The sequence below is a fragment of the Nocardia sichangensis genome, assembly GCF_047200615.1.
GTDB lineage: Bacteria > Actinomycetota > Actinomycetes > Mycobacteriales > Mycobacteriaceae > Nocardia > Nocardia sichangensis.
The window spans coordinates 114,268-169,825 of the sequence record NZ_JBJZOK010000019.1; the positions used below are offsets into that span (position 1 = coordinate 114,268).

Here is a 55,558-nt window from a genome sequence, read left to right on the forward strand (position 1 = left end):
CCGGTGATGGCGCGCAACCTGCTGGAGTCGATCCGCCTGCTGGCCAACGTCTCCCGGCTGTTCGCCGACAAGTGCGTGCGCGGCCTGGTCGCCAATGTCGAGCACCTGCGCACGCTCGCCGAGTCGTCGCCTTCGATCGTGACGCCCCTGAACTCGGCGATCGGCTACGAGGAGGCGGCGGCGGTCGCGAAGGAAGCGCTGCGGGAGAAGAAGACCATCCGCCAGACGGTCATCGACCGCGGCCTGCTGGACGAGAAGCTGACCGAGGAGGAACTCGACCGCCGCCTCGACGTGCTCGCCATGGCGAAGGTGAAGGAGCAGGACTGACCCGCGCCGAAACGAACGCCACCTCGGTAGCCGGAAGGCTGTCGAGGTGGCGTTCGTGCGCTGCGCCCGGGGATGCGGATCAGTCGCGCAAGTGCGCGAGCTCCTCGCGCGCCTGCTCCCCTTCCGGACCGAAATCGGTGCGGGTGAAGATGTTCCACCGCTTCAGCAGCGGGGCGAACACCAACTCACCCTCCTTGGCGCGGTCGTAGATGCCCGCCTCGGCGAGCACCACATCGCTGTCGCGGCCGTCCGGCAACGTCACCGTCGGGACCTCGAAGCCCGCGACCCGGTCGGCGATGGCCCGCACGGTCTGGTCCGGCGCCAGATCGAGCGCGGCGGAGACCAGGTCGGCGAAGAACACCGACTGCAGTTCGTCGTCCAGCGCGATGCGCTCGGCGATGGCGGTGACCAGGGGGTTCTCCTCGAGCGCCGCGATGTTGCGGTGCCGGATCGCGCTGGCGGCCTCTTCGAACGCGCAGGTCGCCAGCACGTCGAGCAAGTGCATCGCCGGGCGGCGGAAACCCTTGGTCATGTGCTCCATGCGCAGCCGCTCCAGCTCCACCGGATCGACGGACCTGGTCACCATGAGGTAGTTGCGGATGGTGATCTCGTGGCGGTTCTCCTCGGCCGTCCAGCGGCCGACCCAGCGCCACCACGCGCCGGTGCGCAGGTACTTGCCGATCTCGCGGTGATACGAGGGCAGGTTGTCGGCGATCAGCACCGAAACGGTCAACGCCAGCTTGGCGGTTTCGCCGAGCTCGGACTGCTCCGCCGCCCAGTCGGTACCGCCGAGGAAGGCGAAGTTGCGCCCGTCGTCCCACGGCACGAAATCGTGCGGCTGCCACCCATCGGCGGCCTCCACGTGCTTACGCAGCAGCAGTTCTACGTCCACCGCGAGCGATTCGAGCAATTCGCGATCGGTCAGGAGAGTTTGCACCGAGATAACCTAGCGGCTTGGCCCGCGGAGCGGGGCGGATGGATGGGATTCACAGGCAACCGAGACCACACCGCGATCCCGGACGCCGAGTATCTGGTTCCTACTTCGGCGTGACCGTGATAGTACCGTTCACCCAGGTGATGGTGCCGCCGGTGAAGTCGCTCTGCTTGCCGCCGGGGATGTCCTTCTCGTCGCTGATCGGGTAGCCGAGCTGTCCCTGCGCGCCGCCGTTGTCTTCCCAGGCCTTGCGGATCTCACCCCAGACGACGTGCGCTTCGCCCTCCTTGGGTTCGTAGATCGTGCCGCCCGTGAAGTCCTGGTAGTGCCCCTCGTCGGGTGCGTCCTCTTCGGCCTGCAGCGGTGCGCCGAGCGGACCGGTCGGGCCGCCGAGCTGCACATACTTGTCGTAGATGGCGCCGGAGACGGCGATCTCCCCCGCCGGGGTCGCGATCTTGGTCGTCGCCTCGGCCGCGCCCGTGGTCGTCGGGCTCGCGCCGGTGTGCGTGGTCATCCCGGCGGTGGTGGTGGGGCTCGCGATCGAGGTGACCATACCGGTCATGCTGGCCATACCGGTCTTGGCGCCGTTGTCTTTGTTGTCGTCGCCGCCGCAGCCGGCCAGGACCAGCCCTGCCGCGGCGAGTACTGCGGTGAATCCAGCCGTTCGTCGAGCGAAGTGGTGCATGTCCATCCTCTCGCTGTGGGCTGCCGGCGCACCACGGATTCCGTGACGACGCCGCGCATAGCCTCGGCCGTTGGTCAGACGATGACCCGGTGACCGACGAGCGGCCACCGGGTCATATCGAACTGCTATCGCGGCCGATGATACCCACCGGACATGCGGTGAAACACGCCGGCGAACGGCGTCGCGGGATCAGGCGTTGGGGCCGTACTCCTCCAGCATCTCGGTGACCAGCGCCGCGATCGGCGAGCGCTCGCTACGGGTCAGCGTGATGTGCGCGAAGAGCGGATGGCCCTTGAGCTTCTCGACCACCGCCGCGACCCCGTCGTGCCTGCCGACGCGCAAGTTGTCGCGCTGGGCCACGTCGTGGGTGAGCACCACCCGCGAGCCGGTTCCCAGACGGCTGAGCACCGTGAGCAGCACATTCCGCTCCAACGACTGGGCTTCGTCCACGATCACGAAGGAGTCGTGCAGCGACCGCCCGCGAATGTGGGTCAGCGGCAACACCTCCAGCATGTCGCGGCTGAGCACCTCCTCCATCACCTCGCGGCTGGCCAGCCCGTCGAGCGTGTCGAAGACCGCTTGCGCCCAGGGGCCCATCTTCTCGCTCTCGGTGCCGGGCAGATAGCCCAGGTCCTGGCCGCCCACCGCGTACAGCGGGCGGAAGACCACCACCTTGCGCTGCGTGCGCCGTTCCAGCACCGCCTCCAGGCCCGCCGTCAACGCCAGCGCCGACTTGCCGGTCCCGGCCCGGCCACCGAGCGAGACGATGCCGACGCTCTCGTCCAGCAGCAGGTCGAGTGCGATGCGCTGCTCGGCGGAACGCCCGTGCAGCCCGAACGCCTCGCGCTCGCGGACCAATTGCACCCGCTTGTCCGGCGTGATCCGGCCCAGCGCACTCGAGCTGACGCCGAGCAGCCGGACGCCGGTGTGGCAGGGCAGTTCTCGCGCTTCGTCGAGATCGATCACCGACTCGGCGTAGAGCTGATCGATGCGCGCCGTGCTGACGTCGAGCTCGACCATGCCGGACCAGCCCGAGGTCACCACGTCCTGCGCGTGGTACTCGTCGGCGTGCAAGCCCACCGCACTGGCCTTGACCCGCAGCGGAATGTCCTTGGACACCAACACCACTTCGCGGCCCTCGGCCGCGAGATTGAGCGCACAGGCCAGGATCCGCGAGTCGTTGGTGTCGGTGCGGAAGCCGACCGGAAGGACCGCGGGATCGGTGTGGTTCAGTTCCACCTGCAACGTTCCGCCCTCGATGCCGATCGGCACCTGCTGATCCAGCCTGCCGTGTTGCAGGCGCAGATCGTCCAGATTGCGCAAAGCTTCTCGCGCGAACCAGCCCAGCTCGTGGTGGTGCCGTTTGGCTTCGAGTTCACTGATGACCACCAGGGGTAACACCACGTCGTGTTCGCCGAACCGCGTGAAGGAACCGGGATCCGACAGCAGAACGGAGGTGTCGATGACGAAGGTTTTGCCGGGTAATTGCGAGGGGCGGGCCCCCTTCGCGGCGGCTCCGCCTTTCGCGGAGCGGGAGTTCGCCGAGGGAGCGGAAACGGAGCGTGCAGCAGTCACGGTGGGCTCCTCTGTGTTCATGCGGCAGTCGCACGAACGATCTCGCTGGACCGGTCCGTCCTGATGGACCCGACGTTGCCGTCAGATGCCACGAGGGCCGGGCTCCGGCCCCCTCGTACTGAGTAGCTCAGTCACGGTCAGGACCTCCCGTACGAGCCACACCGCCGCGGCCCGCACACCCGACGCTACCTCCGATTCCGGTGTCCGCGCTCGGGGACTGCGAGGCGTGTCCGTGAACATGTCGTAAACCCGCACGTCGCGAGGGTTCAGCGCAGCACGTCGAGCAACACCGGAACATGGCTGTGCGCCGGATCCTGTACGGCCGTGAGCAATGTCACCGGAGCTTCGGCTGCCAGGGCGCGTAAATCCCGCAAATCTTGCTGAACCTCCGGCGCGGCGAGTTCGGCACGGTAGCGGCGGGCGAATTCCGGGCCGCGCGCGTCCCGGTCGGCGTGGAACCAGCGCCGCAATTCGGTGGTCGGGGTGAGCGCTTTGGGCCAGCGATCGACCCGCGCTTGCGCTTTGGTGATGCCCCTCGGCCAGAGCCGGTCGACCAGCACCCGGGTGCCGTCGTCGGGGTCGGGATCGTCGTAGACGCGCTTGATCCGGAAGCCGGGCCGGGGTTGCGGTGTCATAGCGGTTATCGCAGCACGACGTCCGGGCCGGGACGGGATTCGCCACGCGGTCGCTGTCGCCCGATTCGGCGGATAGAGTCGCTGGTATGTCCGGTAACGAGGATTTGGAGAAGCTGTCGTCGAAGGAGCTGCACGACCGGGCGATGAAGCTCGCCGTGCGGCGGGGGGATGTGAAGTTCCTGTGGCGGCTGCTCACGTCGATCCCGGCCGCGGAGGCCGCCGCGGGCAATGTCGGCGAAAGCGAGGCGGACATCAAGTACGTGCTGCCCATGCTCGACGACTACGTCCACGCCGGTGACGGCGCGGTGGCCGAGGTGCTGCGACCGGTCTATCTGGACTACCTGGCCCAGCACTCCTGAGACCAGGTCAGCGGCGGGTGAGCGCCGCGCGCCAGAGGCCGACAGCCGTGCCGCGCAGGAGGTTCGCCCAACCGAAGTGGTCGTGCCACAAGATGATTCGGCCGTCGCGTAGCCGGAAGGTGCCGGTCACCCAGAACCCGACGCGCACCGGACCGAAGCGCAGGTAGTCGGTGCGGTCGGTGAGCACGACCTCGCCGTCGGCGGCGATGTGGTGCATGTCCACTCCGAAGCCGAGCCAGTCGCGGCGCAGGCCGCGCAGCACGCCGCCGACCCGGCGGATGCCCTTCACATCGGGCAGCGAGGTGTTCTTCCAGACGATGTCGGGGTGCAACAGGTCGATCGCCTCCTCCGAGGCGCCCATTTCCAGCGCGGCGAAGAACTCCCGCACCGTGGTGGTCGAGTCCTGTTTCAGGTCGGGTTCGTCGGTCATGGTCCGAGCGTAGGCCGCTGCGGTCACCCGCGGCGCGCGATGAGCACGGCCAGTCCGTCGAGGATGCGCTCGATGCCGAACTTCAGCGCGCCGTCCCCGCCCGCGGCCGCGCCGCCCTCCGCGAACGCGGCGACCGCGGCCGGATATCGATCGGCCGCGGCGGCCACCATTTCGGCGAACTGAGCCGCTATCTGCTTCTCGAATTCGTCGGCGTCCGCCAGTCGCACCTGCTGCGCCAGGCTGCGGGCATGCCCGGTCAGCAGGACGATCGTGTCCAGCCGTTCGGCGGCGGTGAGCCCGGTCCCGGCGAGCGCGCCGAGCGCGGACTCCATCCATGCGACTTCATTCGGGCCGACCGGCCGCAAACCGACCGACACCTCCATCGACCAGGGGTGGGCGCTGAAGCGCGCGTAGATCGTCTCGCACCACACGCGCAGCAGGTCGCGCCAGTCGTTCTCCGACGCCTCCTCGCCCGCGCTCAGTTCCGGCGGCGCGCCCAGCGCCGTGTCCAGCATCAGTGCGACGAGTTCGGCCTTGCCCGGCACGTAGCGGTACAGCGACATCTTGGTGAAGCCGAGGCGCTCGGCCAGCCGCTGCATGGACAGGTTCGCCAGCCCTTCGGCGTCGGCCAGCGCGACGGCCTCCGCGACGATCCGCTCCAGCGACAGCGCGGGCTTCGGTCCGCGCTTGGGCCGCTGACCGGTACCCCAGAGCAGTTCCAGTGTGGTCGGTGTCGGCATGCCCGAAATCCTTCCGGAGAACGTCTTGACGTGAAACTGTGTCTACCATACGCTAATCAGCGTCCATCGGATACAGTTTCCACTGGACACAGATTTGAGACGAGGAGAACTCCATGCGCAACACCACCGTGCTCATCTCCGGCGCGAGCGTCGCCGGACCCGCGCTGGCCTACTGGCTGCACCGCTACGGCTTCGCGGTCACCGTCGTCGAGCGCGCTCCGGCGTTGCGCCCCGGCGGTCAGGCGATCGACTTCAAGGGCAGCACCCACCGCACCGTGCTGGAACGGATGGGCGTGCTGGACGACATCGAGCAGCGCAAGACGGGCACGACCGACACCGTCTTCGTGGACGAGCGGGGCGCCGAGCTGGCGCTGATGTCGGGTGATTTCACCGGCGGCGATGTGGAGATCCTGCGCGGCGACCTTGCCGAGATCTTCTACCGGCGCACCGCCGACCGTTGCGAATACCTGTTCGGCGATTCGATCACCGCGCTCACCGAGACCTCGGCCGGCGTGCACGTCGAGTTCGAGCACGCGGCCGCCCGCACCTTCGATCTGGTCTTCGGCGCCGACGGCATCCACTCCCGGGTTCGCAGGTTGGCGTTCGGTCCCGAGCGGGACTTCGTGAAGCACCTGGGCTACTACTACGCCGTCGCGGGCGCCAGCCCGTGGAGCGGCAAGACCACCGGACCGCGCGAGCGGGTGGTCGCCCGCGGCCACAACGCTCCCGGCCGACTCGCGGTCAGCGGCGGACCGAAGGCACAGCAGATGTACATGTTCGCCGCGCCCGAGCTCGACTACGCCCGCGACGACATCGCCGCTCAGCAGCGCATCCTCGCCGAGACCTTCGCCGGAGTCGGGTGGGAGGTGCCGCGAATGCTCGCCGAGCTCACCGAATTCGGCGACTTCTACATGGACTCGATCAGCCAGGTCCAGATGCCCGACGGTTACACCAAAGGACGTGTCGCGCTGGTCGGCGACTCCGGGTACGGGAACACCCTCGGCGGCTTCGGCACCGGGCTCGCCGTGGTCGGCGCGTACGTCATCGCGGGGGAACTGGCCTTGGCGGGCGGCGACCATACTGTCGCCTTCGCTCGCTACGACGAGCACATGAAGCGCTACGCGAAGATCGCGGGCAACAGCAACGCGGGTCGCTTCCTGGCCCCGAAGACCGCGCGGGGCATCAAGATGCGCAACTGGTTCCTCGGTTCCCGGATGTTCGCGCTGATGGCGAAATTCGGCGACAACGCCGCCAACGACATCGATCTGCGGGACTACCCCGCACTGGTCGCCGCGGCGAACGCGCGCTGACCGCTCGTCAGCGGCCTTGACAGCGATCGGCCCCGCCGCACCCGCCGGGGCCCGGCACAACATCCCAGTTGGGAACCGTCGCGCGGCCGACGACGAGCGGCGCGACGGGGCGACGGGGCGACCAGAGGATTCGGCTGTGTTTCGATGGAACCGGAGCGAGACGGGTTGCGTCTATAAGGTCAGACGGCACTGACGGAAGGGGCGGCAATGGCGGACAGCCCGTTTCCCGGGTACATCGAAGCTGCGAAAACCGGGGCGTTGCGGGTGCGGATGGACCCGCAAGCGTTCGTGGACATCGACCGGGCCTGCCAGGAGTTGATCGACACGCTCGTCGCGGCACAAACCGACGCGCGCGAGCTCGGTGAGCGGCAGCACTGGGGGCTGGGCGAAGACAATCCGAAGCTGACCTCCGCCCTCGAACTGGTGCGGCTGTTCCGCGAAAAGGCCTTCGGTGGCCCGAACAACGCCTTCGACACCCTCACCGAGTACATCTCCGTGGCGCAAGAGATCAAATCCATGTTCGAAGCCATCCGCGACGGCTACGTTCGGACCGATACGGAATTCGCGGCGGCACTGCGGGAGCTCAGCGTATGAAGGCCGGAACAGCCTTTCGGGCAATCGGATTCGTCGCCGGAGCGGCGAGCTCGGTCCTGCTCTCCGGATGCGGCGGGACGACATCGAACGATCCGGCCACATCGGCCACCGGCGCGACCGAGTCCCGTTCGAGCGCATCACCACAGACGAACGCACAGCCCGCGTTCGATCCCTGCACCGCACTCACACCCCATTTGCTCGCGGAGCGCCAGTGGGACTCGAGACCCCCGGAACCCAAACAGGACAGCCAGGGCGGCGTCACTTGGAGGGGGTGCCGGTATGTCGCACGGGCCGGGTACGGATTCGTCGTCGAGACCACCAACGGCACCATCGAACAGGTACGCAGCAAATACCCTGCTGCCGTGGATATCTCGGCGGGCGATCGGAAAGCCGTCCGCTACGAAGCCCGTCCGGACGTACCGGGCGGCTGCACGATCAACGTCGAAATGAGATCCGGCTCGCTCTACATCCTGACGAATGTGCCGCAGACGTCGGCGAACAAGCACCTCGTCGCCTGCGATATCGCCACCGATATCGCCAGAGCAGTCGCACCGCTGCTGCCCGCGGGCAGCTGAACACCGGGGGAAGCGATCATGAGACAGACCGACGGACGCGCGATCACCGATCCGGAGAACGCGCAGAGTTTCTCGCACGCGGAGATCAAACAGGCTGCCGAGGCGATGAATCCGGCCGCGCTCGACGGTGCGTTCGCCGCGTGGTCGGCCATCGCCGCTGCGGTGACGAACGCGGGCCAGCGCTTCGAGGACGCGATCAAGAACGCGGTGGAACAGCACTGGGAGGGGGCGGCGGCCGACAGCGCGGTTCGCGGCGTGCGAGATTACGCGGCGCGGGTGGGCGAACTCGGTGACGCACTCGGCGCGCAGAGTCTGCCGCTGTCGGCGGCGGCGGACGCCGCGGCGAAGTTCAAGCTGTCGGTGCCGGATGTGCTGGACACCTCGAATGGCACGGCCGATCCGGCACAGCGCAATTCGCGGGAGGAGCAGGCCCGCGACGAGATGAACACCCAGTACATCCAGCCGTACGGGGCCACCGCTCCGGCTATCCCGACGCTCCCGCCCCCGGTCGCTCCTGCCGCCGCGGCGCCGATCGGTGCCGAAACCGGCACGGGCGTGGAGACGAGCGCGGACGTCGGCTCGCAGGCCGTGGCGGGCGCCCGGTCCACGGACAACTCCCCATCCGGCAGCTCGCCTTCGGCCGCGGACACCGCCTCCCCCGCCGGTTCGGCGGACGACGGCGAGCAGGCGGACCAAGCGCAGCCGGAAGCCGAGAACACACCGCAAACCGTCACGTCTCAGGCGGTTTCCCAGAGCCAGGACGCCACGCCGACCACTCCGGCATCCACCGCCGCGAGGACGCCGACGTCCACTTCGGCCACATCGGTCGCGCCCTTCTCCTCGCCGCCGCCGCAAACGACGCCCACCACCGTCGTCCCGACCTCGCTCAACGGCAGACCGAACGGCACGCCGAGCAAGCCGGCCACCCCGGGCACGACCGGAACCCCGAACGCCTCGGACAACCAAGCGCGCCCGGGCACCTCTCGGCCCGCCCAGCCCACCGTCCCCGCCGCGGCGAACGGGCAACCCGCCGCACCGGGGCGCCCGGGAGCGACGGGCGCTTCGGGGTACCCGGGCATGATGCCGCCGGGGATGCGCGGCAGGCGCACGGACGACGACGAGCACAAGTCGCCGAAGTACCTGCGCACCGAGGAGCACGCGAAAGAGTTGCTCGGCGAGGTGAAACCGACGGTGCCGCCGGTACTCGGTGAGCAATGACGGCGCAGTGGTCACTGTCGGCCGAGCAGTTCGCCGCGGCGTGGTTCGCAACGGGCTTGGACCGCATGCCGTTTCCGTTCCGGTTCACCAGCCGCTTCCCCGGTCTCAACGAGTACCGGGCGTATCAGCAGCAGTTCCGCGCCGAGCTCGGGCGGGACGAACGGCTGCCACTGCGCAGCGCGATCAGCACGCTGGCCGTTCCGGACTGGCGTATCGAGCTGTTCGGCTACGACAACACGCGTGCGGGCGTCGAACTGCGCGCCGTCGCCTGCGGCACCCGTTCCGGCTCCGGCGTGCTCGCCGTGCAGTCGCCCGCGCCGGACGGCGGCCGAGTCCGGTTGCGCCGCTGCCGGGTCGATCAGCTCGCCACCGAAGTGGTGCGCTTGCTCCCGGACGCCACGGCGGGAACGGTGGGTGAGAAGAGCTTCCTGCTCGACGATCTCAACGACGAGCGCCCCGATGTGTTCGGCAACGCGCCCGCCAGCCAGGCGAAAGAGCGTTACCGGCGCTTCTGGCGGCAGTCGTGCGCCACCCGCGGCACCGCCGTCGTGCTGCTCGGGCCGCGCAACGCCGAACCGCTGCGCACCGGCCGCCTCCGCTGGATCGACACGCCCGACGGCCGCTACTGCGAAGTGCCCGCGAACCGCGCCCTGATGATCCGGCCGGGTACCAGCGCCGATATCGCCCGTTACCTGGACGAGGCGATCGTGCGGGCGAAGGCGCGCATGGACAGGTAGTACCGGATCACCGCGCCGCGAGGTGGGCGGTGACGAGGGTGTCGAGCAGCACGTCGAGATCCGGCCACGGAAAACTCGGGCGATCCTGGCGCAGCATCACCAGACCGTGCAGGGCCGCCCACAGGCAAGCCGCGGTAGCGGTGGGATCGGCGCTGCCGGTGGCCGCCACCGCATCCACCAGGTGACGAAAAACCGGCAGGCCGGGCAATTGAGCATCGGTCGGTTCCCAGCCCGGGGTGCCCGCGGTCGCGAACAACACGCGGTAATGGCCGGGATGGTGCAAGCCGTATGCGCAGTAGGCCCGGCAGATCTCGCGCAGCCGAGTGGCAGCATCGCCGTCCGGCAAGGCCGTCAGCACGGCGCCGAACTCGGCGAAGCGAGCCTCATAAACCGCGGTCAGCAGTTCCCGTCGATCCGCGAAGTGCAGGTAAATGCTCTGCGGCGCGATGCCCACCGCGCGCGCGACGGCGCGCATCGACAGCGACTCCTGACCGTCCAGCGTCTCCAGTAGGCCACTCGCGGCCTCGATCAAGTCCTCGCGCAGTTTGCTTCCCGCACCGCGGGGGTTTCGATTCCTCTTCGGTGGCGGCACCTTGACAGATTAACAAGACGGGTGTCCACTAACAACTGTCAGCAGACACCCGTCTAGTCAGGAAATTCGATGTCGGTCACTGTGACTCGCGTAGTGCATGCCAGCGTTCTGCTCGACTTCGGGGGAGCGAGAATTCTCACCGACCCGTGGCTGTCCGAGCGGCCCTTCTATCGGCAGGGTGAGCCGCGCAGCATTGCCACCGCCGCGGACCTGCCCGAACTGTCGGGCATCGTGATCAGCCACGGCCACTACGATCACTGCGATCTCGGCGCACTGGCGGCCTACCCCGACAAGTCCGTCCCGTTCGCGGTCGTCCGCGGCCTCGCATCCCGGGTCCGTGCCGCCGGATTCCGCAATGTCGTCGAGTTGGATCCGTGGGAGCAGACCCACCTCGGCCCGATCGAGGTCACCGCGGCGCCCGCACGTCACGGCGTACCGGAGATCACCTTCGCCCTGCGCGCCGACGGCACGAGCGTCTTCTTCGGCGGCGACACTTTGCGCATCGCCGAATTGGACGAGGTGGCCGTGCGCTATCCGGAACTCGACCTGGCGCTGCTACCGGTCAACGGTTTGCGCATCCGCCCCGCGTTCAACCGGCAGGTCGTCATGGACGCCGCGCAGGCCGCCGAACTCACCCGAGCCCTGCGCCCGCGCCTTGCCGTTCCCATCCACTACGCGTTCACCAGCGGCCCGATCGGCGACCGCGTGATGACGAAGGCCCAGCGCGACCCCGGGCTCTACGTCGACGCATCCGCCGCTATCGCGCCGGACACGTCCGTCCACGTCCTCGCCCCTGGACAACCGTTGATCGTGTCGTCCTGAGCGCTCGGCGATTCAGCCCAGCAGGCGCCAGTCCTCCAGGCCGTCGTACAGCGGGACGTCCTTGGCCAGCTTGCTCACCCGGGCGCGCAACGCGTCCAGGTCGGCGCCACCGGCCAGCGCGCTCGCGATGATGTCGGCGACCTCGGCGAACTCGGTGTCGCCGAAGCCGCGGGTGGCCAGCGCGGCGGTGCCGATGCGCAGGCCGGAGGTGACCATCGGGGGACGCGGGTCGAACGGAACGGCGTTGCGGTTCACCGTGATACCGATCTCGTGCAGCAGGTCCTCGCCCTGCTGGCCGTCGAGTTCGGAATTGCGCAGGTCGACCAGCACCAAGTGCACGTCGGTGCCGCCGGTGAGCACGCTGATGCCCTTGCCCTTGACGTCGGCGGCGGTGAGCCGCTCGGCCAGGAGCTTCGCGCCGGACAGGGTGCGCTCCTGGCGATCCTTGAACTCCGCGCCCGCGGCGATCTTGAACGCGACGGCCTTGGCGGCGATGGCGTGCATGAGCGGGCCGCCCTGCTGTCCCGGGAACACCGAGCTGTTCAGCTTCTTGGCGTACTCCTGCTTGGCCAGGATCAGGCCGGAACGGGGACCGCCGAGGGTCTTGTGCACGGTCGAGGACACCACGTCGGCGTAGGGCACCGGCGAGGGGTGCAGACCGGCGGCGACCAGACCCGCGAAGTGCGCCATGTCCACCCAGAGGTAGGCGCCGACCTCGTCCGCGATCGAGCGGAACGCCGCGAAGTCCTGGTGGCGCGGGTAGGCCGACCAGCCCGCCACGATCACCTTCGGACGCGCCTGCAAGGCGATGTCGCGCACCTCGTCCATGTCGACGCGGTGGTCTTCCTTGCTCACTCCGTACGAGTGCACCTCGTAGAGCTTGCCGGAGAAGTTCAAGCGCATGCCGTGGGTGAGGTGACCGCCGTGCGCGAGGTCGAGACCGAGCAGCTTGTCGCCCGGGTCCATCAGCGACATCAGCACCGCGGCGTTCGCCTGCGCACCGGAATGCGGCTGCACGTTTGCGAATTCGGCGCCGAACAGCGCCTTGGCGCGGTCGCGCGCCAAGGTCTCCACCACGTCGACGTGCTCGCAGCCGCCGTAGTAGCGCCGCCCCGGGTAGCCCTCGGCGTACTTGTTGGTCAGCACGCTGCCCTGTGCCTGCAGCACCGCGCGCGGCACGAAGTTCTCCGAGGCGATCATCTCGAGCGTGTCGCGTTCGCGGGCGAGCTCGCCTGCCATCGCGGCAGCGAGCTCCGGATCGAGCTCACCGAGAGACTGGGAATTGACAGAGGCGGTCGTCTGCGTCACGTGCCTCAGTCTATGGGCCGTCGGCGTTGTCCTCGAGCAGGGGGTTCACCCCTCTCGGTCGGCACAGGCTCGGCACGCGGTCCGCCGGACCACACTCGATCCGGTGGACAGGCGCTCAGCGGGACGCGCCGCCCTCCGGCAAGTAGTTCTCCAACAGCACCGCGAGATGCCGCTGGGCGTCTTCCAGCGGCCGGGTGGACTTCATCGCCCGCGACTGGACGATGGCTCCCTCCAGCGCGCTGAACACGAAACTGCCGAAGGAGCGCGCCTCTTCGGCGGACAAACCCGCATCGGCGAGCGCCGAGCCGAGCCGCTCGTGCCAGTCGGCGAACACTTCGCCCGCCGCGGCCTGCACTCGCGGCTCGGACTCGGCCAGCGCCGCCCCGAGGATCGGGCACCCGGCGCGGTATCCGGTCTGCTCCAGTGTGGTGACCCACCAGCCGAGCAACGAATCGAACCAGCCCGGAGGCGGCGCGGCGGTGATCTTCTCGACCACTCCGGCGATCCGGGCTCCCGCGACCCGGGTGGCGGCCTCGACCAACTCACCTTTGCCTGCGGGAAAGTGCTGGTAGAGCGAGTTGCGCGAGGCGTTGCCGCGTTCGAGTAAGGCGGCCAGTCCGGCGGCGTGCACGCCCTGCTCGCGAACGAGTTCGATGGCGCTTTCGATCAGCCTGGTGCGCGGCCCTGCGGTCATGCGAATTCCTTGCTCACTGTTGCGTGAACCGATCGGTCCATGTTGCAATCATGTCAGATGTGGACCGATCGGTTCATCGAAAGGATGCGATTCATGTCCGAAACCACCGTCGACCCGACTCAGCTGTCCGGTCTGGAACTCCTGCGTGTCGCGATGACCAGAACGGATCGCCCGCCGTTCATAGGTGACCTGCTCGGCATGGAGGTCGATGAACTCGAGCACGGCAAGGTGGTCTTCGCGCTGCGCACCCGGCCCGATTTCGCCAACCCGCTCGGCACCACACACGGCGGCATCTGCGCCACCCTGCTCGACTCGGTGATGGGCTGCGCGGTGCACACCACCCTGGAGCCAGGCGTCGGCTACACGACGCTGGAACTGAAGATCAACTACATCCGGGCCGTGCCCACCGACGGACAGCGGCTCACCGCCACCGGCACCACGATCCACCTCGGGCGCACCACCGCGACCGCCGAGGGACGCGTGGTCGACGAGCAGGGCCGCCTGGTCGCGCACGCCACCACCACCTGCGCCATTTTCCGCCCACATCGATCCTGAGGAGGACTGTCATGGCGGGACGAACACCGAGCGCCGCGGTACGCAAATTCCGGCGCGAACGCCTCATCGGCCGCTACCTGGTGAACCCGGCCGTCGGCCTGCTCGACCGGCTCGGCATCCGGTCGTCGCTGATCGCCGAACTGGAGACGGTCGGCGCGAGATCCGGTCAGCCCCGGCGGGTGCCGGTCACCGCGTCGATCGACGAGACCGGCGCGTGGCTGATCTCGCAGCACGGTTATCGGTCCGGCTGGGCCCGCAACATCGCCGCCGACCCGCACATCAGGCTGCGGCAGGGCACAGAGTGGCGCACCGGAACGGCCTCCTTCGTGCCCGAGGACGATGTGGTGGCTCGCTCGCGCACCTTCGCCAAGGGCCGCGTCTCGGCCGCCGTCGCCGAGCGAACGATGAAAGCGCTGGAGAGCGATCCGATCTCGGTGCGCATCACCTTCGCCGGAGCTTGACCGCGCACCGGAAATCCGCGACCGCTCGACAGACGCGGCGGCCGTGCGCGGACGATCGCGCCGAGGCCGCGACGTACGGCCGGGCCACCGGTTCGATTTCCGTGGTGAGAGTTCGCAGTATCTCCACGGGCGGACAGGGCTGCGCGGCGATCCGGTAGCCCTCACGCCGCCGCGCGTACCGCCCCGGGAGTGAGTGGTTCGTCGAGCAGCCTGCGGAAACGGTCGGCCCGTTCCTCGGCGTCGGCCGCGCGATCGAGCCAGCCGCCCAGCAACCGGTATCCCTCGACGTAGGTGGAGATGTAGGCCCGCCACAGCGGCGAGGACAGGAAGCGCAGCGACTGGCGCGCCCGCTCCGGCGTCGTCAGGCTCCAGGTCTGCAAGAACTCCGCCACCTCGTCGTGCGACCGGCCCCGGTCGTGCAGCAGCAGCGCGGCGTCCTGGCGCACGCTCAGCAGGTCTGCCGAGGCGTTCGAAAGGCGTTCGGCACGTTCGCCATCGAAGCGCAGCCCGAGATCCGCGTAGATCTCCTGCGCCCACTTGCCCCAGCCAGGGCCGACGATCGAACGCAACGCCAGATCGGCGAGCCCCTCAGCCATCAGGCACTGCGGCGTGTTCACCAGGAACAGCGTCTGCTCGGCCTGACCGGCGGCGACCAGCCCGGCTTCCTTGCGGCAGTGCTCGGTGTGGTGCCCCGGGTAGGACTCGTGCGCGATCAGCTGCGGCAGGTGCGCCATGTGCTGCTTCAGGTCGGAGTTGATCGCGACCCGGGAGTGGTAGTTGCCCAGGTAGTAGTTGAACCCGGACCAGGGCTTGTCGCCGACCACCTCGTAGGTGACGTGCTCGTGGTCGGGTAGCGGGTAGCGGGCGCGAACCAGCTCGCGCAACGCGCTGGAGAACGCCTCGACGCACACCGCCAACCGCTCCGGCGGGATCTCGTCGGCCTTGCGATGGGCGGCCACCCGCTCGGCCAGCGGACCGTCCCCGGCGAGCACCTCGTCCATCCGCCGGTGCGCGTCGCGGTAGTCGTCCACGTCACCGGGCGCGATGTCGACGTCGAAGTAGGCGCGCACCTCCTCGATGAAGCCGATGTCATCGCCCGCGAATTTCCGTCCGGAGCACTCCAGCGCGCGCAGGTGCACGTCGAGGAACTCGGCGCGCTCGGGCGCGAATCCGGCCTCCGGCACCGCGGCGCGCAACTCGGCGGCACGGCGAGCCAGCTCGCGCGGCTGCGGTGCGGGCGCGTTCCGCACCTCGCGGCGCAGCGCCGGATCACCGGTGTAGGCGTCGACGAATCCTTCCTCCAGCCGGTCGAAGGCGAGGCCGAGCCGCAGGTATTCGGTCACGAGCGGATGCGCTTCCATGCCAGCCGACATTAGCGGCTCACACCTGTGTCATCGAGTCGGTTACCAGCCGGTAGTGGTACCCCGCTCGGCCCACGATGCTGACGCAGAGCAGAATTCGCCTATGCGGCGACAGCTAGACCGAATCTCACCGGATCCGCACGGTAACCGTGCGTGTTTGCTGAAACGGAGTGTCGGGTAAATGGCACGAATGAGCGAGCCGAGTCCCTACGTGGAATTCGACCGGAAACAGTGGCGGACCCTGCGTAAATCGACTCCCCTGGTGCTCACCGAGGAAGAACTGATCGGCCTGCGCGGTCTCGGGGAACAGATCGATCTCGAAGAAGTCGCGGAGGTGTATCTCCCGCTCGCTCGTCTCATCCACCTGCAGGTGGCCGCCCGTCAGCGACTGTTCGCCGCGACCGCGACATTTCTCGGCGAAACCCATCCCGACCAGCAGGTACCGTTCGTGATCGGCGTCGCGGGCAGCGTCGCGGTCGGCAAGTCCACCACCGCGCGCGTACTGCAAGCGCTGCTGGCGCGCTGGGATCACCACCCGCGGGTCGACTTGGTCACCACCGACGGATTTCTCTATCCCACCGCGGAACTCACCCGGCGCGGCCTCATGCACCGCAAGGGTTTCCCGGAGAGTTACGACCGCCGCAGCCTGCTGCGATTCGTCACCGAGGTGAAATCCGGTGCGGCCGAAGTCTGCGCCCCGGTGTATTCGCACATCTCCTACGACATCGTGCCGAGCAAGCTGCACTGCGTGCGCCAACCCGACATTCTGATCGTGGAGGGGTTGAACGTGCTGCAGACCGGTCCGCGCCTGATGGTGTCGGACTTGTTCGACTTCTCGATCTACGTCGACGCGCGTATCGAAGACATCGAGAAGTGGTACGTGCGACGGTTTCTCACCTTGCGCAAGACCGCATTCGCCGACCCGAACGCGCATTTCCACCACTACTCCGGATTCACCGACGAGCAGGCGACCGCCGCCGCGCAGGAGATCTGGAACAACACCAACCGGCCGAATCTGGTGGAGAACATTCTGCCCACCCGCCCGCGCGCGACCCTGGTGCTGCGCAAGGACGCCGACCACAGCATCAATCGGCTGCGGCTACGGAAATTGTGATTCCGATTACAATTTCCACGCATCGTCGAGTCGCTGCGCGACATCGATATCGCGGACCGCGGCGATGTGCGGCTTACGGATCTCCGCGGAGATATAGCGGGCGACGAAACGCCTGATCTCGTGATCGACGCCGGCGAGGACGCGCAGCAGTTGCCCGCGCCGCGTGGCGGCGGCGACATCGATGTGCACGTCGGCAGGCCGCGGCTCCGCGATATCGATCACCACCCGCAGGGGCGCCGCCGTGCGTACCGTCAGGTGCAGGTGCACGGTGCCCTGTACGTGGAACCGGTGCCGGTCGACCGCCAGGTGCAGCAGCAGGTCGACCTCCAGCGGGATTATCAATTCGAACGCGATGGTCTCGTCGTCGCGACGGCTCAGCCTGGACGACCCGAGCCTGACCTGGGCGGTCACCTTGGCGAGTCGGCCGGGACCGACCCCGATAGGGCCGAAATCGAATGCGCTGCCGGTCAGCTGGTCGAACGCGCCCGCGATGCGCGCTTCGGAGGCGGCGTACTCCAGGAAGCGTCTACCGAAGTCCGCATAGCTGATCGAGTCGTCCGGTTCGCCCAGCGCGGGCCGGCGGTCGAACGAGCTCATGAGACCGGACGGTACGCGAGAAGAACGATACCGGAGCGGGATTCAGCGCACCGACATCGAGTCAGACGCCGAAACGGCGATGACGCGCGGCGAAGTCGCGCAGCGCCCGCAGGAAATCCACCCGGCGGAACTCCGGCCAGTACGCCTCGGTGAACCATATCTCCGAGTATGCGCTCTGCCACAGCAGGAACCCGGACAGCCGCTGCTCGCCGGAGGTGCGAATCACCAGGTCCGGGTCCGGTTGGCCGGAGGTGTAGAGGTGCTGGCCGATGGCGTTCACGGTGATCGACTGGACCAGGTCCTCGCCGGTCTCGCCCGCGGCGATCTCCTGGCGGACCAGCGAGCGCACCGCGTCGGTGATCTCCTGCCTGCCGCCGTAGCCGACCGCGACATTGACGTGCACTCCGTTGCGGCCGTCGGTGCGCTCGGCCGCGGTGCGCATCCGCTTGGCGATCAGTTCGGGGAAGCCGTCGAGCGAGCCGACGATGCGCACGCTCCAGTTCTGCTCCGGCGCCGACAGCTCCTCGACCACGTCGGTGATGACCTCGAACAGCGTCTCCAACTCATCGGGATCACGCTGGAGATTCTCGGTGGACAGCAGGTAGACGGTCACCATCTCGATGCCCTCGGCCGCACACCAGCCGACCAGCTCGGCGATCTTCAGCGCGCCGACCCGATGGCCGTGACTGACGTCGGTGAAACCGTTCTCCCGCGCCCACCGGCGATTGCCGTCACACATCACCGCGACGTGCCGGGGATGCTGCTTGCCGGCCAGCTGCCTGGACAGCCGGGCCTCGTAGATGCGATACGGCAGACCCCGCACCTGACTCGGAAGTTCCACGCGGGCAACCCTACGCCTCGGCGACACGAACGCGGCATCGACCGCGATACGCCGGTACAGTGGCCAGGAGCACGCAAGTTACGGTTGCGTAGGTTACTGACGGGTTCAACTACCTCGTCTGCACTCGGTCCGGCGTTGGGCCGCGGAAAGACTGCTCCGGCTGTTCCCTTAGGAGGTACTCGTGTCCGAATCGGTCGGCGCCGCCGATGCGGCAACGGTCACACCAGCCCCAGCCCCAGCCACGGCGGGCGAAGCGCTCGCCGAGGCGCTGGTCAAACCGCGCATGCGGGGCTGGATCCACACCTGGGCCGTCGGCGTCGCGGCGATCGCGGCCGTCGTGCTGATCGCCACCGCGGGCACGGTCTCGGCGACCGCGGGATGGTCGACGCTGATCTACGGGCTCACCGTGTGCGGGCTGTTCGGCGTCAGCGCGGTCTACCACCGGGTGACCTGGCCGACCGCCCGCGCTCGCATCCGGATGAAGCGAGCGGACCACTCGATGATCTTCCTGTTCATCGCGGGCAGCTACACCCCCTTCGCCCTGCTCGGCCTGCCCGGACGAACCGGGCAGACGCTGCTGGCCGTGGTCTGGGCGGGCGCGCTGGCCGGAGTGGCGCTCAAACTGCTGTGGCCCGGCGCTCCCCGCTGGGTCGGCGTTCCGCTCTATCTGTTGCTGGGCTGGGCCATCGTGCCGGTGGCCGGACAACTGAACGGCCAGATCGGCATCGCACCGCTGATTTTGTTGCTGATCGGCGGCCTGTTCTACAGCGGCGGCGCGATCCTCTACGCCACGAAATGGCCGAACCCGTGGCCGGGGGTTTTCGGGCACCACGAGTTCTTCCACGCGGCCACGGTGCTCGCGGCGTTGACCCACTACGCGGCGGTCTGGCTCGTCGTCCTGCGCTGAGCGCATAGAGTCGACCCGGAGGGCGGACGAGAGGGCGGCGCAGGCGATGGAACGGTCATCGAGATCGCGAGCCCTATGATCGCGAAGCTCGTCGTCTGGGCGCTCAAAGCGCGGGGTGGTCTGGCCGCTCTGGTCACCACGGCGAATCTCAGCGGCCTCGCGGTGATCGTCACCCAGCTGTGGCTGAACGGGTTCCTCGGCAGGCTGGGCACGGATTGGCTACGGGCACTGGCCTTCGTCGGCATCTATCCGGCGGCGGGATTCCTGGCGGGCATCGTCCTGGCGGTGCGCGACCGCAAGGTGTACTTCGGCTGGCTCGACGCCGGGCGCAAGCCCACGGAGGTGGAGGCGCGGCGCTTGCTGCACCTACCCGTCGCGATCAGCATGCGCGCGATCGCGCTGTGGATTCCGGGGGTGATCGTGGCGACCGCGGTCTTCGCGCGGCTGAGCCCGGACAACGACCCCGGCGTGACGGCGTCGCTGTTCACGATCGGCGCCTTCGAGTCGGCGGCGGTTACCTTCCTGATCGTGGACCGGTTGATCCGGCCGACGATCCCGGTGGTCGCCCGGGTGCTCGGCTGGACCATGCACTGGAGTTCCTCTGTGCTGGTGCGGGTCGTGCTGACCTGGGCGGTGGCGGCCGCGCTTCCGCTGCTCATGCTGATCGTCGTGCTGGCCGACCCGGTAGCGGCCGCGCCCGACCGGGTCCGCACCGCCATCTACCTGTCCGCGGTCGGCATCGGAGTGGGTGCGCTGGCCACGGCGTTCCTCGCCCGCGCGGTCGCCGCGCCGATGCGGGTCCTGCGTCGCGCGCTGGACCGCATCGCGCAAGGCGATCTCGGCGTCCGGGTGCCGATCGGCAGCACCAGTGAGATCGGCCGGTTGGAGCATTCGGTCAACGAACTGGCGGCGAACCTGCGCGAGCGCGAGCGGATGCGTGAGGTGTTCGGCAGGCACGTCGGGGCCGAGGTGGCCGAGCGCGCGCTGGCTCGCGGGGCGGATCTCACCGGCGACGTGCGTGAGGTGTCGGCGCTGTTCGTCGACGTGACCGGGTCGGTGGAGCTGTCCACCGGGTTGCCGCCGCAGGAGTTCGTGGCCAAGCTCAATCGGTTGCTCGCGATCGTCGTCGCGGCGACCGAGGAGAACAACGGACTGGTCAACAAGTTCGAGGGCGACGCGGCGCTGTGCGTCTTCGGAGCGCCGATCGCGTTGGGCGACAACGCGACTCCGGCACTGCGGGCGGCGCGCCGCATCCGGGACGAGGTGCTCGCCACCGGAGAACTCGACATCGGGATCGGCGTCGCGCGCGGCGGGGTCTTCGCGGGCGACGTCGGCTCCGACACCCGCCTGGAATTCACGGTGATCGGCGACGCCGTCAACGAGGCCGCCCGCCTCACCACGGCGGCCAAGGAGGTGCCGCGGCGAATCCTGGTGAGCCAAGCGGTGATCGAAGCCGCTACGGAACACGAGCGCGCCAAGTGGACGTTCTACGACACCATCGTGCTACGCGGCATGAAGAACCCCACGTTCTGCTGGACCGACATCGACACCTCCGGCGCCCGGCCCGAACACATCGAAACCCGCACCGATCAGCTGGACGGCCACGACCTGCCCGCCGACACCAACCCGGTCATCGAAATCCACACCGCCGCAGAGCCGCCCCGTGGCACCGAGTTGCCGGACGCCGAGTTCGACGCCCCGCCTCGGCGCTAGTCCACTCAGCTGGGTGAACAGCGAAGCACCCTCGGCACGGCGGTTCAGCGGCCGTCTCGATGGCGACATGACCGAACGCGCGTGCACCGACCGCATCGGGCCCGCTCGGTTGCGTTCGGCGGCACGAACGTCGTCGTGCGCCCACCTGACATCGTGTCGCGATGGTCTCGGCCGTCTCACAGCCGCGTGATCGAGCGCCTCAGCTCCGATCGTTGTCTCCTTCCCGCACCCACCGGGCCGCCGGTGCACCGCCCGGGCCGCCAGGGGCCGACCACATTTCCGGCCACGCCCTCCGTCGACGGGGCGTCCGACTCGAACCGTCTATCGCCAACCGGCCGATGGTGGCCGGAGGTGCTGTCGTCAGTTTCGCCGAAGCGCCATCAGGAGCTCGTCGGGCGTGGAGACCGGGAGGTCGCAGACGGAGCCGCGGCAGACGTACGCGGCCGCGGCGTTGCGGACCAAGGGCCGATCGGCCAGCAGCGGGACGGCGTTCGGGGCCCCGGCAAGGACGACGGAGCCGCCGGGTGCGGCCGCACGGGCCGCGGCGAGCAACTCGGTGGGCTGGGCCGCCGATTCGGCGGCGATGGCGACCTGCAGCGGGCCGTGCAAGGCCGCCTCCGCGACGGTGAGCCACTGGCCCGCCGAGCGCGGCGCGCGTGCCAGCACAATCGCGCCGCGCTCGAGGGTGCGGTCGGCCAGTTCCCGGTAGCGGGCGGCGCCTTCCGGGTCGCTCGCGGCCGCGGCGGTGAGCAGCGCTTCGGCCAGCGCGGAGGCGCCTGCGGGGGTGGCTCCGTCGATCGGGTCGCGGGGGCGGGCGACGAGGGTTTCGGCGTCGTCGGCGGTGTCGAACCAGCCGCCCGGCTGATCGGGGTCGGCGAAGTGTTCGATCGCGGTATCCAGCAGGCGTTGGGCGTCGTCCAGCCAGCCGAGGTCGCCGGTGGCCTGGTGCAGCGCTAGCAGGCCGGTGACCAGCCAGGCGTGGTCCTCCAGGATGGCGGGCGCCGCGCCGACGACGCCGCCGAGCGATGCACGTCGCAGCCGACCGTCCACCACGTGCTCGGCCAGCAGGAATCGCGCGCATCGGACGGCGGCGGCGGTCCACTCCGGTTCGTCCAGCGCGCCCGCGGCCTCGGCGAGCGCGGTGATCGCCATACCGTTCCATGCGGTGACCACTTTGTCGTCGCGTTCGGGTTGTGGGCGTCGATCGCGGGCGGCGATCAACGCGGCACGGACGTGTTCCAGCCGCGCGTGGTCCTCCGCCGTGGCGGGTTCGGCGTACCTGGTCGGCACCGAGGTGCACTGTTCGAAGTTTCCGGCGGTGGTGACGCCGAAGAACTCGGCCGCCCACGCCCCGTCGATCGGACCGAGCACGCCGGCCAGCTCGGCGGGCGTCCACACGTACGTCGCGCCTTCGACACCGGGCTTACCGGGCTCCAAGTGCGTGTCGGCGTCCAGCGCCGAGGCGAAACCGCCCTGCGGGGTCCCGAGGTCATCGAGGAGAAACCGCACGATTTCCCGGGTGACCCGGTGCGACAACGATTCCGGAAGCTCGGACCCGCTGCGGCGGGCGAGGTGCGCGTAGGCGCGTAACAGCTGCGCGTTGTCGTAGAGCATTTTCTCGAAGTGCGGCACCACCCATGCCGCGTCGACCGAATACCGCGCGAACCCGCCACGCAGCTGGTCGTAGATGCCGCCGCGCGCCATGGCCTCGGCGGTGCGGGCGACCACCTGGAACACCGCCGGGTCACCGGTCCGCTCCCAGTGCCGCAACAGTCCCTCGAGCAGCGCCGAGGGCGGGAATTTGGGAGCGCCGCCGAATCCGCCGTGCTCGGCGTCCTCGTCGCGCAGCACGGCGGCGACGGCATGGGCGAGCAGCTCCGGGGTGATCGTCAGGTCCGCGTCGGGCAGTCCCGCCGCTTGGTCGCGCAGCGCAGCAGCCACCTGCGCGGAGGCCTGATTCACTTCGTCGCGCCTGGTGCGCCAGGTCTCCGTCACCGCCGTGAGCAGCTGGGTGAAGGACGGCATGCCGCCGCGCGGGAGCTTCGGGTAGTAAGTGCCGCAGTAGAACGGTTCGCCGTCCGGCGTCAGGAAACAGGTCATCGGCCAGCCGCCTTGCCCCGTCATCGCGACCGTCGCATTCATGTAGACCGCGTCCAGGTCTGGTCGCTCCTCCCGGTCCACCTTCACGCAGACGAAGTTCTCGTTCATCTGATCGGCGGTGGCCTGGTCCTCGAACGACTCGTGCGCCATCACGTGGCACCAGTGACAGGACGCGTACCCCACCGACAGCAGAACGGGCACGTCCCGCTCCCGCGCTTCGGCCAGTGCCTCCGCATCCCACTCCCGCCAGTGCACCGGGTTGTCCGCATGCTGCCGCAGGTACGGGGACGTCGCCTCTCCGAGCCGGTTCATGGCTCCACCGTACGACCCTTCCCGCCGCCGTGTGGGTACGTCGTCCTTGACTCTCCCGCAGCGGGAGACGACACGGTCGAGGAATGAAAATCGATCTGGCCCGAACCGATGGCCACTACTACGGAGCGAGCACGCGACCTGTGGTCCGGACATTCAGCGCATACGACTACGTGACGGTCGAAGGAATCGGGGACCCTGACGGCCCGGTCTACGCGGCGGCGGTGCAAACGCTCTACCGGGCCGCGTACGGCGCGAAGAAGGCGGCGAAAGCCGCAGGGCAGGACTTCGTCGTGCCCAAACTCGAGGGCCTGTGGTGGGTCGATTCCGACGCTCCGCCACTGACGGTGCCACGCGACCAATGGCACTGGAAACTGCTGATTCGCATGCCGGAAGTGGTGACCGCCGACATGGTGACCGGCGCGTCCTTCGAACGACTCACCGAGGGCGAGGCGATCCAGGTCCTGCACCTGGGCCCGTACGCGACCGAGCCCGAGACCCTGGCTCGCATGGACGCCCTCATGGCGGCCGAGGGATGGGCGCACCACGGCCGCCACCACGAGATCTACTTGTCCGACCCGCGCCGGACACCGAACGAGAGGACGAAAACCATTCTGCGTCAACCGGTTCGCCGCACGCTCACGTCTCAGTAAGGAGCCGGCGCGCTCGGCTCGGCACGCCACGGCCCCGACGGGCCGGGGCCGAACGTCAGAGCCAGGTCGAGCAGATGCCGGTCCCACGAGCGGACCGCGAGGTCGGCCAGAACGCCGGAAACCGTGATGGTGTCGCGCCTGGCCGGCGCGGCAAGCGTCTGGTTGTCGCCGTGCTGGGGCTGCTCGCTCCAGACGGGTACGCCGAACGGGACCGGACTCGTCTCCAGCAACGACATCCACGTCCCGTCGGGCGCGCGCGTCACCGCCGTGAGCGCGTACGGCGCGAAAGGCACCTGCCAGCCTCCGGTCTCGAGCACCATGACTTCGCCGCGCTCGGCTGCCGCGAGCGCCATCTCCCCGAACCAGCGGGCGAAGGCGCTTCGCGCGTCCTCGCTCACCGCTGCTTTCGCGGTGGATTCGTCCACTCGGGTCAGCTCGACCGCGTCACCGGATACGCCACCTTGCGGGTCGCGGAAGCGGGCCGCCAAGAACAAGGTGCCGAACCTGCCGGTCGGATGCAGGTGCAACATACCCGCCTCCCGGAAACGTCTCTCTCCCACCGGTGTTCGCGCTATCCGGCCGATACCGGCACACCCGCGCACGACCTCCGGCTGGTGCACGCGCCAGTACGAAACCCCTTCGCCGTCCCGCCACAACGGCATGTGCTCGCCGATCATCGGCCCGAGCATCGTCGTTTCCATAACATCCCCAGGCGAGACCGCCGCCCCCACGTTCGTCATGCCGACGATGCTATCGGCAACAGAGACGCCGCCCGGAACAGCTACCGGCCGAGCCGGTGCTCTTCGGCGTCCATACATCTGCGTCCGCCGTCATCGGCCCAGAAGGTCACCGCCACCATCGGCCATACGCCGCCCGGCTTTCCGGTTCCATAGCAAATTGAGCTGCGCCGGTTGCACAGGACCGATTGCCGAACCGGGTGCGCAGGCAACGGATACTTCCGATACACGCGATCGGTTGCGGGTTCGAGTCACGTCCGGATCGTTTCGATCCGGTGGCTCAATTGGTAGAGCAGTCCACGGCAGGGTTTCCGGATCCACAGGGCTCGGTTCGCTCGAGCCGGTATACCCGTCGCCGCCCAGAACTCGGGCGCCCGAACTTCGCGCGGGAAGCGGCTGGGCATATCGTCTGCTTTCCGCGGAACTGCCTGCCGGAATAACTCGCCGAAAATATTCGGCACAGTTGAAGGTTTCGACACACCCGCCGAAAACGACGGACTACGTGCGCGCCAGTACCTCGCGTCCGACGTACGCCAACAGTCTGCGGTGTGCAGGTTCGTCGTCGGCGACCAGCACCTCGGGACCGAAAATGCCGGGTGCGCGGAAGGAATCGATGCCACCCGCGGCATGCATGGTGGCGAGCAATTCGCCACACAACCCGTCGTCGGCCAGATCCGGCCGATCGATGGCCACCGCGATATCCACCCCGTGCACGAGAATCTCGGTGAGATGCACCAGCGCGGCCGCGGGGCCGGGCAGTTCACCGAGCGAGATGCCCACCGTGCCGTCCAGCGCATCGGGCCGGTGCCAGGCCGCGCGGTCCACCTCGGCCGCCGCGGCGTACGCGCCCTGCGGATCACCGCCGAGCCAGTCGGATTCGTGGTCGGCGCCGGTATCCATGCCGCTCAGGGCCGCCGCGAAGATGTGCATACCGCCGACCGTGTGGTTGAGAACGGTGCGGACATCCCAGTCCCGGCACGGCGTCGGCGTCGTCAGATCCGCTCCTCCCACGGCGGCGACGATCGCTCCGGTCGCATCCAGTGCACGGTCGATCTGTCCGATCACGTTGTCCATGAGCTTCCTTCGGTCGAGCGGTTTGGCTGAATTGGTAACACAGGACACCGACAAGCGCGCGGCAATGCGAACTCCACCTTGCGTCGAGATAGTTGCCGACAGTGTGCTTCTCGTGACCGCGAAGGAAAATGCGCGGGCCGGACGGCCCCGCTCCCCTCGGTGGTGCGCCCGGTGCGCAGGCACTTCCAATGCTAATGGACAGGTTGCGGGTTCGAGTCCCGCCCGGACCCCATGGTCCGGTAGCTCAATGGCAGAGCGGTACGTTCCGTGGCCGAATTTCATCTCGGGCGCACTACCACCGAATTCGCGCACCCGCGAAGCGGACCGTCTCGCTCGGGCGAAGATTCGGCGCGTGTCCGGTGCGCAGGCGACGGTTACTTCGGGTTCAATTCCTGCCGAAACCATTTCGGTCGCTCGATACGGCGAGCAGCCCGTCGCCGCTTTTACTCGGCCATTCCGCTCCGAAAAAATGGGGTGCGGCAATTTTTTTCGTCTCGGGTACCGCTCTACGTGGAACCTGGCCGGATACCGCTACGGGCACGCCCTCAGCGGCACCCCGCACCGGCACGCCGTCGGCGGCCTGACCGACGTGGCGTTCCGGATGATCCGGCTGTTGGAGGCGGGACGCGACGCCGACTGGCCGTTCTGAACGGCGGCGGGGCCGAGATCGCCTCCCGACCTCGGCCCGTGGGTCCACCGGACCACCGGCACGCCTTCGGCGGCCTGACCGACGCGGAGCTCCGGACCATCGCGCTGCTGGCAGCGGGACGCGACCCCGACTGGCCGTTCTGCTCCGCGGCCTACCCGAACACCGGATAGTTGGCCCGGATGACGCCGTGCGGGTCGCGGGCGCGCTTGATCTCGCGCAGCCGGTTCAGCGTCGCGGCGTCGAAAGCGGCGTCGGCCGTCTCGCCGGGCGTGAGGAAGGTATACGGCTTGTGGCCGCTGATCTGCCCGCTCACCGCGCCGACGATGGCGGTGCGCCGCGCCTCGACCGCATCGCGCAGGTGCGGCAGCCCGAGACCAAGGCAGTAGAGCAGGTACGGCTCCGCGATCGGGCCGCGCGCGCCACCATCGGGCCGGGCTTCGGCCAGGGCGCCGCCCAGGTGCCGGATCTGCACATTGGCCAGCGGGGCGACCGGTTCCTCGATCAGGGTCTTGACCACGGCGTCGCCGAGATCGGTGAGCTGCTCCGCACGGGACAGCGACGGGCTCGGGTCCGTGGGTTCGGCGGTGACCGCGCCGATGTCGGCGGCCCCGAACACGCCGCGCTTGTCGAGAATGAGATCTCCGATGGCGTCCAGCGCGGTCAGCAGCGTCCGTCCACGATCAGGATCACCCAGATACACCGCGTCCACGCCGACCATCGGCGGTGCGTCCGGGATCTGCAAACGCTGGAACCACACCGACAGTTCGTGCGGAGCCGCCGCGGTGATCTCCTGGAATGCGTCGAACACCTCGCGAATCCGCGTTTGCGGCCACAGCATGCGGCCGCCGAACAGCTCCGGCGCGGGAAACAGATCGAACTCGAGCGCCGTCACGACGGCGAAGTCGCCGCCACCGCCGCGCAACGCCCAGAACAGGTCCGGATCGTCCTCGGCCGTGACCCGGCGCGCAGCGCCCTCCGCGTCGACGATCTCGAACGCGCGCACCGCGTCGGCGGCCCAGCCGTGCTTGCGGCCGAACCAGCTCATGCCGCCGCCGAGGGTGTAGCCGGTCACGCCGACGACCGGATTGCTGCCCGCGAGCCCGGTCAGCCCGTGCCTGGCCGCGGCCGCCTGCACCCGACCCCACGACACTCCGGCGCCCACGCGCGCCACCCGACGCCGGGGATCGATCTCGATGCCGTCCAAATACCCGGTGCGCAGCAGGATCGCCTCGGGCACGCCACCGGACGCGCCGTGTCCGGTCGGTTGGGTGACCACCGGCACGCCCGCGCGGCCCGCGTACCGGACCACGGCCGCGACGTGACCGGCGTCTCCGGCCCGCACCACGGCGGCCACCGGCTGGTCGACGGTCGTCGTCCAGGGCCGCGCCGCGGTTTCGAAGCCCTCGTCACCGGCGGCCAGCACGCGGCCGGGCAGCGTGGCCCGCAGTTCGTCGAATGTCATTGATCGTCCTGACTCTCAGCGTTCGGAAGCAGACGCGCGCGGGAACCGGGGTGTCGGCTTTCGACGAAAGGCCGTGGTTCGCGCCGCGACTACCTCATTGACGAAAGAGAGCGCGGAAAGGTAACAACGAGCAGGTCAGCGAGGGTTTCGCCGCTCAGCCGGATTCGGCTCGCCCTTCGGGGTCGGCGCCCTTCGATTCCTCGGCACGGCGGGTGATGCCGTGCTCGGTGCCCTCGTCGGCCTCCTGGTCCGGTTCCGGGTGCTCGGGCTCGAAGGTCGCAGGCAGGCCCTTGATGTGCCGGTTCATCGACCGGACCAGCAGGAAGGTGCCCGCGAGCAGAATCAGGATGATGACCAGGCCGAGCGGCGACGCCTTGCCGAACTCGGGGCCGGTCGGCGTTCCGGGTGTCTGGGCGAGCAGGACGAACGTCACGACCGCTCGTCCTCGATGCCCGCGAACAGGTCGGTCTCCGGCAGCTCGGTGCGCACGCGAGTCTTGGCCAGCTCGAACTCCTCGGTCGGCCACAACCGCTGCTGCATCTCCATCGGAATGGCGAAGAACGCGCCGTTCGGATCGATCTGCGTCGCGTGCGCGCGCAAGGCGTCGTCGCGCTGCGGGAAGTACTTGGCGCAGTCGATCTGGGTGGTGATCCTGGCGAACATGTCACCGCGCTCGGCGGCGTACTTGCGCATCCGGTCCAGCCACTCCTGCAGCGGGAACGGTTCGCCGAGGCGCTCGTACTCCGCGGCGAAGATCTCCATCCGCTTCATGCTGAAGCCGTGGTCGTAGTACAGCTTGAGCGGCGTCCACGGCTCGCCCGCGCCGGGAAAGCGCTCGGGGTCGCCCGCCGCCTCGAACGCCGCCATCGACACCTCGTGGCAGCGGATGTGGTCGGGGTGCGGGTAGCCGCCGGTCTCGTCGTAGGTGGTCATCACGTGCGGCTTGAACTCGCGCACCACGCGCACCAGGGCCTCGGTGGCCTCCTCCAGCGGAACCAGCGCGAAGCTGCCCTCGGGCAGCGGCGGCAGGGGGTCGCCCTCGGGCAGGCCCGAGTCGACGAAACCGAGCCAGTGCTGGCGCACGCCGAGCGCACGGGCCGCGGCGGCCATCTCCTCACGGCGGATCTCGTGGATCCGCTCCAGGACGCCGGGCGTGTCCATGGCCGGGTTCAGGATGCTTCCACGCTCTCCGCCGGTCAGCGTCACGACGAGGACGTCGTGTCCTTCGTCGGCGTAACGGGCGGTCGTCGCGGCACCCTTGCTGGATTCGTCGTCTGGGTGGGCGTGCACCGCCATGAGGCGAAGGCCACTCACGTCTCGTTCTCCGTCGCTCTCGGTCGCGGGTGTCGGGGCTTCGTTACCTATAGTTCCATTCGACCCACATTTGTTCCGACGTACCCCCCGGGAGCGACCACGATGAGCCAGCCCGCGCCGGAGAGCGGCGGCGACGCGAAGGCGGCGTCTCCTGGCGGACCCCCGCCCGACCGCTACGGCACCGGGCCACGCAAGCCGCGCCGCTGGATCGTGCCGGTGCTCGGCGTGCTGGTGGTGCTCGCGGGACTCGGCGTGGCCTACCTGGGCTATCAGAAGTACGGGCCGGAGGACATCGAGGCCGAGCAGCTCGGCTACGTCGTCGTTGACGACTCGACCATGACCATCCACCTCAAGGTCACCCGGGCCGACCCGCAGCAGCCGGTGGTGTGTTTCGTCCGCGCGATGGCTCGCGACGGCTCCGAACTCGGCCGCAGGGAAGTGCTGATCGAGCCGTCGAGCAGCGGGACGGTCGAGTTGACCACCGTCGTGCGCTCGTCCGCGCGTCCCGTGTCGGGCAGCGTGTACGCGTGCAGCGATCGGGTACCCAGCTATCTGCGAGTTGGCTGATTTCCGCGCATAAACCGGCGATTTGCCCGCGAAATTAACTCCGACCTGCACATTTGTGAATCATGCTAAAATGGCGTGATACACGGTTCCGGAGCTCGGAGCCGTGTTTGCTGCATTGGCGGCCAGCGCTGAGGGTTCGGGCTTGCGATTTCGCCCGTGACCGGGGCCTGTCGGGGTTCGATGAACTTCCCAGGATCGCTCTAGCCGTCGACTGGCGCGTGCCCGCTTCCGGGTGGGCACACGCCGGTGCTCAGGGAATCCCGGCCTGCCGGGAACAACTACTAGGGAGTGATCGAGATGACTGAGACGCAAGTGACCTGGCTGACCCCGGAGTCGCACGACAGGCTCAAGAGCGAACTCGACGCGCTCATCGCCAATCGTCCGGTCATCGCCGCCGAGATCAACGAACGCCGGGAAGAGGGCGACCTCAAGGAGAACGGCGGGTACCACGCCGCGCGCGAGGAGCAGGGTCAGCAGGAGGCGCGCATTCGCCAGCTGCAAGAGCTGCTGAACAACGCCAAGGTCGGCGTCGCACCGACCAAGTCCGGCGTGGCGCTTCCCGGGTCGGTCGTCAAGGTCTACTACGACGGCGACGAGACGGACACCGAAACCTTCCTGATCGCCACCCGCGAGGAGGGTCTCCGCGATTCCAAGCTGGAGACGTACTCGCCGAACTCGCCCCTCGGCGGCGCGCTCATCGACGCCAAGGTGGGCGAGACCAGGGAATACACGCTGCCCAATGGGAACACGATGAAGGTCACCCTGCTCAGCGCCGAGCCCTACCACAGCTGACGCTCTCGGTCGCGCCGCCACGGCAGGCCGATACCCCCGCGGACACGAGCGGCCGCGCCCGATCATCGGGTGCGGCCGCTTCCTCATGTCCGTGAACCTAGCTCAATGCCTGCTCGATGTCCGCAAGCAGGTCGCTGACATCCTCGATGCCGACCGAAAGCCGCACCAAGTCCGCGGGCACCTCCAGCTCGGAACCTTCGGTGGAGGCGTGCGTCATCGCGGCCGGATGCTCGATCAGCGACTCGACACCGCCCAGGGACTCGGCGAGGGTGAAGACCTCGGTCCGCGCGCAGAATTTCCGCGCGGCTTCGACGTCACCATTGAGGCGCACCGAGATCATCCCGCCGAAGCGCCGCATCTGCTTCGCCGCGACGGCATGGCCCGGGTGCTCCGGCAGGCCGGGGTAGATCACATGCGAGATCGACGGGTGCCCGGACAGGAACTCCGCGATGGTCTCGGCGTTGTCGCAGTGCCGATCCATCCGCAGGGCGAGGGTCTTGGTGCCGCGCAGCGTGAGGAACGCGTCGAACGGGCCGGGCACCGCGCCCGCGCCGTTCTGCAGGAACGCGAACGCCGCGTCGAGTTCCGGATCGTCGGTGATCAGCGCGCCGCCGATGACGTCGGAGTGGCCGCCGAGGTACTTGGTGGTGGAGTGCACCACGATGTCGGCGCCGAGCAGCAGCGGCTGCTGCAGGTAGGGCGTCGCGAAGGTGTTGTCGACGACCAGTTTCGCGCCCGCCGCGTGCGCGACGTCGGCCAGCGCGGGGATGTCGCCGATGCTCAGCAGGGGGTTGGTCGGGGTTTCGATCCACACCAGCTTGGTGTTCGGCCGGATCGCGGCGCGCATCTCGTCCACGTTGAACACGTGCGCGGGCGAGTGCTCGATCCCCCACTGGCTGAAGACCTTGTCGATCAGCCGGAAGGTGCCGCCGTAGGCGTCGTCGGGGATCACGATGTGATCACCCGGACGCAACGTGGCCCGCAGCGCACAGTCGGTCGCGGCCATGCCGGACGCGAACGCCCGGCCGTAGCGGCCCGATTCCAGCGCGGCGAGGTTCGCTTCCAGTACCGACCGCGTCGGGTTGCCGGTGCGGGCGTATTCGAAACCGCCGCGCAACCCGCCCACGCCGTCCTGGGCGAACGTCGAACTCGCGTAGATGGGCACATTCACCGCGCCGGTCTGCGGATCGGGTTCATACCCGGCGTGCACGGCCCGTGTGGAGAATCCCAGCTCGCTCATGGGGCTCAGCCTAATCGGGGCGATTCCCGGGCAACTTCCCGGTGTAGGCATATCGCCGCTGCGTACGCAGGCGAAACGGACGAATCCGCACAACGGCGTTGGCATAGCGGGACAGCGCCCCTCGATCCGATCGAATTACACCGACGTCACCACCAGCACGGAAATCTTGCACCGAAGCAAGGGGCGTGAGTTCGGTCTCACTATTTCGCCGCCCCTTTAGGCTGAGTCCATGGTCACTGTGGAAGAACTGTTCGCCACCGACACGCTGCTGTCCGACGACGAGCGCGAGATCCGGGACACCGTCGCGAGCTTCGCGACGCAGCGACTGCGCCCGCACGTCGCGGAGTGGTTCGAGGCGGGCACCTTCCCGGCCCGCGAGCTCGCCCCTGAGCTGGGCGCGCTGGGACTGCTCGGCATGCACCTGGAGGGGTACGGCTGCGCGGGCATGTCGGCCACCACCTACGGTCTGGCCTGCCAGGAGCTGGAGGCGGTGGACTCCGGCATCCGCAGCATGGTCTCGGTCCAGGGGTCGCTGGCGATGACCGCCATCCACGAATTCGGCTCCGAGGAACAGAAACAGCAGTGGCTGCCGGAGCTGGCCGCCGGCCGCGCGCTCGGCTGTTTCGGGTTGACCGAGCCGGACTTCGGTTCGAATCCGGGCGGCATGCGCACCCGGGCGAAGCGCGACGGCTCCGATTGGGTGCTGAGCGGCTCGAAGATGTGGATCACCAACGGCTCGGTGAGCGATGTCGCGGTGGTCTGGGCGCAGACCGAGGACGAAGGCAGGCAGGTGATCCGCGGATTCCTGGTCCCGGCCGGGACGCCCGGGTTCACGACGCGGGAGATGCACCGCAAGCTGTCGCTGCGCGCGTCGGTCACCGCGGAACTGGACCTGGACGAGGTTCGCCTGCCCGCGGACGCGGTGCTGCCGGGGTCGAGGGGACTGGCCGCGCCGCTGGCCTGCCTGAGCGAGGCGCGCTTCGGCATCGTCTTCGGCGCGCTCGGCGCGGCGCGCGAGTGCCTGGCGGCCACCATCGAGTACGCCAGGACCCGCGAGGTGTTCGACAAGCCGCTGGCCGCCTACCAGCTCACCCAGGCCAAGCTGGCCGACATGGCGCTGGAGTTCGGCAAGGGCCAGCTGCTCGCGCTGCACATCGGACGGCTGAAGGACCGCGGCGCGGTCACGCCGGAGCAGGTGAGCGCGGGCAAGCTGAACAGCACGCGCGAGGCCATCGCGATCGCCCGCGAGTGCCGAACCATCTTGGGCGCCAACGGCATCACGCTCGACTACCCGGTCTTGCGCCATGCGAACAATCTGGAGTCGGTGCTCACCTACGAGGGCACCGCGGAGGTACACCAGCTCGTGCTGGGCCGGGCGTTGACCGACGCGAACGCTTTCCGCTGACGAGCCGTTCGGCGGCGGAGCCGCGTAGCGACCGCGCGCTCCGCTGATCCGCCCCGTCCCGGCGTGATGCCGCCGGGCGTGGTGCGGAACGCGGCGAAAAGGGTGCGGATGGATTGCCGGATGCCGTTCGCCGACGGCATCCGGGCGAATCCGCCCTTTCCGCGCCGGACCACCGTTCTGTAGCCGATCGGACGCCGACTCGGTCACGACGCGGATCACGATCTCCGAGAACGGATTCGGGTCTGCGCGAGCCGCGTATGGACACTACTGTCGGTGCATGTCGTCGATCCGCGCCGCCGAGATTTTCGCGGCACTGTCGCTGACCACCGATCTCGCCGCCGGTATGCCGTTCGAGAAGGGGCTGGCCACCTGCCTGGTCGCCACCGACCTGGCCGCGCGGATCGGGCTGCCGGAAGCCGATCGCCGCGCGGTCTTCCATGCCGCCCTGCTCGTCGATCTCGGATGTACCGGCCGCGCCTCGGAGAACGCGCAGGCGTATGCCGACGACATCGCCTTCCAGCGCGCCTGCCACGTGCTGGATCCGGGCGATTCCGCCGTCTTCACCGAGCAACTGCGCCGATTCGGCGGCTGGGCGCCCGCCGCCCAATCGGCGCTGCGCAATCGGTTCGTCGCCCGGTTGCGGTCCGGCGCCACGCAGGCGCTGCGCTCGTCGAGCGAGGTCGTCGAGGCGCTCGGATCGCACCTGGGTCTGCCGGATGCCTCGGTCCGCGCCCTGACCGAGGTGGAGGAACGCTGGGACGGACTGGGTGCGCCGAACCGGCTGCGCGGGGAATCCATTTCGATCGCGGGCCGCGTTCTGCACGTGGCCGAACAGGCGGTGCTCGCGCTCGACGCGGTCGGCGATGAACTCGCGACCGTCTCGGGCCACGGCAACGCGCATCCGGCCGCCCCGCACGACAGAACACGCTCCGCTCTGGGCACTGTGGCGAGACGGCAGGGCGTCGTTCTCGACGAGTTGCGGCGCCGGGCCGGCGGCCATCTCGACCCCGACCTGGTGGCCGTCTGCGATGCCGATGCCATCCGCGCGGTGCTCGACGTTCCCGACCTGCTGGCCGCCGTCCTCGCCGCGGAACCGGGGACGCGGTCTTCGATTCCGTCCGCCGAACTCGACCGGCCCGGTCTGGCGCTGGCCATGATCGTCGACTTGAAAGGCCGTTATCTGCTGGGGCATTCGGCGCACGTGGCCGGGCTCGCCGATGCCGCGGCCGTCCGGATGGGCGTGCCCGCCAACGAAAGAGCGGCACTACGCGCCGCCGCCCTGCTGCACGATCTCGGCCGGGTCGCGGTGTCGAGCGCGGTCTGGGACCGTCGCGGCCCGCTGGGACCCTGGGACTGGAAACGCGTTCGGCTGCAGAGTCTTCGGACCGAGCGCATCCTGCGCCGCTGCCCCGGGCTGGCGGCGCTGGCCGATCTCGCGGCGGGTCACCACGAACGACTCGACGGCAGCGGCTACCCGCGGGGCAAGCGCGACCTTCCACCCGGTGCTCGATTGCTCGCGGCCGCCGATGTTTTCGCGGCCTGCGCCGAAGCGCGGCCCTATCGCCCCGCCGCCCGGCCCGAGGAAGCCGCTGCCCAACTGGCGGCCGAGGTCGCGGCGGGCCGACTGGACGGCGATGCCTGTGCCGCCGTCGTCCGTGCCGCCGCGGACGACACCACCATCCCCGCTGTCCACGGCCTGTCCGAGGCCGAGACCGACATCCTCCGGCTGAGGGCCCGCGGCCGCTGCGGCCGGGAGATCGCCGCGGAACTGCTGTTGCCCGAGCGCGCCGTCACCCACCATCTGGCCGAAATCCGCTCCAAGACCGGCCGCCACACCCGGGCGGGCGCGGCCGTCTTCGCGATGACCCACCAGATCCTCCCCGGCTGAATCGCTCGCGCACGGATACGTCCGCGCACCCGCGACGACCTGTGCTGAGCTGCGCCGGGCCCGCGAAACCGCACCTCACAGGCGTGTGCGGGCGGAAGCTAGCGCATTGTTACGTCTTGTCATTCAAGTGCCATGTGGGTGTCACCGGTAGGCCAGCGAAAGCGCGCATCCTTTAGAGGGACCCGGCATTGGGGCGATGCCTCCACCACCACACCATCGGAGGTGCACGATGCACAGCTTGTCGATCGACCGCGGCGTACGGCGGTCCGTTCCGAATGCACTGGGAGCCTGCCATGTTCGTGCGTGACCATCTGCCACGACGCTCGCACGGCGTCGTACGGCCGCTGCCGGATCAGCGCGAACTGGTCGCCGCCTTCGGCGGGCACCCGAGCGAGTCGGGCGAAGACCACCCCCTGGTCGGCTGGGCCAGGACGCTGGCAGCGCTGCACCGGCAGCGCCACTCCGATCCGCTGGCCGCCGCTGGAATAGATTGCCGCCGCGCCGAACTGGTGGCCACGATCGATGCGTGGGTGGTCGACCGACTGCCCCGAAGGCGTGCGACCGACCATTTGCGCAGCGAATCCATCGGCGCCACGGTCGACCGCATGGCCGCCGCCCACGTCCACGCCAGCCATCTGCTGCACACCGCCGAGAAAGTGTCCGACACCCGGGTGCACGCAGCCTGGTACCGACTGGCGCTGCTGGCCGACGAATGGACCGACCTGATCACCGGCGGCGTCCGCGAAACGGTCCGCGGCAGGAGACCGGCATAGGCGTTCGGCCGGAAGCCGCCGTGACTCGGCTTCCGGGTTCGCCGCTCGCCGTGGTCTCGTCTACTTCCCGATGTTGCCCGTGCTGAGGAAACCGAGCAGGTCGTGGCGGGTGATCACGCCGACGGGCTTGCCGTCCTCGACGACCATCAGCGCGTCGGTGTCGGAGAGCGCCTTCGTCGCGGCGGAGATGGGCTCGCCCGAACCGATCAGCGGGAACGAGGGGCTCATGTGCTGGGCCACCGAATCGGTCAGGTTGGCCCGGCCCTCGAAGACCGCCGACAGCAGGTCGCGCTCGGACACGCTGCCCGCGACCTCGCCCGCCATGACCGGCGGCTCGGCGCCGACCACGGGCATCTGGGAGACGCCGTACTCGCGCAGGATCTCGATCGCGTCGCGCAGCGTCTCCGACGGGTGGGTGTGCACCAGGTCCGGCAGCTCGCCGGACTTGCCGCGCAAGACGTCGCCCACGAGCGGTTCGGCCGTGCCGTCCAGCCGTTCGCGCAGGAACCCGTAGGAACTCATCCACTCGTCGTTGAAGATCTTCGACAGGTAGCCGCGTCCACCGTCGGGCAGCAGCACCACGACCACCGCATCCGGGTCGCGCCGCGCCACCTCGACGGCCGCGACGACCGCCATGCCGCAGGAACCGCCGACCAGCAAGCCTTCCTCGCGGGCGAGCCTACGGGTCATCTCGAAGGAATCCGCGTCGGAGACCGCGATGATCTCGTCCGGCACGGCGGGGTCGTAGGCCGACGGCCAGAAGTCCTCGCCGACGCCCTCGACCAGGTACGGCCGCCCGGTGCCGCCCGAGTACACCGAACCCTCCGGGTCGGCGCCGATGATCCGCACCTTCCCGCCGGAGACCTCCTTGAGGTAGCGGCCGGTGCCGGTGATGGTGCCGCCGGTGCCGACACCCGCCACGAAGTGGGTGACCTTGCCGTCGGTGTCGCGCCAGATCTCCGGGCCGGTCGTCTCGTAGTGGCTTTCCGGGCCGCCCGGGTTGGAGTACTGGTCGGGCTTCCACGCGCCGTCGATCTCACGAACCAGGCGGTCGGAGACGCTGTAGTAGCTGTTCGGGTGGTCCGGCGGCACGGCGGTCGGGCAGACCACGACATCGGCGCCGTAAGCCCGCAGCACGTTGCGCTTGTCCTCGCTGACCTTGTCCGGGCAGACGAACACGCACTTGTAGCCGCGCTGCTGCGCGACCAGGGCGAGGCCGACACCGGTGTTGCCGGACGTGGGCTCGACGATGGTGCCGCCGGGCCGCAGCTTCCCGGACCGCTCGGCGGCGTCGATCATCTTCACCGCGATCCGGTCCTTGGAGCTGCCGCCCGGGTTCAAGTATTCGATCTTGGCAGCGACCAGCCCCGCGTTCGGTCCCACGACCGAGTTCAACCGGACCAGCGGCGTGTTGCCGATGAGATCCACGACATGATCCGCGATGCGCATGGCCCCCATAGTTGCAGACGCACTAACTGTGAGTTCGCGCACGCCGTGTGCAGCGGCCGCGGACTACCGGCGAACCGGGGCCCGCGGCCTTAGGATCGCTGCCATGAGGCAGCCGAACATCGCCCGCGCCGCAATGCTTCTGGCCGGATCGGCAGTGGCCCTAGTGGTCGGATCCGGCGCTCCAGCGGAGGCGTCCACCGTCGAATTCCCGCAGGTGCCGACGCTCGCGCGCGGCGGCCTGTGCTGGACAAGCATCCGCACCTGGGCCGACACCGGCCCGGAATGGCCCGGGCGCGCCATCCTCAACGTGCGCGCGCTGCCCGTGAACGGCATCGGGCCGGGCTCCTACCCGCTGGCGCCGCTGTGCGAGGTCCGCACCACCGTGGCGTGGCGCAACGTCACCACCGGCGCGACGGGCAGCTACGACAACATCGTGGTCACCGGCATCTACGGCAGCATCCAATACGCGCTGTTCCAGGACACGGGCCCCGGCCTGGTCGAGGTCACCATCTCCACCGACGCGGCGAGCATCCCGGCCCGCGGCAGCTTCGTCGTACCGGGCTGACCTCGGCGGATCGCGACGCGCACATTTCGGGCCTGCCTTGCGGCGACCCCGCCGTCGCGGGTCCCGAGCTGACCCGAGCGGGTGTTATCCACACACGTTTGCCGACGACAGTGCGGGGTCAGAGGATCGCAGGGCAGCTGCGCCCCCTACTCAGCAGCAGCCGAAGCCAGGTCCTCGATCCTGCTGCGACGCGCTGCGCACACGCGACGGTCCGCGATCACAGAACGCTCCACGCGCACCGGATTCTCGATGGCCGACTCGGCGACCGTCCGGCTGCTGATCGTCGGTGGCCTATCGCCCGACCATCCGTCGACGCACCCGCGACGCCTGGAAGCCCGCAGCGGCTGCCGGTGCGCCTATGTTCGCGGCTGGTCGACTGGGCGGATTTTCGTAAAATTCCTGGCGTGAGCGCACCTCAGTTTCGCTGGCGCGCGGCCGCGCTGGGCGGTGCCGCGGCCGTGCTCGCCGGTTCCGGCGCGGGGACCGCGTGGTGGGCGACCTACCGTCTGCTCATGGCGCAGGCGGGCGTCGCGCGCGGAGTGATCGGCCGGGACACCTCGAAGCCGCCGGAAGCCGACGGCATCTACACCGCGGGCTGCGCGGAGCCCGAGCCGTGGCGTGCGGGCAAGCACGCCGACCTCCATCTGATGATCTTCGGCGACTCCACCGCGGCGGGCCTCGGCTGCGCGGTGGCCGACGAGGTGCCGGGCGTGCGCCTGGCCCGAGGACTCGCCGAGGCGACCGGGCAGCGGATCCGCCTGAGCACCAAGGCGATCTCCGGCGCCACGTCCAAGGGTCTGGCCGGGCAGGTGGACGCGATGTTCGTCGCGGGCCCGCCGCCGGATGCCGCGGTCATTCTCGTCGGCGCCAACGATGTCACCAAGAAGCACTCGATCCGCGCCTCCGCGCGCAGGCTCGCCGCCGCGGTCGCCCGGTTGCGCCGCGCCGACGCCGTGGTGGTGGTCGGCACCTGCCCGAATCTCGGCACGGTTGCGGCCATTCCCCAGCCGCTGCGCACCGTCGTGCAGAACTGGAGCGTGCGGTTGGCCAAGGCGCAGCACGTGGCGACGACGGTCGCGGGCGGGCAACCCGTCCGCATGGGTTACCTGCTCGCCCCCGAGTTCCGCGCCGCGCCGGAGCTGCTGTTCGCCGCCGACGGCTTCCACCCGTCGGCGGCCGGCTACGAACTGGCCGCCGCGCAATTGCTCCCGGCGCTGCTGGAGGCACTGGGCGGGACAGGCGCTTTCGGTCCTCGGCGACGGGACGTAGATTCGGTACGAACCCGTGAGTAACAACTCCGGTTCGCCAGAACCGTCCGACCCAAGGAGTCCTCATGCCTGAGGCCGTCATCGTTTCGACCGCACGCTCCCCGATCGGCCGGGCCCGCAAGGGTTCGCTGGTCGACCTGCGGCCCGACGATCTGACCACGCAGATTGTGCGGGCAGCGCTCGACAAGGTGCCTGCCCTGGACCCCGCCCAGATCGACGACCTGATCCTGGGCTGCGGCTCGCCTGGCGGTGAGCAGGGCTTCAACATCGCCCGCGTCGTCGCCGTCCAGCTGGGCTACGACTTCGTGCCGGGCACCACGGTGCACCGCTACTGCGCGTCGTCGCTGCAGACCACCCGCATGGCCTTCCACGCGATCAAGGCGGGCGAGGGCGATGTGTTCATCTCCGCGGGTGTGGAGACCGTGTCGCGCTATGTGAACGGTTCCGCCGACAGCTGGCCCAACACGCAGAACCCGCTGTTCGCCGAGGCACAGGCGCGCACCGCGAAGACCGCAGAGGGCGGCGCGGGCATCTGGCACGACCCGCGCGAGGACGGCCTGATCCCGGACGTCTACATCGCGATGGGCCAGACCGCCGAGAACGTGGCGACCTCCACCGGCATCACCCGCGAGGACCAGGACCGCTGGGGCGTACGGTCGCAGAACCGCGCCGAGGAAGCGATCAAGAACGGCTTCTTCGAGCGCGAGATCACCCCGGTGACGCTGCCCGACGGCACCGTGGTCAGCAAGGACGACGGCCCCCGCGCCGGGGTCACCTACGAGGCGGTGTCCGCGCTGAAGCCGGTGTTCCGCCCGGACGGCACCGTCACCGCGGGCAACTGCTGTCCGCTCAACGACGGCGCCGCGGCGCTGGTCATCATGAGCGACACCAAGGCCAAGGAGCTGGGCCTGACGCCGCTGGCGCGGATCGTGTCCACCGGCGTGTCCGGCCTGTCGCCGGAGATCATGGGCCTCGGCCCGATCGAGGCGTGCAAGCGCGCGCTGGCGCTGGCGGGCAAGACCATCGACGACATCGACCTCGTCGAGATCAACGAGGCGTTCGCGGTGCAGGTCCTCGGCTCGGCACGGGAGCTGAAGATCGACGAGGACAAGCTGAACGTCTCCGGCGGCGCGATCGCGCTGGGCCACCCGTTCGGCATGACCGGCGCCAGGATCACCACCACGCTGCTCAACAACCTGCAGACCTACGACAAGCAGTTCGGTCTGGAGACCATGTGCGTCGGCGGCGGCCAGGGCATGGCGATGGTCATCGAGCGTTTGAGCTGACCCGCGGACGAAAGGGCGGTCGCCGGATATCCGGCGACCGCCCTTTCGTCGTATCGGCTAGTCGTTCTGGAAGTAGCTCAGCAGCCGCAGGATCTCCACGTACAGCCACACCAGGGTGACGGTGAGGCCGAGTGCGACGCCCCAGGCCGCCCGCTCCGGAGCCTGCGCGCGGATCAGCTGATCGGCGGCGTCGAAGTCGAGCAGGAAGCTGAACGCGGCGATGGCGATGACCACCAGGCTGAACACGATCGCGAGCGGACCGCCGTCGCGCAGGCCGAGGCCGCCGTCGATGAAGAAGCTGGCGACGAGGTTGCCCAGCATCAGGACCAGGATGCCGATCATGGCGCCGACGATGATCCTGGTGAATCGCGGCGTCACGCGGATGGCGCCGGTCTTGTAGACCACGAGCATGCCCGCGAAGACACCGAAGGTGCCCAGCACCGCCTGACCGATCAGCGCGCTACCGCCGACCCCGCCGAACTCGATATTGGTGAACATGAACGACAGGGCGCCGAGGAAAAGGCCCTCCGCGACGGCGTAGGACAACACGATCGCCGGGTTGTCCATCTTGTTCGCGAAGGTCGCGATCAGCACGAGCACCAGGCCGACCAGGCCGCCGCCGATCACGAACAGCGGCGCGAGCGAGGTGTTGGCGTTGGTGAGGCCGTAGGAGACGATCGCGGACAGCGCGAGCACCGCGAGGGTGATGCCCGTCTTCGTCACCACGTCGTCGATGGTCATCGAGCGCGTGGTGGGGGGAGCCTGCTGGTACTGGCCGTACTGCTGTGGGTATTGGCCGTACTGGTTGCCGAACTGGCCGGCGGAGGTCACGCCGGAACCGAAGCTGGCGTATCCACCGCCCTCCTGCCTTGGCAGGTTCCTGAAAACCGGATTGCTCGTGGTACGCATGTGAACGGCGTCCCTTTCTGGAGTCGTTGCCGCTGTTCATCGAGTTGCTTCACTCGATATCCAACTGCCCTGTCCAACGTTTGTCATCCGTCGCGAGTTCCCGGGGAGTCGCACAGAGCCGGACAATTCGGACTCTACCTCTGTCGTGGGTCGTGCAGACCACGCACCGACCGAGTCACGGTGAATTTCCGGTTGCGGCCCATCACTTCGGTCCGGCCCACCATCCGTTCGACTACGGCCCGATAGTTCAAATGCGAGTTGTACACCGTCCACAGCTCTCCACCCGGGCGCAACACCCGCCCGGTCTCGGCGAACATTTTGATGGCCGATCCGGTGTGCACGGCCGCGCCGATATGGAACGGCGGATTGCACAGCACCAGGTCGGCGCTGTTGTCCGCCGCCGAGGACATGGCGTCGTCGCGCACGACGCACACTCGGTCGGCGACCCCGTTCGCCTCGGTGGTGGCCCGCGCCGAGGCGACCGCGGCGGCGGATTGGTCGGTGGCGATCACCTTGATACCCGGCCGCGCCTTGGCCAGCGCGACGGCAAGGATGCCGGTGCCGCAGCCGAGATCGATGGCGTCGCGCGCGTCCGGCTTCATCAGTCTCAGGTGCTCGAGCAGGAACCTGGTGCCGATGTCCAGGCGGGCCCCGGAGAACGCCGCGCCGTGCGCGACCACGTCGAGACCGAGTTCGTCCAGCCGGTCGCGCACCGGGAACGGTCGACCGGCTACGGGTTTGGGTCCGGCCACCAGCAGGGTCCGCGACTTCTGCCTGCCGCGGCTTGCGCGCACCTCGGAGAACGACTGCGCCAGAACGTCGTTCATCGACTTGGTCAGATATTTGTCCCGCCCGCCCGCGAACACCTCGACCGCCGGATCCGCGTAGCGCGCGATCGTGTCGGCGACCTCGGCCAGACCGGCCAGCATCCGGGGCAGGCGAAGCAGGACCACCTGGGCATCACGCAGCAACTCGGGGCCGAGCGGGTGCGCGGTGTAGCGATCCGACAAGCCCACCGCGCGGGCGTTGTTCGCGAGGGCGAGTTCGCCGGTGAGCAAGTCCTGATGTACCCGGACGTCGCGCAGATCGTGTCCCGCGATAGCGCCGAGGGTCAGTGCACCATAGGCGTCACCGATGATGGCTACTTTCCCGCTATTCACAGTCGCGAGGGCGTCGGCCGCGACGTCGAGGATCAGCCGATCGGCGGCGTCGACGGCGTAGAGGTTCAGCGCCTCCACGTCCGGATACCGCCGCAACCGGCCAAGTACGTCCTCGACATTTCCCACGCCTCAAGTGTGCTAGATCGTTGCCGCATGGTCGCGCCCACCCCGCCCTATCGATTCCGCCGGATTCCCGGCACGGCGCTCCGCACGCTGAATCCGGTCAGGACAAGCGGTTTCGCGGACGCATCGGTGAATACGGCATTCGATCAACCGCCGATCCTCTCGGGCTCGACGGAGGGGCGATCCGGCGCCGGCACTCACTCCGCTGGCGACGGCAGGACTCTCGCACACAGGACATGAACCATGGCAATCAAATAGCAATTAATCGGGCTCGGCAGGCCGACCATTCGAGGTGCACGAGTGTTCGCACCTCCGCGTAGCTTGCGGCGGGCCGATGGCGAATGCGCCGCAACACTCTCCGGTTACGCCGTCCGAGACCTTTCGCTGAGTAGCATCGGGCCATGCGCAACAGGATGGTGCTCATGGTCGCGGTCGCGACGGCACTGCTCGCGGGCTGCGGGGACGGCGAGTCGGCACCGGGCCCACCGGCCGCGTCGAACACCGCCACGTCGGTCGAGGTAGCGCAGGCCCCAGCCCCCGGGGACACCGCACCGAAGCAGGGCAAGCCTTCCGGCGACGCCGCGCTCACGGTGACCGATGTGCGGCTGGGAAGTCAGCCCGGTTTCGATCGCGTGGTCTACGAACTCGGCGGGGCGGGCACGCCCGGTTGGATCGTCCGGTACACCGACCGGGCGGTGCAGGACGCCAGTGGCAATCCGGTGGACGTGGCGGGCCGGTCGATTCTGGAAGTACGAATCCTGGGCTCGGCTTACCCGTTCGACAGCGGCGTGACACCGTACGAGGGCCCGGACCCGGCCGTCGACGCGGCGGTCTCCGGCATCGCGGGCGTCTACCGGACGACGGTGTTCGAGGGCGTGACGCAGTCGTTCATCGGCGTACGGGCCGACCGGCCCTCCTTCACCGTCATCACGCTGTCCAACCCGACCCGATTGGTCGTCGACGTCGCGAGCTCCTAGATACCGGTACCGCCAACGGGTATATCGAGAGCGGGGGCTAGACTCGGTACTCGTGGTCGACCGCCGCGCACTTCCCGCCGCCGGGCTCGCCCAGCTCCTAGGGGTGCTGGCGTTGGTCGCCGGGGTCGTCGCGATGCATTCGGCGGTCTTCGGCCACGCCCACGCGGCCGGCGTGCACACCCTCGCGGCCGCCTCCGACGCGGTAGCCGACGGACTCGAACGAGCTGCCGCCGCGCCCGGGTTTCCTCATCGACACGCGACACCGCAATCCTCGGGCGGCGCTCCGACCGGCCACGATCGACCTCAGGACAGGGCGCACCGCGACGACCGGCAACGCGGCCAGGAGTTATCGGGCACACCGGGCGTATCCGCACCGGTGGTCGCTTCCCGCGACTCGACTACCCCGCCAGCCGTCCGGGCAACCCCGGGCACGGACACACCGGCCGTCGCTTCCCGCGACTCGACTACCCCGCCAGCCGTCCGGGCAACCCCGGGCACGGACACACCGGCCGTCGCTTCCCGCGACTCGTCTGCGCCTCGAGCCGTCGAGGCGAGCTCAGGCGCGTCATGGCACGCGACCGTCGCGGCGAAGATGTCCCACTGCGCGGGCGGCGGGTGCGACGGCGAGCACAGCGCACTGCACGGCTGTGCGTTCATCTTGGCCGCCTCCATCGCGTTGGCCGCGTTGGTGCTGCTCCGCCGATTGGCGTTCGATCGCCCCGGCTGCGGTGCGGCACGACCGCGGCACTGGCGGGCGCGGCGTGCACGACCGCCGCCGTGGACCGTGCTCACCTTGGCCGAACTGGCGATTCTGCGGATCTGACAACTCCGTCGCCGCCGTGTGTCCGAACCACGGTGGCGGCGCAGTCCACTCCATCCTCAGACTTCGCACTTCGCAAGGAGCGACCCCATGTTCATCACTCGCACCCGATCGGCCCTCGTTCTCGCCGCGGCGGCCGCGGTGAGCCTCGCCGGATGCGGCGACGCCGACACCGGGCACACCACCGAGCACGGCACCTCGACCACCACCGCGGCCGTCACGACCGCACCCGCCCGTGCGGCGCACAACGAGGCGGACGTGATGTTCCTCCAGATGATGTATCCGCATCACGCCCAAGCCGTCGAAATGGCGCGGCTGGTGCCGACGCACACCGACAACCAGCAGCTGCGTGCGCTCGCCACGCAGGTGGAGCAAGCACAGGCGCCGGAGATGCAGCAGATCACCACCCTCTTGCAGAGCTTCGGCAAACCGGCGCCCACCCCGAGCGAGGGGCACGGCGGCCACGAGATGCCCGGCATGATGTCCGCCGAACAGATGGCGGCGCTGGACGCGGCATCGGGTCCGGACTTCGACCGTCAATGGCTGACCATGATGATCGAGCATCACGCGGGCGCGATCGCCATGGCCCAGACCGAGCTGGCCGAGGGCGAGAACGCCGACGCGAAGGCGCTCGCTCAGCGGATCATCGCCGCCCAGCAGGCCGAAATAGCGCAGATGCGAGCCATGCTCGGCCAGAGCTGAACCGCTCCCCCGCGCCGATATCGGTTGGCCATCGTTATCGGCGCGGGCTCGGCGTGGCGGGTCCCCGCGACGTACCTTCGGATTGTCCGGCTCCGTTCATCCGTCCCGGCCGGACTTCCGAGGGGAGCGAGGGACCGACCATGCGACGACTCGAACGCGCGGGCCTGCTGGTGGCCGCCACGGCCACCGCGGCGGGCGCGCTGACCATCGGCGCCTGCGCACAGCAGATCTCCGGCACGGCGGAGGTCAACCGGACCGACCTGGCCGCGTACGCCTCCGAGGTCACCTCCTCCTCGGCCGCCGCCTCGTCGGCACGGGCCGCCGCCGCCGAACGCGCCACCAAGTCGGCCTGTGACGCCTTCCTGGCCGCGAACGGCAGCTCGGTACGCGCGTTCAACGACTACATCGATGCAAGCAACACGAAAGGCCGCGGCGATCCCGATACGAACGGCAAAGCCGACGCGGCTGTCACGACGCTGCGGAACAACGGGCGCTCGGTGGACCAGAGCGTGACCAGCGAAGTGCCGTCCGGGATCGCCACCCCGCTGCGCGCCTACCGCGACGACACCAACGCCTTGGCCGACACGCTGGCCCGCCGCGCCGACACCGACACTTTGAACGCCGCGATCGACCGGTTCAACGCCACGAAGAACACCGCGCTGACCGCCTGTCAGGGGCACGGCACCCGCTGAACCGTGCCGGTCGGGCTCACGCGCGTGCCAACGGCTCGCGGCACGCGCCGCCGTTCGACCGGAGCGGTATCGCCTTCTCATCGTTGAGGAATCCCGCCGTGCGGCTGTAGCATCTGGCCGTTTACTGCCACGCGGAACGGGACGATTACATGACCAGCGGTATCCGGGATACTCGTCCACCCGCCCGGAAAGGCCGCCGCCGCAGATCCGCCGAATCGGCCACGCCGACGTTCGCCGCGCTGCTGGCCGCCGCCGCGGAGCACAATCCCGACGGCGTCGCCGTGGTCTGCGACGACAGCGAGATCACCTACCGCGACCTCGACGCGCGCTCCTCGCGGCTGGCCCGCACGCTGATCGCCGCGGGCGCGGGCCCCGAAACAGCGGTGGCGGTGGCGCTGCCGCGTTCGCTCGATTCGGTGCTCGCGGTGTGGGCGATCGCGAAGTCCGGTGCGGCGTTCGTCCCTGTGGATCCGGCACTTCCCCTGTCCCGCATCAAGTTCCAGGTCATCGACAGCGGTGCCGCGCTGGGCCTGACCCAGGCCGCCCACGCGGCGACACTACCCACCGAGGTGCGCTGGCTCGCGCTGGACGATGCCGAAGTGATCGCACAGGTGGCGGCGAATCCCGCGAGCCCGATCGCGTATTTCGAACGCCCCGTTCGACTTCGCGCCACCCACGCGGCCTACGTGATCTACACATCGGGATCGACCGGACGCCCGAAAGGCGTCGCCGTGACCCATGCCGGGCTCGCCCCGCTGTGCGCCGAACTGGCCGCGCGGCAGGCGCTGGACAAAGACGCGCGGGTGCTGCACTTCGCGTCACCGAGCTTCGACGCCTCGGTGCTGGAGTTGCTGCTCGCGATCTGCTCCGCCGCCACGCTGGTGATCGCCCCACCGACCCTGTACGGCGGCACCGCACTGGTGGAACTGCTCGCACGGCAGGCGATCACCCACGCCTTCCTCACTCCGTCCGCGCTGGCCACCATCGAGCCGACCGGACTGCCCGCCCTGCGTTCGGTCATGGTCGGCGGCGAGCCGTGCCCGCCGATGTTGCCCCGGCACTGGGCGGCCGACGGCCGTCTGTTCCAGAATGCCTACGGCCCCACGGAATCCACCATCATGGCGACGCTGAGCCCGCCGTTGTCACCGGACGCACCGGTCACCATCGGGTCGGCTGTGCCGGGCATGCGCTGCCAAGTACTCGATCACCGGTTGCGCCCGGTCGGCGTCGGCGTCGTCGGCGAGCTGTACGTGTCCGGGCCCGGGGTGGCGCGGGGGTACCACGGACGCCCGGATCTGACCGGACAGCGGTTCCTCGCCGATCCGTTCGGACCGCCCGGCTCGCGGATGTACCGCACCGGCGACCTCGTCCGGCGCACCACCTCGGGCCATCTGGACTATTTCGGCCGGGCCGACGACCAGGTCAAGGTCAGGGGTTTCCGGATCGAACTCGGCGAGATCGACGCCATCCTGTCGACACAGCCCGGCGTCCGGCTGGCCGTGACCGTCGACCGCAAGACCGCCGCGGGCGAGACCACGCTGGCCGCCTTCGTCCAACCGGAACCGGGCCATGCCCCTGACCCCGCCACGCTGGCCGACGCGCTGGCCGCGCTGCTGCCGAAGTACATGGTGCCCAACACGATCACGGTCGTGGATCGGATCCCACGCACCCCGACGGGCAAGGCCGATCGGCCCGCGCTGCGCGTGCGCGCCCTGGACGAGCCGGACTACCGGCCCGCCGTCGACCTCGGTGAGGAAACGGTCGCCGAGGTCTTCGCACGCGTGCTGCGCCGAGAGCGGTTCAGCGCGGACGCCGACTTCTTCGCGGCGGGCGGCAACTCGCTGCTGGCGACGCAGGTCGCCGCGCGCCTGAGCGAAACATGGCGGCTGCGCATCCCACCCCGGCTGGTGTTCGACCATCCGACAGTCACCACCTTGTCCAAGGCGATCCGCTCGCAGCAATTCGACACCGCACGCCCGGTGTTGCGCGCACGGACCAGGCCGGAGCGCATCCCGCTGTCGCCGGCCCAGCTGCGGTTCTGGCTGCGCAACCAGTTCGACACGACGTCCTCGGTGGACAACATCGGCTTCGCGCTGCGGCTGTCGGAGCTGGATATTCCCGCCTTGCGCGCGGCATTCGCCGACACGGTCGAGCGGCACGAGTCGCTGCGTACGAGTTATCCCGCCGACGCGAACGGACCGCGGCAACTCATCCTCGGCACCGAGCAGGTGGTAGACGATTTCGCGGTGGAGGAACTGTCCGACGACGCGGTACCCGACCGCGTCCGCGCCATCCTGCGGCACGGGTTCGACGTGTCGGCCGAGGTGCCGCTGCGCGTCCGGCTGCTGCGCACCCCCACCGAGTACGTCCTGGTCTGCGCCCTTCACCACATCTGCGCCGACGGATCCTCGCTGGCGCCGCTGGCCCGCGACGTCGCTTTGGCCTACGCCGCCCGCAGCGCGGGGGCCGCCCCGGCCTGGCTGCCACCGGATGTGCAGTACGCCGACTACGCCCTGTGGCAGCAGGATCTGCTCGGTTCCCGCGACGACCCCGATTCCCCGCTGTCGCGGCAACTGGCGTACTGGACCGGCGAGCTGGCCGGTCTGCCCGACGAACTCGATCTGCCCGCCGACCGGCCGCGCCCGCCGGTGGCCACACTGCGCGGCTCGGCCACTCAGCGGACGGTGCCGGCGACCTTGCACCGCGACCTGCTCACCGTCGCACGCGCCCACCGATCGACGCTGTTCATGGTGATGCGCTCGGCGCTCGCCGTGCTGCTGGCCCGCCTGTCCGGAAGCTACGACATCGCGATCGGCGTGCCGATGACCAACCGGGCCGAGCCCGCGCTCGCGGATGTCGTCGGCATGTTCGTCAACACGACCGTCTCCCGGACCAGGATCGAGCCCGCGGAGAGTTTCACCGCTCTGCTGCACCGCACCAGGGAACGGGATCTGGTCAACTTCGCGCACTCCGAGGTGCCGTTCGAGCACGTGGTCGACGCCGTCGATCCGACCCGATCACCCGGACGCCACCCGCTCTACCAGGTCGGCTTCGCCTTCCAGAATTTCACGCAGGCCACCTTGGACCTGTCCGGGCCCAGCGTGTCGTTCCTCGACGTGGACGCCGACACGGCGAAAACCGATCTGCACATCGGCGTGGTCGACATCCGCGACGACGACGGCGAGCCCGGCGAGATCATCATCCGATTCGGTTACAGCACAGACCTGTTCGACGAGCACACGGTGCAGCGCTTCCTCGACGGCTACATCCGCACCCTGCTGCGGGTCGCGGCCGAGCCCGACGCCGTGGTCGGCGACATCGACATCATGGACCCGGTCGAGCACAAACGCATCCGCTCCTGGGGCGCCGGAGCCGAGCACGACGTGCGGGCCGAGCCGCTCACCGCCGCGACGGCGCGGCAGGCCGCGGCGACGCCGGACGCGATCGCGGTGGTCTGCGGATCCGAGACGCTCACTTACGCGCGACTGCTCGAACGATCCGCGCGGCTGGCTCGCTGGCTGATCGAACGAGGCGTGGGTGCGGAGACCGTCGTCGCGGTGGCGATGCGGCGGTCGATCCAGCAGGTCGTCGCGCTGCACGCGATCGTGGCGGCGGGCGCGGCCTGGGTGCCGATCGACCCGGGACACCCGGCCGAGCGCATCCGGTACGTGCTCGAATCGGCGGCGCCCCGGTGCGTGCTGACCACCGCGGCGGACGGTTTCACCGCGGCCGAGGCTTACGACATCGACACCCTGGACCTCGACCGCTTCGGCGCGGAACCCGTGCTCGACGCCGAGCGCCGGACACCGTGGCACGCCGACCACCCCGCCTATCTCATCTACACCTCCGGGTCGACCGGCCGCCCCAAGGGCGTGGCGATCAGCCATCGGGCGATCGTGCACCAGCTCGCTTGGATGCAGGCGGAATACGCTGTCGACGCCACCGACGTCTATCTGCACAAAACTCCCGCGACCTTCGACGTGTCCCTGTGGGGCTACTTCCTGCCGCTGCGCGCGGGCGCGCGGATGGTGCTGGCCGGACCGGACGAGCATCGCGACCCGGCGGCGCTGTCCCGGCTGATCGCCGAGCACCGGGTGACGCTCACCGATTTCGTTCCCGCGATGCTCACGGTATTCGCCCAGCAGGCAACGGCGGACGAACTGTCCTCGCTACGAGCTGTTTTCGTCATCGGAGAGGCGCTGCCGCCGGAAACCGCGCGTGCCTTCGCGAACGTGACCACGGCCGAGTTGCACAACCTGTACGGACCTACCGAGGCCGCGGTGAGTATCACGCGACACGCGGTCTCGGCCGCCGATCGCACCGCGGCCGGCGTTCCCATCGGTGTGCCGGAATGGAATTCGCGCTGCCACGTGCTGGACGACCGGTTGCGGCCGGTTCCGGTGGGAGTGGCGGGCGAGCTCTACCTCGGTGGCATTCAGCTGGCCCGCGGTTACAATGGCGCGCCGGGTCTGACCGCGGCCCGGTTCGTCGCCGATCCGCTGCACCCGGGCGAACGGATGTACCGGACCGGTGATCTGGTGCGCTGGAACCGCATCGGTACCCTGGACTATCTGGGCCGCACGGATTTCCAGGTCAAGGTCCGCGGCCACCGCATCGAACTCGGTGAGATCGAAGCGGCTTTGCTGGCCGACCCTGCGGTGGGCCGGGCCGCGGTGGCGGTCAAGGGCTCCGATGCCGGGGACCGGCTGGTCGGCTACGTCGTCGCGGCGCCGGGGGCCACGGTCGACCCGGATGTCGTGCGTCAGTCGGTCGCTCGCGTGCTGCCCGGTTACATGGTGCCGTCGGCGGTGCTGGCGCTCGACGCGTTCCCGGTGAACACCAGCGGGAAGCTCGACCGCGCCGCGCTACCCCAGCCGGTATTCGCCGCACGCACCGGTGCGCAGCCCGGCACCGCACTGGAGCGCGCGGTCGCGGACGTCTTCGCCGACGTGCTCGGCGTGTCCCCGATCGGGGTGGCCGACGACTTCTTCGAACTCGGCGGGTCGTCACTACTCGCGTTCACATTGCACCAGCGGCTGTCGGAGCGGCTCCGCCGCGACGTGCCGATGTCGGCGATCCTCGCGACCCCGACCGTCGGCGGCCTCGCGGCGCGACTGGCGGGCGGGTCCGCCCCCACCGCGGCGACGCCGGAACGCGACGCCGTGCTGGAGCCGGAGATCGGCATCGGCGGATGCGAGCCCGCGCACACCGGTCCGCCACAGGAGATCCTGCTGACCGGCGCGACCGGCTTTCTCGGCGTACACCTGCTGCAAGCCCTGCTGGATCGCACCGAGGCGAGGGTGTGGTGCGTGGTGCGCGCCGCCGATGCCGAGGAAGGCATCGACCGAATCCTCGGTGCGCTGAGCCACTACCGGCTCTCCGGGACCACCGCCGCGGAGCGGATCGTCGTCGTCGCGGGCGACCTCACCGCACCGCGCCTCGGCCTCGACCCGGCCGATTACGACCGATTGGCCGACAGCATCGACGTGATCTATCACAACGGCGCGCGCGTCAATCACGTCGATCCTTATGCCCGGCTACGGCAGGCCAACGTCGAGGGCACCCGCGAGTTGTTGCGGCTGGCGACGGCGCGGCGGGTCAAGCCGTTCCACCTGGTCTCCACCATGGGCGCGGCCGTCGCCGCGACGCCGGATTCGCCGGTGGTCACCGAGGACATCCGCCTACCCGCGGGGCAGGTGTCCGGCAACGGCTACCTCGCCTCCAAATGGGCCGCCGAGGAACTGGTCCGCCAAGCAGGCGAACGTGGTGTGCCCATCGCCATCTACCGTCCGAGCACCATCTGCGGTTGCCCGGACATCGGCGTGAACAGCCCGCAGGATTCGCTGTGGAACATGGTGCGAGCCGCCGCGATGCTCGGCATGGCGCCCGACGTGGGCGAGGCGACCGTTTCCCTGGTTCCGGTGAGCTATGTGGCGGGCGCGATCGTGGAGATCTCGGCTCGTCCGCGCTCGGAAACCGTCTATCACCTGGTCAATCGGGCCCCGGTAGCGGTCGGGGAGATCCTCGCCAGTCTGCGCGCGCACGGTTTGCCGGTGGCGACGATGCCGGAGGACACGGTGCGCGCGGGCCTGGCCAGGGAAGCGCGGCGGCGCGACGCGCTCGGCGACGATTCGCTGGTGCGCGCGGCCCTGCTGAGCCACGACTTCGCCGGACTCGCCGGTCACCTCGACTGGGCCGACGAACACACCCGCGCCGCGCTCGCGGACACCGGCATGGCCTGCCCGGAGATCGACCGTGCGGTGGTGGACACCTTCGTCCGGGAGTTCATCGAGTCGGGTTTTCTGCCCCGGGATTGACGCTCCTCAGTACCCCGGCGGCACGGTGGCCCGTTCGGCGGGCGGTGCGGCGTGCCTGCGGGCCCGCACCTGCTCCAGCACGATCAGGCCCACCCCGATCAGCAGGAAGACGACCGTGATGATCGCGGCCACGACCGAGAGCCTGCCGAACCCCCAGCCGGCGAGCACCGCCGCGGTTATCGCACCCGCCGCGGCGACCAGCAGCAACCCGTACCCCGGCCAGTTCCTGGTGTCGGCCATCGTCGCTCCCGGCGGCGGCGCGGAGTCGCGCGCGATATCCGGGGCGTCATCGATCGGAGGGATCTCCCATGGGCCGTCGTCCGCTGTCACTGGTCGTTCCTCCCGCCGCGATACCGGCCGTTGTTCCGGTATCTGATGCGAAGAGGGTGCCCGGATCCTCTCCACCGAAACGCTAGCGGCGATCCGCCCCGGGTTCAGTTGTAGGACTTGGTTACTCCGTCTAGCAGGTGCTCCAGGGTGTCGTAGGTCGGGGTGGCGACGACGTCCAACAGGTCCGGGGCCACCGGGACGTTGCGTTCGGCGACGACCTTCGCGAACTGGGCGCCGTCGTTGGTGCGGAAGCCGTGCTCGGCGGCCAGGCGCTGCAATTCCGGGTCGGTGGACAGCAGGCGCCCGAGCCGGTCACCCGTCGCGCCGAACGGCACCAGCGTGTGCCGGGACAACACCGTCGGTGACGGGTACAGCAGCGTCATCTCGGGTTTGATCTGGCCGCGCACGGTCGCCTCGACGTACTGCGCCTCGTAGATCCAGGCCATCGGCGTCGGGCCCATACCCGTGGCGAGATAGTTGTTGAACGGGCCCTCGGTGGTGTTCTCGGTGTAACCCTGGCCCACGAAAAGCCGCGACACCGCGGGGAGGACGGCCTGCTCGGCGATCTGCCCCTGCACGATCGTGTTGTTGTTCGCGACATAGCTCGCCGCGGCCAGATACATGGCCGCGGAGTTGGAGCTGCGCGGGTCGGTGGTGGAGATCAGGATGTTCTTGCGCACCGGGTAGGCGGTGTTGTCGGGCAGTTCGTCCCAACGGGTGCCGTTGCGGACGAGCTCGAGGTAGCGGCGCAGGTCGAGCGTCGGCACCTGGCCGGGGCGCACCGCTCCCGCCCGGGTGAGCAGCTCGGTGATCGGCGCGAACGTCGCGACGGCCATCGGCGAGGAGAACGGCGTGTATTTCGCGGTCACGTTGCGCTGCCGCTGGATTCGCTCGGCGGCCGGTTCGCTGGACGGGAAGGCGAAATCGAATTTCGTGAGATCGATGGACGTGGCGATCTGCCGCGAACCGGCGGGCTCGACCTCGACGCGCACGCCGTTGCGCGCCAGCGCGTCGATCACCTTGGGGTCGGAGAAGAACGGCATCTTCTCCGAGCCGACCACACCGTGGACGACCGTGAGCGCCGCGGCGGGCGCGGGAGCGGCGGCGGGCGCCTCCGGAGCGGGTTGCCGCACGGCGAGAACCACGGCGATCACCGTCAGAACGACGACGGCGCCCACGGCGTACGGTGCGAAACGCTTCTTGGACGACAAAAGCTCACGGATCTCCGACAGTTTCCCGGGAGCGGCGGCGGGGGCCTGCGGCGACTTGTCCATCGGGACCGTGGTGGGTTGCACTTCCGCCTCGGGAGACTTCTCCAATTCCCGCCGCACCAACCGCTCGATCAGAATCGGAACGAACTGCCGCACCGGGCGGCCCTCGAATTTCCGCCGCGCCGCACCGACGGCGCTCTCGATATGGTCCGGAGAATAAGTCTCGGTGTAGTTTTCGACCAGCCGCTCCGTCATCTGACGGATCGCCTGTTCCTCGCGGACGGTATCGACAACCACCACAATCTCCTCGGCGTCGGGGGTAACGCGGCAGCGTCTCCGGCCTGCACCGCGCCGGCCAACACTAGCCCCATCCCTCCACCGCCGACATCCGGAACGGCTTCCCTCCGGTGAACGATTTCGACTGCGCCGGTGCGCATCCCACGTCGCCATGCACACCCGTCCGCCCAGCTCACAGGCCCGCGAACCACGCGAGCGCGGCACACACGACAGCCCGCCGACGCCACGTCCGGGCTCGAACCCGCCATGCAGAATTCAATGGGCAATATCCGAGCCGCCACCACGTGTTGTACTCCCGTTTCCCACCGCCATTGGGCCGGGCGGGCATCGACGCCGCGTTCGTCGTGCGGTCGGCTCCGCAGCACATCGACGGCACCGAAGTTACTTTCTGGTAGCACAGAGCGAGAGCTGACGATATCGTCAGCATGTTGCCGTCGAAAGGAGCGTTATGTCTCGCGTCGCTGTGGTCACCGGTGCGTCGTCCGGAATCGGGAAGGCTACGGCCGCCGCGCTGGCCGGGCGGGGGTATCGGGTGATCGGCACCAGCCGCAATCCCGACGCCATCGGTTCGGACGCCGTGCTGCCCGAGGTCGAGTACCGCGCGCTCGACCTCACCGATCCGGCTTCGATCGAGGCCTTCGCCGCCGGTCTGGACCACGTCGACGTGCTCGTGAACAACGCGGGCGAGAGCCAGGCGGGACCGCTGGCCGAGTTGCCCACCGACGCCGTCGAGCGACTGTTCCAGCTGAATGTGCTCGGCCCGATCGCCCTGACCAAGGCGGTGCTGCCCGGCATGCGGGATCGCCGCTACGGGCGCGTCGTCATGGTCGGGTCGATGCTCGCCAGCTTCCCCATGCCCTACCGCTCCTCCTATGTCGCCACCAAGGCGGCGTTGCGCGGCTTCGCGGTCGCCGCCCGCTTCGAGGAATCCCCCTTCGGCGTCTGGATCACCGCCGTCGAGCCCGGCCAGATCGACACCGGACTCCGCGAACGCCGCACCAAGTACCTCACCGACGGCTCCCCCCACACCGCCGATTTCACGACCTTCATGGCGAAACTCGACGAAAACCAGTCCAAGGGCATCACCCCCGAAAAGGTCGCCACCACGATCGTCAAAGCGATCGAAGCCCCGCGCCCCCAACCCCTCTACGCCGTAGGCAGCAACGCCCCCGCCCTCTTCACCCTCCGCCGCCTCCTCCCCCGCACCGCCATGGAGCGCATAATCGCCCGCGCCCACGGACTTTCCCGCTGAAGAGGCGACGGTCGCCGGATACGACGGCTCGCATACCGTCTTCCTGTGCCAGTCAGCCGAACGAGCTGACCCAGCCGATCACGCACGTGTGGGATCGTCCATCCGGCATGCAAGAGCAGCCCTATTGTTCGATGCCCCGATCGTTGGAGGTTG

General features: G+C 69.2%; 54 protein-coding genes (1 of these 54 cut by a window edge). 30 read left to right on the forward strand and 24 right to left on the reverse strand.

Annotation, left to right across the window (positions count from 1 at the left end):
- On the forward strand, positions 1–327 hold the 3' end of the coding sequence (locus ACL03I_RS25060; RefSeq protein WP_412807077.1) for a class II fumarate hydratase. Its footprint begins 1,077 nt before the window's first position; only the last 327 of its 1,404 coding nucleotides appear in the window; the start codon falls outside the window, past its left edge; its stop codon occupies positions 325–327.
- 79 nt (positions 328–406) lie between these two features.
- Here ACL03I_RS25060 and ACL03I_RS25065 read toward each other — a convergent pair whose 3' ends face one another.
- The 4 genes from ACL03I_RS25065 to ACL03I_RS25080 form a co-directional block, all read right to left on the reverse strand.
- A complete protein-coding gene (locus ACL03I_RS25065) occupies positions 407–1,264 on the reverse strand; it encodes an acyl-ACP desaturase (RefSeq protein ID WP_412807078.1) in 858 nt (285 codons plus the stop codon).
- Positions 1,265–1,364: 100 nt separating this feature from the next.
- Entirely contained in the window at positions 1,365–1,946 is a 582-nt protein-coding gene (locus ACL03I_RS25070) for an LGFP repeat-containing protein (RefSeq protein WP_356966749.1), read from the reverse strand.
- A 189-nt stretch (positions 1,947–2,135) separates the two neighbouring features.
- Positions 2,136–3,521 (reverse strand): PhoH family protein, encoded by a 1,386-nt coding sequence (locus ACL03I_RS25075; RefSeq protein ID WP_412807079.1) that lies wholly within the window; start codon positions 3,519–3,521, stop codon positions 2,136–2,138.
- Positions 3,522–3,787: 266 nt separating this feature from the next.
- Complete coding sequence (locus tag ACL03I_RS25080) at positions 3,788–4,156, reverse strand: DUF488 domain-containing protein (protein WP_355078605.1); 369 nt, start codon at positions 4,154–4,156, stop codon at positions 3,788–3,790.
- 86 nt (positions 4,157–4,242) lie between these two features.
- Between ACL03I_RS25080 and ACL03I_RS25085 the strand changes: the two genes are divergently transcribed.
- Positions 4,243–4,515: a hypothetical protein gene (locus tag ACL03I_RS25085; protein ID WP_039800723.1), complete on the forward strand. Its 273-nt coding sequence runs from the start codon at positions 4,243–4,245 to the stop codon at positions 4,513–4,515.
- Positions 4,516–4,522: 7 nt separating this feature from the next.
- On the opposite strand, the gene ACL03I_RS25090 is transcribed toward ACL03I_RS25085, so the two are convergent.
- Positions 4,523–4,945, reverse strand: coding sequence for a limonene-1,2-epoxide hydrolase family protein (locus ACL03I_RS25090; protein ID WP_412807080.1), 423 nt, complete (start codon positions 4,943–4,945; stop codon positions 4,523–4,525).
- Positions 4,946–4,968: 23 nt separating this feature from the next.
- Complete coding sequence (locus ACL03I_RS25095) at positions 4,969–5,685, reverse strand: TetR/AcrR family transcriptional regulator (protein WP_355078603.1); 717 nt, start codon at positions 5,683–5,685, stop codon at positions 4,969–4,971.
- Between the two features lie 113 nt (positions 5,686–5,798).
- On the opposite strand from ACL03I_RS25095, the gene ACL03I_RS25100 reads away from it, so the two are divergent.
- The 5 genes from ACL03I_RS25100 to ACL03I_RS25120 all read left to right on the forward strand — a co-directional run bounded on the left by ACL03I_RS25100 (position 5,799) and on the right by ACL03I_RS25120 (position 10,119).
- The gene (locus tag ACL03I_RS25100) at positions 5,799–6,995 is read left to right on the forward strand and encodes an FAD-dependent monooxygenase (protein WP_355078602.1); all 1,197 of its coding nucleotides are present in this window, start codon (positions 5,799–5,801) and stop codon (positions 6,993–6,995) included.
- A 207-nt stretch (positions 6,996–7,202) separates the two neighbouring features.
- A complete protein-coding gene (locus ACL03I_RS25105) occupies positions 7,203–7,589 on the forward strand; it encodes a hypothetical protein (RefSeq protein ID WP_379255291.1) in 387 nt (128 codons plus the stop codon).
- The gene (locus tag ACL03I_RS25110; RefSeq protein WP_355078600.1) at positions 7,586–8,164 is read left to right on the forward strand and encodes a DUF3558 domain-containing protein; all 579 of its coding nucleotides are present in this window, start codon (positions 7,586–7,588) and stop codon (positions 8,162–8,164) included. Before ACL03I_RS25105 ends, ACL03I_RS25110 begins: the two co-directional genes overlap by 4 nt.
- Positions 8,165–8,182: 18 nt before the next feature.
- Entirely contained in the window at positions 8,183–9,382 is a 1,200-nt protein-coding gene (locus ACL03I_RS25115) for a hypothetical protein (protein WP_412807081.1), read from the forward strand.
- Positions 9,379–10,119 carry an ESX secretion-associated protein EspG gene (locus ACL03I_RS25120; protein WP_412807082.1) on the forward strand — a complete coding sequence of 247 codons (741 nt, stop codon included), beginning with the start codon at positions 9,379–9,381 and terminating at the stop codon, positions 10,117–10,119. The genes ACL03I_RS25115 and ACL03I_RS25120 overlap by 4 nt, the downstream gene beginning before the upstream one ends.
- A 7-nt stretch (positions 10,120–10,126) precedes the next feature.
- Here the strand turns inward: ACL03I_RS25120 and ACL03I_RS25125 are convergent, their stop codons facing one another.
- Entirely contained in the window at positions 10,127–10,711 is a 585-nt protein-coding gene (locus tag ACL03I_RS25125) for a TetR/AcrR family transcriptional regulator (protein ID WP_356966761.1), read from the reverse strand.
- A gap of 69 nt (positions 10,712–10,780) precedes the next feature.
- Between ACL03I_RS25125 and ACL03I_RS25130 the strand changes: the two genes are divergently transcribed.
- A complete protein-coding gene (locus ACL03I_RS25130; RefSeq protein WP_412807083.1) occupies positions 10,781–11,533 on the forward strand; it encodes an MBL fold metallo-hydrolase in 753 nt (250 codons plus the stop codon).
- Between the two features lie 12 nt (positions 11,534–11,545).
- On the opposite strand, the gene glyA is transcribed toward ACL03I_RS25130, so the two are convergent.
- Positions 11,546–12,841: a serine hydroxymethyltransferase gene (gene glyA / locus ACL03I_RS25135; protein ID WP_355078595.1), complete on the reverse strand. Its 1,296-nt coding sequence runs from the start codon at positions 12,839–12,841 to the stop codon at positions 11,546–11,548.
- A 115-nt stretch (positions 12,842–12,956) separates the two neighbouring features.
- A complete protein-coding gene (locus tag ACL03I_RS25140; protein WP_412807084.1) occupies positions 12,957–13,535 on the reverse strand; it encodes a TetR/AcrR family transcriptional regulator in 579 nt (192 codons plus the stop codon).
- 93 nt (positions 13,536–13,628) lie between these two features.
- On the opposite strand from ACL03I_RS25140, the gene ACL03I_RS25145 reads away from it, so the two are divergent.
- Positions 13,629–14,090 carry a PaaI family thioesterase gene (locus tag ACL03I_RS25145; RefSeq protein WP_355078593.1) on the forward strand — a complete coding sequence of 154 codons (462 nt, stop codon included), beginning with the start codon at positions 13,629–13,631 and terminating at the stop codon, positions 14,088–14,090.
- 11 nt (positions 14,091–14,101) lie between these two features.
- Complete coding sequence (locus ACL03I_RS25150; protein WP_397278443.1) at positions 14,102–14,551, forward strand: nitroreductase family deazaflavin-dependent oxidoreductase; 450 nt, start codon at positions 14,102–14,104, stop codon at positions 14,549–14,551.
- A 161-nt stretch (positions 14,552–14,712) separates the two neighbouring features.
- On the opposite strand, the gene ACL03I_RS25155 is transcribed toward ACL03I_RS25150, so the two are convergent.
- Entirely contained in the window at positions 14,713–15,912 is a 1,200-nt protein-coding gene (locus ACL03I_RS25155) for a DUF885 domain-containing protein (protein WP_412807085.1), read from the reverse strand.
- A 181-nt stretch (positions 15,913–16,093) separates the two neighbouring features.
- Here ACL03I_RS25155 and coaA point away from each other — a divergent pair, with 181 nt between their 5' ends.
- Positions 16,094–17,026 carry a type I pantothenate kinase gene (gene coaA / locus ACL03I_RS25160; RefSeq protein ID WP_355078590.1) on the forward strand — a complete coding sequence of 311 codons (933 nt, stop codon included), beginning with the start codon at positions 16,094–16,096 and terminating at the stop codon, positions 17,024–17,026.
- A 6-nt stretch (positions 17,027–17,032) separates the two neighbouring features.
- Here the strand turns inward: coaA and ACL03I_RS25165 are convergent, their stop codons facing one another.
- Positions 17,033–17,623: a hypothetical protein gene (locus ACL03I_RS25165; RefSeq protein ID WP_412807086.1), complete on the reverse strand. Its 591-nt coding sequence runs from the start codon at positions 17,621–17,623 to the stop codon at positions 17,033–17,035.
- A 61-nt stretch (positions 17,624–17,684) separates the two neighbouring features.
- Positions 17,685–18,464: an isoprenyl transferase gene (locus ACL03I_RS25170; RefSeq protein ID WP_355078588.1), complete on the reverse strand. Its 780-nt coding sequence runs from the start codon at positions 18,462–18,464 to the stop codon at positions 17,685–17,687.
- Positions 18,465–18,645: 181 nt separating this feature from the next.
- Between ACL03I_RS25170 and trhA the strand changes: the two genes are divergently transcribed.
- Together trhA and ACL03I_RS25180 are read left to right on the forward strand one after the other, a co-directional pair.
- Entirely contained in the window at positions 18,646–19,371 is a 726-nt protein-coding gene (gene trhA / locus ACL03I_RS25175) for a PAQR family membrane homeostasis protein TrhA (RefSeq protein WP_412807087.1), read from the forward strand.
- Positions 19,372–19,446: 75 nt separating this feature from the next.
- The gene (locus tag ACL03I_RS25180) at positions 19,447–21,084 is read left to right on the forward strand and encodes an adenylate/guanylate cyclase domain-containing protein (RefSeq protein ID WP_355078587.1); all 1,638 of its coding nucleotides are present in this window, start codon (positions 19,447–19,449) and stop codon (positions 21,082–21,084) included.
- 360 nt (positions 21,085–21,444) lie between these two features.
- On the opposite strand, the gene ACL03I_RS25185 is transcribed toward ACL03I_RS25180, so the two are convergent.
- Positions 21,445–23,496, reverse strand: coding sequence for a thioredoxin domain-containing protein (locus ACL03I_RS25185; RefSeq protein WP_412807088.1), 2,052 nt, complete (start codon positions 23,494–23,496; stop codon positions 21,445–21,447).
- Positions 23,497–23,579: 83 nt separating this feature from the next.
- Here ACL03I_RS25185 and ACL03I_RS25190 point away from each other — a divergent pair, with 83 nt between their 5' ends.
- Entirely contained in the window at positions 23,580–24,146 is a 567-nt protein-coding gene (locus tag ACL03I_RS25190; protein WP_412807089.1) for a GyrI-like domain-containing protein, read from the forward strand.
- On the opposite strand, the gene ACL03I_RS25195 is transcribed toward ACL03I_RS25190, so the two are convergent.
- On the reverse strand, positions 24,140–24,886 hold the full coding sequence (locus ACL03I_RS25195) for a hypothetical protein (protein ID WP_412807090.1): 747 nt from the start codon (positions 24,884–24,886) through the stop codon (positions 24,140–24,142). The two genes, ACL03I_RS25190 and ACL03I_RS25195, sit on opposite strands and share 7 nt — an antisense overlap.
- Positions 24,887–25,381: 495 nt before the next feature.
- Positions 25,382–25,957 carry a TIGR03086 family metal-binding protein gene (locus ACL03I_RS25200; RefSeq protein WP_355078583.1) on the reverse strand — a complete coding sequence of 192 codons (576 nt, stop codon included), beginning with the start codon at positions 25,955–25,957 and terminating at the stop codon, positions 25,382–25,384.
- Between the two features lie 469 nt (positions 25,958–26,426).
- On the opposite strand from ACL03I_RS25200, the gene ACL03I_RS25205 reads away from it, so the two are divergent.
- Positions 26,427–26,606 (forward strand): hypothetical protein, encoded by a 180-nt coding sequence (locus ACL03I_RS25205; RefSeq protein ID WP_412807091.1) that lies wholly within the window; start codon positions 26,427–26,429, stop codon positions 26,604–26,606.
- A gap of 38 nt (positions 26,607–26,644) precedes the next feature.
- Entirely contained in the window at positions 26,645–26,776 is a 132-nt protein-coding gene (locus ACL03I_RS25210; RefSeq protein ID WP_355078581.1) for a hypothetical protein, read from the forward strand.
- Here the strand turns inward: ACL03I_RS25210 and ACL03I_RS25215 are convergent.
- From ACL03I_RS25215 to mca, 3 genes are all read right to left on the reverse strand, one after another.
- Entirely contained in the window at positions 26,758–28,068 is a 1,311-nt protein-coding gene (locus ACL03I_RS25215) for an FAD-binding oxidoreductase (protein WP_412807092.1), read from the reverse strand. The two genes, ACL03I_RS25210 and ACL03I_RS25215, sit on opposite strands and share 19 nt — an antisense overlap.
- A 154-nt stretch (positions 28,069–28,222) precedes the next feature.
- Entirely contained in the window at positions 28,223–28,501 is a 279-nt protein-coding gene (locus ACL03I_RS25220; RefSeq protein WP_356966784.1) for a hypothetical protein, read from the reverse strand.
- Positions 28,498–29,382, reverse strand: coding sequence for a mycothiol conjugate amidase Mca (gene mca, locus ACL03I_RS25225; RefSeq protein ID WP_356966785.1), 885 nt, complete (start codon positions 29,380–29,382; stop codon positions 28,498–28,500). The genes ACL03I_RS25220 and mca overlap by 4 nt, the downstream gene beginning before the upstream one ends.
- A 102-nt stretch (positions 29,383–29,484) precedes the next feature.
- Here mca and ACL03I_RS25230 point away from each other — a divergent pair, with 102 nt between their 5' ends.
- Both ACL03I_RS25230 and greA read left to right on the forward strand, forming a co-directional pair.
- Positions 29,485–29,949: a DUF4307 domain-containing protein gene (locus ACL03I_RS25230; RefSeq protein ID WP_355078578.1), complete on the forward strand. Its 465-nt coding sequence runs from the start codon at positions 29,485–29,487 to the stop codon at positions 29,947–29,949.
- Positions 29,950–30,246: 297 nt separating this feature from the next.
- Positions 30,247–30,741, forward strand: coding sequence for a transcription elongation factor GreA (gene greA / locus ACL03I_RS25235; RefSeq protein WP_028477722.1), 495 nt, complete (start codon positions 30,247–30,249; stop codon positions 30,739–30,741).
- Positions 30,742–30,838: 97 nt separating this feature from the next.
- Here the strand turns inward: greA and ACL03I_RS25240 are convergent, their stop codons facing one another.
- Positions 30,839–31,981 carry a cystathionine gamma-synthase gene (locus ACL03I_RS25240; RefSeq protein ID WP_355078577.1) on the reverse strand — a complete coding sequence of 381 codons (1,143 nt, stop codon included), beginning with the start codon at positions 31,979–31,981 and terminating at the stop codon, positions 30,839–30,841.
- 229 nt (positions 31,982–32,210) lie between these two features.
- Here ACL03I_RS25240 and ACL03I_RS25245 point away from each other — a divergent pair, with 229 nt between their 5' ends.
- From ACL03I_RS25245 to ACL03I_RS25255, 3 genes are all read left to right on the forward strand, one after another.
- The gene (locus ACL03I_RS25245) at positions 32,211–33,386 is read left to right on the forward strand and encodes an acyl-CoA dehydrogenase family protein (protein WP_355078576.1); all 1,176 of its coding nucleotides are present in this window, start codon (positions 32,211–32,213) and stop codon (positions 33,384–33,386) included.
- 277 nt (positions 33,387–33,663) lie between these two features.
- Positions 33,664–35,274: an HD domain-containing phosphohydrolase gene (locus ACL03I_RS25250; protein ID WP_412807093.1), complete on the forward strand. Its 1,611-nt coding sequence runs from the start codon at positions 33,664–33,666 to the stop codon at positions 35,272–35,274.
- Positions 35,275–35,567: 293 nt separating this feature from the next.
- The gene (locus tag ACL03I_RS25255) at positions 35,568–36,047 is read left to right on the forward strand and encodes a DUF4254 domain-containing protein (protein ID WP_355078574.1); all 480 of its coding nucleotides are present in this window, start codon (positions 35,568–35,570) and stop codon (positions 36,045–36,047) included.
- Between the two features lie 60 nt (positions 36,048–36,107).
- On the opposite strand, the gene ACL03I_RS25260 is transcribed toward ACL03I_RS25255, so the two are convergent.
- On the reverse strand, positions 36,108–37,496 hold the full coding sequence (locus ACL03I_RS25260) for a cystathionine beta-synthase (RefSeq protein WP_195082524.1): 1,389 nt from the start codon (positions 37,494–37,496) through the stop codon (positions 36,108–36,110).
- 103 nt (positions 37,497–37,599) lie between these two features.
- On the opposite strand from ACL03I_RS25260, the gene ACL03I_RS25265 reads away from it, so the two are divergent.
- From ACL03I_RS25265 to ACL03I_RS25275, 3 genes are all read left to right on the forward strand, one after another.
- Positions 37,600–38,061, forward strand: coding sequence for a hypothetical protein (locus tag ACL03I_RS25265; RefSeq protein ID WP_355078573.1), 462 nt, complete (start codon positions 37,600–37,602; stop codon positions 38,059–38,061).
- 404 nt (positions 38,062–38,465) lie between these two features.
- Positions 38,466–39,353, forward strand: a complete 888-nt coding sequence (locus ACL03I_RS25270) for an SGNH/GDSL hydrolase family protein (RefSeq protein ID WP_412807094.1) — start codon at positions 38,466–38,468, stop codon at positions 39,351–39,353.
- A gap of 41 nt (positions 39,354–39,394) precedes the next feature.
- Positions 39,395–40,615, forward strand: a complete 1,221-nt coding sequence (locus tag ACL03I_RS25275; RefSeq protein ID WP_412807095.1) for an acetyl-CoA C-acetyltransferase — start codon at positions 39,395–39,397, stop codon at positions 40,613–40,615.
- Positions 40,616–40,672: 57 nt separating this feature from the next.
- Here ACL03I_RS25275 and ACL03I_RS25280 read toward each other — a convergent pair whose 3' ends face one another.
- Both ACL03I_RS25280 and ACL03I_RS25285 read right to left on the reverse strand, forming a co-directional pair.
- Entirely contained in the window at positions 40,673–41,524 is an 852-nt protein-coding gene (locus tag ACL03I_RS25280) for a Bax inhibitor-1/YccA family protein (RefSeq protein ID WP_355078570.1), read from the reverse strand.
- Between the two features lie 134 nt (positions 41,525–41,658).
- The gene (locus ACL03I_RS25285) at positions 41,659–42,810 is read right to left on the reverse strand and encodes a class I SAM-dependent methyltransferase (protein WP_364429034.1); all 1,152 of its coding nucleotides are present in this window, start codon (positions 42,808–42,810) and stop codon (positions 41,659–41,661) included.
- A 398-nt stretch (positions 42,811–43,208) separates the two neighbouring features.
- Between ACL03I_RS25285 and ACL03I_RS25290 the strand changes: the two genes are divergently transcribed.
- The 5 genes from ACL03I_RS25290 (at position 43,209) to ACL03I_RS25310 (ending at position 52,315) form a co-directional block, all read left to right on the forward strand.
- Entirely contained in the window at positions 43,209–43,784 is a 576-nt protein-coding gene (locus ACL03I_RS25290) for an AMIN-like domain-containing (lipo)protein (RefSeq protein WP_412807096.1), read from the forward strand.
- A gap of 52 nt (positions 43,785–43,836) precedes the next feature.
- Positions 43,837–44,607: a hypothetical protein gene (locus ACL03I_RS25295; protein WP_412807097.1), complete on the forward strand. Its 771-nt coding sequence runs from the start codon at positions 43,837–43,839 to the stop codon at positions 44,605–44,607.
- Positions 44,608–44,694: 87 nt separating this feature from the next.
- A complete protein-coding gene (locus tag ACL03I_RS25300) occupies positions 44,695–45,306 on the forward strand; it encodes a DUF305 domain-containing protein (protein WP_412807098.1) in 612 nt (203 codons plus the stop codon).
- 140 nt (positions 45,307–45,446) lie between these two features.
- Positions 45,447–45,998, forward strand: coding sequence for a hypothetical protein (locus tag ACL03I_RS25305; RefSeq protein WP_412807099.1), 552 nt, complete (start codon positions 45,447–45,449; stop codon positions 45,996–45,998).
- Between the two features lie 149 nt (positions 45,999–46,147).
- Positions 46,148–52,315, forward strand: coding sequence for a non-ribosomal peptide synthetase (locus ACL03I_RS25310; protein ID WP_412807100.1), 6,168 nt, complete (start codon positions 46,148–46,150; stop codon positions 52,313–52,315).
- 6 nt (positions 52,316–52,321) lie between these two features.
- On the opposite strand, the gene ACL03I_RS25315 is transcribed toward ACL03I_RS25310, so the two are convergent.
- Complete coding sequence (locus ACL03I_RS25315; RefSeq protein ID WP_355078563.1) at positions 52,322–52,645, reverse strand: hypothetical protein; 324 nt, start codon at positions 52,643–52,645, stop codon at positions 52,322–52,324.
- A 104-nt stretch (positions 52,646–52,749) separates the two neighbouring features.
- Positions 52,750–54,153 carry a three-helix bundle dimerization domain-containing protein gene (locus ACL03I_RS25320; protein WP_412807101.1) on the reverse strand — a complete coding sequence of 468 codons (1,404 nt, stop codon included), beginning with the start codon at positions 54,151–54,153 and terminating at the stop codon, positions 52,750–52,752.
- Between the two features lie 448 nt (positions 54,154–54,601).
- Between ACL03I_RS25320 and ACL03I_RS25325 the strand changes: the two genes are divergently transcribed.
- Positions 54,602–55,405, forward strand: coding sequence for an SDR family oxidoreductase (locus tag ACL03I_RS25325; protein WP_412807102.1), 804 nt, complete (start codon positions 54,602–54,604; stop codon positions 55,403–55,405).
- Positions 55,406–55,558 lie beyond the last annotated feature (153 nt).

Excerpts from the sequence above, each read along its gene's own strand:
- ACL03I_RS25120 (WP_412807082.1), top strand. The coding sequence starts at position 9,379 with ATGACGGCGCAGTGGTCACTGTCGGCCGAGCAGTTCGCCGCGGCGTGG.
- ACL03I_RS25095 (WP_355078603.1), bottom strand. The coding sequence starts at position 5,685 with ATGCCGACACCGACCACACTGGAACTGCTCTGGGGTACCGGTCAGCGG.
- ACL03I_RS25280 (WP_355078570.1), bottom strand. The coding sequence starts at position 41,524 with ATGCGTACCACGAGCAATCCGGTTTTCAGGAACCTGCCAAGGCAGGAG.
- ACL03I_RS25260 (WP_195082524.1), bottom strand. The coding sequence starts at position 37,496 with ATGCGCATCGCGGATCATGTCGTGGATCTCATCGGCAACACGCCGCTG.
- ACL03I_RS25155 (WP_412807085.1), bottom strand. The coding sequence starts at position 15,912 with ATGGAAGCGCATCCGCTCGTGACCGAATACCTGCGGCTCGGCCTCGCC.
- ACL03I_RS25140 (WP_412807084.1), bottom strand. The coding sequence starts at position 13,535 with ATGACCGCAGGGCCGCGCACCAGGCTGATCGAAAGCGCCATCGAACTC.
- ACL03I_RS25230 (WP_355078578.1), top strand. The coding sequence starts at position 29,485 with ATGAGCCAGCCCGCGCCGGAGAGCGGCGGCGACGCGAAGGCGGCGTCT.
- ACL03I_RS25080 (WP_355078605.1), bottom strand. The coding sequence starts at position 4,156 with ATGACACCGCAACCCCGGCCCGGCTTCCGGATCAAGCGCGTCTACGAC.
- ACL03I_RS25180 (WP_355078587.1), top strand. The coding sequence starts at position 19,447 with ATGATCGCGAAGCTCGTCGTCTGGGCGCTCAAAGCGCGGGGTGGTCTG.
- ACL03I_RS25300 (WP_412807098.1), top strand. The coding sequence starts at position 44,695 with ATGTTCATCACTCGCACCCGATCGGCCCTCGTTCTCGCCGCGGCGGCC.
- ACL03I_RS25115 (WP_412807081.1), top strand. The coding sequence starts at position 8,183 with ATGAGACAGACCGACGGACGCGCGATCACCGATCCGGAGAACGCGCAG.
- ACL03I_RS25070 (WP_356966749.1), bottom strand. The coding sequence starts at position 1,946 with ATGCACCACTTCGCTCGACGAACGGCTGGATTCACCGCAGTACTCGCC.
- ACL03I_RS25255 (WP_355078574.1), top strand. The coding sequence starts at position 35,568 with ATGTTCGTGCGTGACCATCTGCCACGACGCTCGCACGGCGTCGTACGG.
- ACL03I_RS25110 (WP_355078600.1), top strand. The coding sequence starts at position 7,586 with ATGAAGGCCGGAACAGCCTTTCGGGCAATCGGATTCGTCGCCGGAGCG.
- ACL03I_RS25305 (WP_412807099.1), top strand. The coding sequence starts at position 45,447 with ATGCGACGACTCGAACGCGCGGGCCTGCTGGTGGCCGCCACGGCCACC.
- ACL03I_RS25240 (WP_355078577.1), bottom strand. The coding sequence starts at position 31,981 with ATGAGCGAGCTGGGATTCTCCACACGGGCCGTGCACGCCGGGTATGAA.
- ACL03I_RS25245 (WP_355078576.1), top strand. The coding sequence starts at position 32,211 with ATGGTCACTGTGGAAGAACTGTTCGCCACCGACACGCTGCTGTCCGAC.
- ACL03I_RS25205 (WP_412807091.1), top strand. The coding sequence starts at position 26,427 with ATGGGGTGCGGCAATTTTTTTCGTCTCGGGTACCGCTCTACGTGGAAC.
- greA (WP_028477722.1), top strand. The coding sequence starts at position 30,247 with ATGACTGAGACGCAAGTGACCTGGCTGACCCCGGAGTCGCACGACAGG.
- ACL03I_RS25100 (WP_355078602.1), top strand. The coding sequence starts at position 5,799 with ATGCGCAACACCACCGTGCTCATCTCCGGCGCGAGCGTCGCCGGACCC.
- coaA (WP_355078590.1), top strand. The coding sequence starts at position 16,094 with ATGGCACGAATGAGCGAGCCGAGTCCCTACGTGGAATTCGACCGGAAA.
- ACL03I_RS25145 (WP_355078593.1), top strand. The coding sequence starts at position 13,629 with ATGTCCGAAACCACCGTCGACCCGACTCAGCTGTCCGGTCTGGAACTC.
- ACL03I_RS25325 (WP_412807102.1), top strand. The coding sequence starts at position 54,602 with ATGTCTCGCGTCGCTGTGGTCACCGGTGCGTCGTCCGGAATCGGGAAG.
- ACL03I_RS25310 (WP_412807100.1), top strand. The coding sequence starts at position 46,148 with ATGACCAGCGGTATCCGGGATACTCGTCCACCCGCCCGGAAAGGCCGC.
- ACL03I_RS25275 (WP_412807095.1), top strand. The coding sequence starts at position 39,395 with ATGCCTGAGGCCGTCATCGTTTCGACCGCACGCTCCCCGATCGGCCGG.
- ACL03I_RS25200 (WP_355078583.1), bottom strand. The coding sequence starts at position 25,957 with ATGGACAACGTGATCGGACAGATCGACCGTGCACTGGATGCGACCGGA.
- ACL03I_RS25105 (WP_379255291.1), top strand. The coding sequence starts at position 7,203 with ATGGCGGACAGCCCGTTTCCCGGGTACATCGAAGCTGCGAAAACCGGG.
- ACL03I_RS25150 (WP_397278443.1), top strand. The coding sequence starts at position 14,102 with ATGGCGGGACGAACACCGAGCGCCGCGGTACGCAAATTCCGGCGCGAA.
- ACL03I_RS25195 (WP_412807090.1), bottom strand. The coding sequence starts at position 24,886 with ATGACGAACGTGGGGGCGGCGGTCTCGCCTGGGGATGTTATGGAAACG.
- ACL03I_RS25130 (WP_412807083.1), top strand. The coding sequence starts at position 10,781 with ATGTCGGTCACTGTGACTCGCGTAGTGCATGCCAGCGTTCTGCTCGAC.
- ACL03I_RS25290 (WP_412807096.1), top strand. The coding sequence starts at position 43,209 with ATGCGCAACAGGATGGTGCTCATGGTCGCGGTCGCGACGGCACTGCTC.
- ACL03I_RS25250 (WP_412807093.1), top strand. The coding sequence starts at position 33,664 with ATGTCGTCGATCCGCGCCGCCGAGATTTTCGCGGCACTGTCGCTGACC.
- ACL03I_RS25265 (WP_355078573.1), top strand. The coding sequence starts at position 37,600 with ATGAGGCAGCCGAACATCGCCCGCGCCGCAATGCTTCTGGCCGGATCG.
- ACL03I_RS25085 (WP_039800723.1), top strand. The coding sequence starts at position 4,243 with ATGTCCGGTAACGAGGATTTGGAGAAGCTGTCGTCGAAGGAGCTGCAC.
- ACL03I_RS25185 (WP_412807088.1), bottom strand. The coding sequence starts at position 23,496 with ATGAACCGGCTCGGAGAGGCGACGTCCCCGTACCTGCGGCAGCATGCG.
- ACL03I_RS25190 (WP_412807089.1), top strand. The coding sequence starts at position 23,580 with ATGAAAATCGATCTGGCCCGAACCGATGGCCACTACTACGGAGCGAGC.
- ACL03I_RS25090 (WP_412807080.1), bottom strand. The coding sequence starts at position 4,945 with ATGACCGACGAACCCGACCTGAAACAGGACTCGACCACCACGGTGCGG.
- ACL03I_RS25165 (WP_412807086.1), bottom strand. The coding sequence starts at position 17,623 with ATGAGCTCGTTCGACCGCCGGCCCGCGCTGGGCGAACCGGACGACTCG.
- ACL03I_RS25215 (WP_412807092.1), bottom strand. The coding sequence starts at position 28,068 with ATGACATTCGACGAACTGCGGGCCACGCTGCCCGGCCGCGTGCTGGCC.